Genomic DNA, 56,293 nt, shown 5'->3' with positions numbered 1-56,293 from the left:
AAAGATGCCCGCGATGCCGGACGCCCGCTATCCGCGGCGGCCGTCGTCTTCCGAGTGAAGGCGCTCGCGGGGCTCGAGGCGGGCCTCGCGGCCGCGTTCGTCGGTCTGTGGGGCCAGGACGCGGAAGCGGTCAACGATCGCGTCGTCGCCCTCGTTCCCCCGGTCGGCTAACGCGGATCGAGGTCCGGTTCGGTCGCGCCGCCCCGACCCGGATCCGCCGCCGTCGCGGAGACGCCACCGCCCGTCGCGGAGACGCTGCCGCCCGTCCCGGAGATGCTGCCGCCCGTCCCGGAGACGCCACCGCCCGTCGCGGAGACGCCGCCGCCCGTCCTGTCCACTGGAGCCTCGGCGACGCGGGGATCGACGTCGGCGCCCACGGATGCCGCGCCCGAACGCACGGCGAACGGGTCGAGGGCATCGCCGTCTCGGTGGTCGTCGGCTCCCTCGCCGGCGGCGACATCGGCGTTCACGGTCGACGTCGCGTACTGCCGCGAGAGCAACCGATAGGACCGGGTGAGGAACGCCCCCGCACCGAAGACGACCATCACGAGTCCGGCGACGAGGAAGATCAGCGCGATCCCGCGCCCGATTCCGTCGCCGAGCAACCACTCCCACTGCGCGCGGCCGGCATCGCCGTCCATGTAGGGGATGATGACGAACTCGGCGATGGGCGCGATCAAGAACGCCGTGATCGGCGCCGACGCGGACTCGAATGCCGCGGCGAACCCGAACACCCGGCCTTGCGTTTCGAGCGGCACGACCTTCTGGATCACGGTCTGCTCCGCGGACTCCACCATCGGGATCAGCGCCATGTAGATCCAGATGCCCGCGACGTACAACCACCACCAGTCACGCAGGGTGAAGGCGGCCCCGAGGACGCCCATCGCGATCACCACGAGCAGCATCGTGCGGATCGGGTTGCGCCCGAGGCCGAACTTCGCCACGAGCCCCCCGCCGATGATGAACCCTGTGGCCGTGACGCCCAGCACGACTCCCCAGATCTCGACGGGGAAGAGTTGCAGACCGTAGGGGTCCATGAGGGCCAGATAGACCCCGCCGATGAGGTTGTTGAACGTCGAGAAGATGAGCAGGGCGAACAGACCGGGGGCGGCGCGCACGGCCCGAACGGCACCGCGCACGTCGACGGCCGGCATCCGCTCGGTGGCGGCCGCCGGACGTTCCTCGGGGATGCGGATCGTCAGCAGGTGCGCGAGCGCCGCGAGGGTCAACGCGATCGCGATCGCGAGCGTCCAGCCCATGCCGAGCACTCCGACCGACAGTCCACTGAACACGCTCGTCACGACGAAGGAGAGACCCTGCACCGTGCCGACGAGGCCGTTCGCGTTCGGCCGGCGTTCTTCGGATACGAGCAGCGTCACCGTGGTCGACAGCGCGATGTTGCGCATGTTCTCGACGACCGCGCCGGCGAGGATGACCCCGGCGAAGATCCAGAACCAGGGCCCACCGAGGTCGAGCAGCGCCCGCTCGGGGAAGAGGAGCCACAGCACACCCGCCACCCCGAACGCCGCGAGAGTCAGAGCGCCCGAGAACACCATGACGCGGTGCTTGCGGTGCCGGTCGACGATCGTGCCGAAGAGCATCGCGAAGATCGCCAGCAGGAGCATGTACGCGCCGCCGACGATGCCCGTGGCCAGGACCGACCGAGTCTCGAGGTAGACCCAGAACGTGAGCGCGAACCACAGGTAGCTCGTGGTGACGTTGGCGACCGCCGTGTTGACCAGGACACCCACGAACGCGCGGCGCCCCTCGGCGGCGGACGCCACGATGGGGGCGGCGGACGGGGGTGTCTCGGTCATGCCGCACACGTTAGCGACCCCCTCCGACATCGACCAGAGCGCGGGTCCCGATGACTACGCTGGAGGGGTGACCCCCCTGCATGACACCGCCGTCCGCGGCTTCGCGTCCGACAACTATTCCGGCATCCACCCCGACGTCCTCGCCGCGATCGCCGCCGCCAACGAGGGCCACCAGGTCGCGTACGGAGAAGACGTCTACACCGCCCGCCTGCAGGAGCTGTTCGTCGATCTGCTCGGCGAGGGCGTCGAGGCCTACCCGGTGTTCAACGGCACCGGCGCGAACGTCGTCGGTCTGCAGTCGATGCTCCCCCGCTGGGGTGCGGTGATCGCGGCATCCACCGCGCACATCAACGTCGACGAGGGCGGTGCCCCCGAGCGCGTCGGCGGCATCAAGCTGCTGACCGTCCCCACCGACGACGGCAAGCTCACGCCCGAGCTGGTCGACCGCGAAGCCTGGGGGTGGGGCGATGAGCACCGGGCCCAGCCGCTCGTGGTCTCGATCACGCAGTCGACCGAGCTCGGCACCCTGTACTCGGTCGACGAGATCCGCGCCCTGGCCGACCACGCGCACGGGCACGGCATGCGCCTGCACATGGACGGCGCCCGCATCTCGAATGCGGCGGCGGCGCTCGATGTGCCGCTGCGCGCCTTCACCCGCGACGCGGGCGTCGACGTGCTCAGCTTCGGGGGCACGAAGAACGGCGCGATGATCGGCGAGGCGGTCGTCGTGCTCGACCCGGCGGCATCCACGGGTCTGACTTACCTCCGCAAGCTCGACATGCAGCTCTCCAGCAAGATGCGTTTCGTCTCGGCCCAGCTGGTCGCACTCCTCGACGGCGATCTGTGGCTACGCAACGCCCGTCACTCCAACGCGATGGCGCAGCGTCTGCGCGCCGGCGTCGAGGCCGGCCTCGCCGACGGCTCGATCCACGGGGTCGAATTCACCCAGCCGACGCAGGCGAACGGCGTCTTCGCGACCCTGCCTGTGGGCGTGGCCGACCGGCTGCGCGAGAGCTTCCGCTTCTACGACTGGGACGAGATGCGCCGCGAGGTGCGCTGGATGTGCTCGTTCGACACGACCGAGTCCGACATCGACGCCTTCATCGCCGCGATCGCCCGCGAGACCACGCGCTGACACCCGCTCCCCCGCAGCGGCCCCGGATGCCACGGCCCCAGGCCGAACCCGGCGCGCCCGCCGCCACCGCCCGACCCGGATGCCACCACCCGACGCCGAACCCGGCTCAGCGGGCCGACGGGCGACCGAGGATGAGCGTCGACGGCGACGGCCGCCAGTGTCGGGCGACGTAGTCGACGGCTTCGTCGACCCCGAGCGCCCGACTGGAGTTGCCGATGCGCACCCACAGGTCGGTGGTCGGACCGCCGTCCTTGGGCTGGGTGAGGAAGACCGGACGCGGCGCCGGGCGGCACACCACGACGCAGACGTGAGGTCGCCCCTCGGCGGGCGCAGCGAAGACGATCCGCGGCTGGGCGGCGGCGTTGCGACCGAGGGCGGTCGAGAGCATGTCGCGCAGCCACAGCTCGAACCGATCGTGGTCGGGCGTGCGCAGTGTCGCGAGGTCCCGGTCGAGGCCGATCGCGGTCCCGGCGTCGTCGGCGCCGATCACGAGCGTCCCGCCGCGCGAGTTCAGGAACGCCGCGACCGACTTCGCGATCGCGATCTCCATGCGCGCGTCCTTGCGACTCTCGCGCACGTTCCAACGGGCGGTCTCTTTGAACTCGACCCGGTCGGACTCGCCCGCGCGCAGCAGCGCCGCCACGTCGACGTCGCCGCCGTCCCGTCGCGCGGCCGCCACGACCGCCGCGACGATCGCGGACAGCCCGATGCTCGCACCGGCCGAGAACAGGATCGTCGTGGGCACCCACAGCCGCGCCGCACCGCCCACGAACGCGGACAGGAGCAGCCCGATGCTCACCCCGAGCACGCCGATCACCGTCATCAGCGGCAGGCTCAGCGAGCGCGCCGGACCGAACGCGCGCCGCAGCACGACCGCGATCGCCGCGGCCAGCGCCAGGACGACGGGCAGCGCGATCGCGAGATCGACGAGCGGGGTGTCCATCGGCATCCGGGCTCGAGCGGGACTCAGCGCAGCGCGCCGAGCGAGGCCAGCCCCAGACGGACGAGCGTGCCGCGCCCACCCTCCATCTCGGCCGAGAGGGCATCGGATGCCGCTTCCTCGGGCGAGAGCCACGTGACCTCGAGGGCGTCCTGGCGGGGCTCGCACGTGCCGGTGACGGGCACGACGAAGGCGAGCGACACGGCGTGCTGCCGATCGTCGTGGAAGGCGGTCATGCCCGGAAGCGGGAAGTACTCCGCGACCGTGAAGGGTGCCGGCTGCGGGGGCAGCAGGGGGAAGGCCATGGGTCCGAGGTCGTTCTCGACGTGGCGGAAGAGCGCATCGCGCACGGTCTCGCCATAGCGCACGCGTCCGGAGACGAGCGTGCGCGTCATCTCGCCGAGCGGGGTCGCCCGCAGGAGGATGCCGACCTGGGTCACGGCACCCATCCCGTCGGTGCGGACCGGCAGCGCCTCGACGTAGAGCATCGGAAGACGCCGTCGCGCCTCGGCGAGTTCGACCTCGCTCAGCCAGCCCGGGTTCGAGTTGGGGGCGGCGGGCGCGCCCGAGAAGGGCGTCGACAGCGAGTCGCGGTCGTCGCCGTTGTCACCGGGTTCGGGGTCGGGGGTGCGCACGGGCATGTTCCCTGTATATCAACCGACCGCCCCGATGCCCACGTTTGCGGGCGGATGCCACGGCTCGGCACCGCACCGCTGGCCCGGCCGCGACCGGGGCGGGCACGCGCGACCGCCCGGGGGCGCTGGCTGTGTCGGAGGTCTTTGCCACAATGGGCGGCATGACCGAGCGCCCGATCCTCGATCCCTCCGTCGTCCGCTGGTCGGTGCCACCGGCCGAGATCGACGACCGTCCCGTGCTCCTCCTGCTGCACGGGTACGCGGCCGACGAGCACGATCTGTTCGGCCTCGCGCCGTACCTGCCCGACGCCTTCGCGATCGCGAGCGTGCGCGCCCCGCTCACTCCGCCCTGGCCCACGCCCGGCGCCTCGTGGTACCCGATCGAGGGCCTGAACGGCCGCGATCCCGCCGCCATCACCGTCGCGGCCGAGTCGCTGCTCGCGTGGATCGCCGACACCCTCGGCGACCGCCCGGTCGGGCTCCTGGGCTTCTCGCAGGGTGGGGCGGTTGCGGTCCAGACCCTGCGCATCGCTCCGGACGCGGTGTCGTTCGCCGTCGTCCTCGCCGGCTACGCCGCGGGCGGCGAACTCCCCGGCGACATCGTTCTGGCCGAGCGACGCCCCCCGGTGTTCTGGGGGCGGGGGTCGCGCGACGACGTCATCCCGCCGCACCTGATCGACATGACCGCGCAGTGGCTCCCCGCGCACAGCGACCTGACCGGCCGGGTCTACCCGGGTCTGACGCACTCCGTCTCCGAGGAAGAGCTCGCCGATGTCCGCGCGTTCCTCGACGCGCGCCTGGCCGGCGGCACCGCCGACGTCTGATCCACTCGGCGTTCCGCGGCCAGCGAACGTCAACCCCGGCCCGATGTCGGAGGTCCGGGAGAAGATGTCGGCATGGCCGACGTACTCGACAGATTCGGTCCTGCGACGCAGGACTGGTTCCGTGGTGCGTTCGCGACGCCCACGACCGCGCAGAAGGGTGCGTGGGAGTCGGTGGCGTCCGGTCGCAACGCCCTCGTCGTCGCTCCGACCGGCTCGGGCAAGACCCTCTCGGCCTTCCTCTTCGCGATCGACCGGGTGTTCCGCGAGAAGGCGCCCGAGGGGGCGGATGCCGCGCCCCCGCGCCGCGGCCGGGGCGCGGTCAAGAAGCCCGCGAACACCTCCCGCACCCGCATCCTCTACATCTCCCCGCTCAAGGCCCTCGGCGTCGACGTGGAGCGCAACCTCCGCTCGCCGCTGGTCGGCATCGGTCAGTCGGCCCGACGCTTGGGCATCGAGGTCCCCACCGTGACCGTGGGCGTGCGGTCCGGAGACACGAGCTCGAGCGACCGCCGCAAGCTGGTCACCGACCCACCCGACATCCTCATCACGACTCCCGAGTCGCTGTACCTCATGCTCACGAGCCAGGCGGCCGAAACGTTGCGCGGTGTCCACACCGTGATCATCGACGAGGTCCACGCGGTCGCCGCGACCAAGCGCGGCGCGCACCTGGCGGTGAGCCTCGAGCGGCTGGACGCGCTGCTCGACGCTCCCGCGCAGCGCATCGGGCTCTCCGCCACGGTGCGGCCGATCGACGAGGTCGCGCGCTTCCTCGGCGGCGCGCAGCCGGTCGACATCGTGGCGCCGAAGGCGACGAAGGCGTTCGATCTGTCGGTGGTGGTCCCCGTCGACGACATGCTCAACCCGCCGCCCCCGCCCGGAGCTCCGGCCCCCGACGACGTTGTCGACGGCGAGTGGTTCTCGGAGCGCCCCGAGAGCACCGAGATGTCGGGGTCGGTCTGGCCGCACGTCGAAGAGGCGATCGTCGACCGCATCCTCCAGCGCCGTTCGACGATCGTGTTCGCCAACTCCCGGCGCCTGGCCGAACGGCTCACCGGCCGCCTCAACGAGATCTACGCCGAGAGACAGGGCATCGACGTGCCCGAGCCGACCGTGCCGGCCGCCATGATGGCCCAGGCGGGCTCGTCGGCGGGGGTGGCCGCGATCCTGGCCAAGGCCCACCACGGTTCGGTCTCGAAAGAGCAGCGGGCGCAAGTCGAAGACGAGCTGAAGTCCGGCGCCCTGCGCTGCGTCGTGGCCACGAGCAGCCTCGAGCTCGGCATCGACATGGGCTCGGTCGATCTCGTCATCCAGGTCGAGGCGCCGCCGAGCGCGGCATCCGGTCTCCAGCGCGTCGGACGTGCGGGGCACCAGGTCGGCGAGGTGAGTCGCGCCGCCCTGTTCCCGAAGCACCGCAGCGATGTCCTGCACACCGCCGTCGTCACCGAGCGGATGCTGTCGGGGCGCATCGAGGCCATCTCGGTGCCGCAGAACCCGCTCGACATCCTCGCGCAGCAGACCGTCGCAGCCTCGGCGCTGGGAGCCATCGACGTCGAGGAGTGGTTCGAGACGGTCAAGCGCAGTGCGCCGTTCCGCTCGCTCCCCCGCTCGGCGTACGAAGCGACGCTGGATCTGCTCGCCGGGCGCTACCCGTCCGACGAGTTCGCCGAGCTGCGCCCGCGCCTGGTGTGGGATCGCGACGCGGGCACGCTCACCGGCCGTCCGGGCGCGCAGCGGGTCGCCGTGACCAGCGGCGGCACGATCCCCGACCGCGGACTGTTCGGGGTGTTCGTCGCGGGCGAGTCGCAGAACGCCCGCGTCGGCGAGCTCGACGAAGAGATGGTCTACGAGTCGCGCGTCAACGACGTCTTCACCCTCGGCACGACGAGCTGGCGCATCGTCGAGATCACGCACGACCGCGTCAACGTCGTACCGGCCTTCGGGCAGCCCGGAAAGCTGCCGTTCTGGCACGGCGACGGCATCGGCCGACCCGCCGAACTCGGCGAGGCGCTGGGCAAGTTCTCTCGCGATCTGGCCGGCGCCGAACGCGGCAAGGCCGAGGAGCGACTGCGTGAGTCGGGTCTCGACGACAACGCGATCACCAACTTGCTCGCCTACCTGGCCGAGCAGCGCGAAGCCACCGGCACCCTCCCCACTGACCGCACGCTGACGGTCGAGCGCAGCCGCGACGAAGTGGGCGACTGGCGCATCATCCTGCATTCCCCGTACGGCATGCAGGTGCACTCCCCGTGGGCGCTGGCCGTGAACGCGCGTATCCGCGAACGTCTCGGCGTCGAGGGGGCCGCGGTCGCCAGTGACGACGGCATCATCGCCCGGGTCCCGGATGCCGCGGCCGAACCGCCGGGCGCCGACCTCTTCGTCTTCGAACCCGACGAGCTCGAACAGATCGTCACCGACGAGGTCGGCGGATCGGCGTTGTTCGCCTCGCGCTTCCGCGAGTGCGCCGCCCGCGCCCTGCTCCTGCCGCGCCTGAACCCCAACCGCCGCTCGCCGTTGTGGCAGCAGCGCCAGCGTTCGGCGCAGCTGCTCGAGGTGGCGCGGCGGCATCCGTCGTTCCCGATCATCCTCGAGACGCTGCGCGAGGTGCTGCAGGACGTCTACGACCTCCCCGCGCTGCTGCGGGTGGCCCGGCAGATCGGCGAACGGCGCATCCGACTCGTCGAGACGACGACGAGCCAGCCCTCCCCCTACGCCCGCGACCTGCTCTTCGGCTACGTCGGCGCCTTCATGTACGAAGGCGACTCCCCCCTCGCCGAGCGTCGAGCCGCGGCTCTGTCGGTCGACCCGGCCCTGCTGAGCGAACTGCTCGGCAAGGTCGAGATGCGCGAGCTCCTCGACCCCGACGTGATCGCGCAGTTCGAGCGCGAGGCGCAGCGCCTCGATCCCGAACGCCGCGCCCGCGGCGTCGAGGGGGTCGCCGACCTGCTGCGACTGCTCGGTCCCCTCGACGCGGCCGAGGTCGCCGTGCGCCTGGATGCCGAGACGGACGCCGCCGTCGAGGCGTCCGCGCACCTGAAGACCCTCGTCGACGAGAGGCGGGCCATCCCCGTCACGATCGCGGGCGTGTCCCGCGTGGCGGGCATCGAAGACGCCGGGCGTCTGCGCGATGCGCTCGGTGCGGCGCTGCCGGTCGGCATCCCGAACGCCTTCCTCGAGCCGCTCGCCGATCCGCTCGGCGATCTCGTCGCCCGATTCGCCCGCACCCACGGTCCGTTCACGACCGATGCGGTGGCCGAACGCCTGGGCGTGGGCGTCGCCGTCGCGCGCCTCACGCTGCAGCGGCTCGAGTCGCAGGGACGACTGTCGAGCGGCTTCTTCCTGCCCGAGGCCACCGGCGGGCGCGGCGACGACACCGAATGGTGCGACACCGAAGTGCTGCGGCGACTGCGGATGCGCTCGCTCGCCGCGATCCGCGGCAGCGTCGAACCGGTGCCGCCCGCCGCATACGCCCGATTCCTCCCGGTCTGGCAGCACCTCACCCGGCCGCTGGAGGGAGTCGACGGGGTCCTCGCCGTCGTCGAGCAGCTCGCGGGAGTGCCCATTCCGGCGAGCGCGTGGGAATCGCTCGTCCTGCCCTCTCGCGTGGCCGACTACACCCCGGCCCTCCTCGACGAACTGACGGCCACGGGAGAAGTGGTGTGGTCTGGTCATGGCACTCTGCCCGGGCGCGACGGGTGGATCGCCCTGCACCCCGCCGAAGCCGCGCCGTTCACTCTTCAAGATCCCGACGATCCGGCCGATCCCGCGCCCGATTCGCTGGAGGCCCGCCTCCTGGCCGCGCTCGAGAGCGGGGGCGCGTACTTCGCGCCGCAGCTGAAGCAGCTCGTGAGCGCCGAGAACGAGCAGTCTGTCAACGACGCCCTGTGGGCGCTCACGTGGGCGGGTCGCGTCACGAACGACACGTTCGCCCCGGTGCGGTCGTTGCTCGGCGGCGGAGGCCAGGCGCACCGTGTCGCTCGGCGTGCGCCCCGCGCCCGCATGTATCGCGGGGCGACGCTCCCCCGGCCGACGGCAGCTCCGCGACCGCCTTCGCTCGGCGGGCGCTGGTCGTTGCTTCCGGAGCGCGAACCGGATGCCGCCGCTCGGGCGACCGCCACGGCGAGCCTGCTGCTCGACCGGTACGGCGTGGTCACGCGCGGGGCGGTGCAGTCGGAGGGCGTCCCCGGCGGCTTCGCGCAGGTGTACCGCATCCTCGCCGGTTTCGAAGAGGCCGGGCACTGCCGACGCGGCTACGTGATCGAGAAGCTCGGGGCAGCCCAGTTCGCGGCCTCGGCGACGGTCGACCGTCTGCGCGAGTTCGCCGCGGTCGCCGATCCGCCCCCGTTGCGCGCGGTGACACTCGCGGCCACCGACCCCGCAAACGCCTACGGCGCCGCCCTCGGCTGGCCGGCCCTGGAGGGCGTGACCCATCGTCCCGGCCGGAAAGCGGGCGGCCTGGTCGTCCTGGTCGACGGCGAGTTGACGCTGTACCTCGAGCGCGGGGGACGCAGCGCCCTGGCGTTCACCGACGACGAGGCGCGGCTGCAGGCCGCGGCCCGTGACCTGGCAGACGCCTCGCGGCGGCGCCGCCTCGACACCCTCACCGTCGAACAGGTCAACGGGGAGTTCGTCTACGGCACCGCGGTGGGCAGGGCCCTGCGCGAGGCCGGTTTCGTCGAGTCGCCCCGTGGACTCACCCTGCGCCGCCTCACCGCGGGCGACACCCTGCGCGAGGCCGCCCGTGCCTGAGGGCGACACCGTCCATCGCGCAGCGGCGAAGCTGTCGGCCGTCCTCGCCGGCCGCACCGTCACGCGATTCGACATCCGCGTCCCGGGCAGCGCGACCGCCGATCTGCGCGGCGAAACCGTTCACGAGGTCGTCGCGCGAGGCAAGCATCTGCTCGAACGCATCGGCGCCTACACGCTGCACTCGCACCTCAAGATGGAGGGGCGGTGGGACGTCTACCGCCCCGGCGAGCGCTGGCGGCGCCCCGCGTTCAAGGCCCGGGCGATCGTCGGGGTGACCGGAGCCGACACCGTCGGCTTCGATCTGGCGATGGTCGAGGTGCTCCCCACGGCCGACGAGGACCGGGTGGTCGGCCACCTCGGTCCCGATCTGCTCGGCCCCGACTGGAACGAGGCCGAAGCGGTACGACGCGTCGCCGCCGACACGCGGCCCGCGCACGTGGCGCTGCTCGACCAGCGTCACGTCGCCGGTTTCGGCAACGTGTACGCCAACGAACTCCTCTTCGTCCGCGGTATCGCCCCGACCACGCCCGCCACCGAGATCGATGCGCAAGCCACGATCGCGCTCGGTCGACGCATGATCCAGGCCAACCTCTCCCGCCCCGAACGCACGTTCACCGGAGACAGCCGCCCCGGTCGCCGCATGTGGGTCTATGGCCGCGAAGGGGCACCGTGTCGACGGTGCGGCACCCCGATCCGGGCGACGATGCTCGGAGCCTCGGCCACGAGCGAGCGCAACGTGTTCTGGTGCCCCACCTGCCAGCCGGAATGAGAGTGGATTCGAAGCCGATGTCAACCCGCCGTTCCCGGATGACCAAGCGTGCGACAACGGTGGAAGGCAAACCGGCGCAGCGGAAAATACCGTGGTCCGGCGGGAATCCGTCGGGGCCTCCGCGCCGAACAACCATGCACGGGAATGAGAGTGAACCCGCATCGGTTGTCACACAAGTCGGCCGACCCGAAGGCCGATCGGAGGGGATCGTGGGAAAGAACTACATCGACATCGAGAACGACCACGGCGAGACGCTGCGTTACCGCAAGCACGTCAACGGTCGTGGACTCGTCGCGCACGGCGCGAAGGTCCACCCGTCGGCACTGGTGGAGAACGGCGCGTACGTCGAACCCGGAGTGCAGATCGCGGCCGGTGTCCGTGTCGGTCGAGGCGCCTGGATCGAGTCGGACGCTGTGATCGGCCCCGAAGCGCACATCGAGCCGCACGCGCATATCTGCGCGGGTGCCGTCATCGGCGCCGGGGCTCACATCGGCGTCCGCACTCAGGTGGGATCCAACGCTCGTATCGCCGTGGGTTCGCTCATCGGCGACGACGAGGTCATCAACGACGGCGAAGCCGTCGCGACCGATCGCCGAGGTCTTCGTCTGGCCGCCTGAGGCTCACGCGCCGAGGCATCCATACCCGCACGTCTCTTCGGAGCGTGCGGGTCTTTTCTTTGCGTCGACCTGTGCGAGTCCCATCGAATTGCTCGACGTCGAGAAGAATCACCGTGGATTCCGCTCGACATCGAACAATCCGGATGTCTCGGATTCGCTCGATATCGAAGTTCTTCCGTGGGGGAATCTCGACGTCGAAGTACTCGGCCGGGTCACGCCACGATCGCGAGAACGAATCCGATGAGCGGCAGAGTGCCCTGAGCAGCCGCCGGGCGCAGGTACTTCCGGCCCGAGGTCGTGAGCACGAGTGCGGCACCCAGCATCGAGCCGAGCGAGAACAGCAGGAGTGTGCGCCCGGCCACGTCGCCGACGCCGTTCACGGCCCACAGCACGACGCCGATGCCCGCTCCGATCGCGAGGAACAGGTTGTAGAAGCCCTGGTTGTACGCCATCGGCTTGGCGATGTCGGCCGCTTCCTGCGAGGCGACCCCGAACCGCCGCCATACGTTCGGGTGCGACCAGCGCACGCTCTCGAGCACGAAGATGTAGACGTGCAGCAGGGCGGCGAGCCCCGCGAAGACGAGCGCCAGGATGCCGATCATGCCTTCACGTTAGCCTGGAGCCATGGCAGGCAGTAGCGGGAACCGCGGGGGCGCGCCGCGCAAGTCCCGGCGGGGGGCCGCTGCGACACCGCAACGCCGCCCCACGCCGAAGAAGGCGACGAAGCCCGCCCCGCGCGCCCGTGCCGAAGAGCCGCGCACGTTCACGCTCGGCGTGGTCCCCGGTGCGACACCGGGCAAATGGATCGGTGTGTGGCGCGAACGGATGCCGCACGTCGCACTGGAGTTGCAGGCGATCACCGTCGCCGGCCAGCGTGCGGCTCTCGATGACGTCCACGCCGGGCTCGTGCGTCTCCCCGTCGACGACGCCGAAGATCTGCACGTCATCCCCCTCTACGACGAGCTCCCCGTCGTCGTGATGTCGACGGAGTCCGCCCTGACCGCCGCCGACGACGAGATCTCGGCCGCGGACCTCGCGGGCGAGGTCGTCATCGTCCCCGCCGACGACGTGCTGGCGGCGCAGATCCCGGATGCCGTCTCCCCGACGTTCGCGCCGCCCGTCGACACCGCCGAGGCGATCGCGACGGTCGCCGCCGGGGTCGGTGTGGTGATCGTCCCGATGTCGCTCGCCCGGGCGAATCAGCGCCGCGACGTGGAGTACCGGGTGCTCGCCGACGGCCCCGTCTCCACCGTTGCGCTCGCCTGGCGACGGGAGGCGACGACGGAGGACGTCGAAACCTTCATCGGTATCGTGCGCGGTCGCACGGCACGTTCTTCCCGCTGACGCCGGACCGGACGACCCCGCGGCACCTCGCTCAGCGCCCGCTCGTGCGCCGCACCTCGTCGACCGTCGCGCCACGGACGAGACCGCGAGCCCGTGCGCCGCGCAGCACCGCCTCGGCGTCGACCGCGGCACCCTCGGTCGTCGCGTGCAGGTCGACGCGCACCGGCGTGGGGAGACGCTTGCGCTCCCGGTCGCGCCGAGCCGCGGCGGCCGTCTCGGCCTCGTCGACCTCGTCACCGGCGAGCGTGCGGACACTCAGCCCGCAGTCGAGGTCGGCGGCGGCGGCACGGAGGAGGGCGACGACGTCGGCGAGATTCTCGACGTCGGTGACGAGCAGTGTCGAGGTGGTCATGCCCCATTGTCTCGAAAGGTCACACGGGGAGGGGCCGCCGGGGCGACCCGCATAGAATCCCTGGGTGACCGGTCGCCTCCTCTACGTCTGCGCGCGCCCGCAGCGCGAAGCGGCGACCGCGGAGTGGGCGTCGTTCCGCGACGGACTCGGGGTCGACGACGCCGACTTGGTCCATCACGACCTCGTGCGCCATCCGCTGCCGGCCGATCTCGATCGCTACGCCGGTGTCGTGGTGGGCGGAAGCCCGTTCAACGTCACCGATTCGGACAAGACGGACGCGCAGCTCCGCCTCGAGCACGACCTCGAGGTCCTGGCATCCACCGCGCTCGAGGGCCGGACGCGCGCGATGTTCACGTGCTTCGGCATCGGTGTCGTCACGCGTCTGCTCGGCGGCGTCGTGACCCTGGAGCACCCCGAGGGCACGGGCCCCGCCGAGATCGCGCTCACCGATGAGGGCTCCCGCGACGAGCTCTTCGGCATCCTGGAGCCGACGTTCGAAGCCCTTACCGCCCACAAAGAGGGGACGGCCCAGGTTCCGCCGGGGGCGACCCTGCTGGCGCGCAACGCGGCGTGCCCGGTGCAGGCCTACCGCGCGGGGACCGCGCTGTGGGCGACGCAGTTCCACCCCGAGCCCACCGCCGACGCGTTCGTGGCCCGCATGGCCGTCTACCGCGCGGCGGGGTACTTCGACGCCGACGCCTTCGACGAGGTCGCCGCCCACGTGCGCACGGTGTCGGTGGAGCAGCCCACGCTGCTGTTGCGCACGTTCGCCGCCCACGCCCTGGCCGCCTGAGAGCCCCGCTTTCGCCGCACGTCACGCCGACCCGGGATGCCACCGGCGAGGCTCCCCGACATGTCGGGCCGTGTCAAGCCTGCCGAGGTGAATTGGCTAGCTTATCTAGTGTTCTTCTCATGCACGCACGAGACCACGCAACCACGGCAGCGCGGGGGTCGGACCTCGCCCGGCAGATCGTCCTCTTGTCGGCGGTGTCCTTCATGCTCATCGCCGCCGTCATCGGCGCGGGCGCCTTCGGCAACACCGCCGTCGAGGACCAGCAGGGCGGAGCGCTCGACACGGACGGGTCGTACCTCGCGCCGGCGGGGCCCGCGTTCTCGATCTGGTCGGTCATCTACCTCGGCCTCATCGCCTACGCCGTCTGGCAGGCCCTCCCCCGCCAGCGCGCCTCCGAACGTCAGCGCCGGATGGGGTGGCCCATCGCCGTGACGATGATCCTCAACGGGCTGTGGCTCGTCGCCGCGCGCTTCGGCACCCTGTTCCTCACGGTCGTCGTGATCGTGCTCCTGCTCATTGCGCTCGGCTGGGCGTTCCGCACGGCGGTGCTCACCCGCGATCCGCGGGGCGGCGCGGTGGACTCGGTGCTCATCGACGGCGTCACCGGCCTCCACCTCGGCTGGGTGACGCTGGCGACCGTGGCCAACACGGCGGCGTGGCTGACGACCATCGTCCCGCCGGCGTGGGAGAACGCGGCGAGCGCGATCGGCGTGGCCGTCCTCGTCGTGGTCGCCCTGATCGGCCTCGCGATCGCCTGGCGCAGCGACTGGCGCGTCGCTCCAGCCCTCGCCCTGGCCTGGGGGCTCTCGTGGCTCGCGGTGGAGCGACTGACAGGCTCGCCCACCAGCACGCCCATCGCGATCGTGGCGATCGTCGTCGCTCTTCTCGTTCTGCTGCCGCCCGCGGCCATCTCGGGACTGCGTCTCATCCGCCCCAGCGTCGACTGAACGGGCGGCGGAATACCGCCGCGAGCACCGCACCGGAACGCACGAACGCCCCGCCGACGACCCGAGGTCGCGACGGGGCGTTCGTGCATCGGTCAGAGCGGAGGTGCCGCGATCACGCTGCCGCCGGCGGGAACGCGCAGCCGATCGCCGTCGAGCACCGCGCCCTCGACAGTGGCCAGCAGGATCCCCCCACCGGATGCCACGGGCACCGCGGCCTCGGCATCCGACAGGTTGACGATCACGACGAGCGCACCGCGACGGAGCTCGTACACGCGGCCACCCTCGGCCTCGACAGCCCGCGCCGACAGACCGTGACGTGACGGGTCGGTGAACTCGGGGCGCGCGCGCCGGAGCTTCGCGAGCTCCCGGTACAGCGCCAGCAGTTCGGCGTGACCCTCACGGCCCGGCTCGGCCCAGTCGAGCTTCGACCGCCGGAAGGTCTCGGGATCCTGCGGGTCGGGGACGACCGACTCGTCCCAGCCCATCTTCTCGAACTCGGCCACACGGCCCTTCGCCGTCGCTTCGCCGAGCTCGGGCTCGGGGTGCGAGGTGAAGAACTGCCACGGGGTCGTGGCGCCCCACTCCTCGCCCATGAACAGCATCGGAGTCCCCGGTGCCGTGAGCGTGAGCACGGCGGCCGCGGCGAGCCGGTCGAACGACAGCGTCTGCGAGAGCCGGTCGCCCGCGGCACGGTTGCCGATCTGGTCGTGGTCCTGCGCAAAGGTCACCAGGCGCCAGTTCGGCACGGCGTCGGGAATCGGATGCCCGTGCTTCTCGCCGCGGAACGACGAGTAGGTGCCGTCGTGGAAGAACCCGCTCTCCGACACCTTGCGGAACGCGTCGAGGTCGGCGAAGTCCTCGTAGTAGCCGATCGTCTCGCCGCTCAGCGCCACGTGCGCCGTGTGGTGCCAATCGTCCGACCACTGCGCCGTGAGCCCATACCCGCCCGCCTCGCGCGGCAGGATCAGCTTCGGATCGTTCATGTCGGACTCGGCGATCGTGGTGAGCGGGATGCCGCGGTGCGCCGACAGCGAGTCTGCACCCTCGGCGATCTCTTGCAGCACGTGCACCGGGCGATGGTCGAGCAGGGCGTGCACGGCATCCAATCGGAGTCCGTCGACGCGGTAGTCGCGCATCCACATCAGCGCGTTCTCGACGATGTAGGAGCGCACGGCATCCTCGTCGAGGTTGACCGAGTCGCCCCACGTGTTGCGGCTGCCCTCGCGCAGGTACGGACCGAACTCGGGCAGGTAGTTGCCCGACGGCCCGAGGTGGTTGTAGACCACGTCCTGGATGACGGCGAGACCGGCCGCGTGGGCGGCGTCGACGAACCGCTGGTACGCGGCGGGCCCACCGTAGGCCTCGTGCACGGTGTACCAGAGCACCCCGTCGTACCCCCAGTTCCACGTGCCGTTGAAGCCGTTGACCGGCAGCAGTTCGACGTGGGTGACCCCGAGGTCGACGAGATGGTCGAGGCGTCCGATCGCGGCATCCAGAGTGCCTTCCGGCGTGAAGGTGCCGAGGTGCAGTTCGTAGATGAGGCCGCCGGCGAGCTGTCGTCCGGTCCAGGCGGCATCCGTCCAGGAGAAGGTCGACGGGTCGAACCACGCGGATGCCTCGTGCACACCGGCGGGCTGCCGGCGCGAGCGCGGGTCGGGGCGCACGTCGTCGCCGTCGCCGAGCACGAAGCCGTAGCGCTCCCCATCGGCGAGGCGCACGTCGGCGCCCCACCAGCCGCCCGCTCCTGCGGCGAGTTCGACGTCCTCGACGACGTTCGAGCCGCTCTCGTCCAACCGCCGCAGCCGCACGCGGCCCGCCTTGGGTGCCCACACCTCGATGCTCATGGCATCCTCCTCCTCTGCCTCACGCGTGAGGGGTCAATTTCTGTCGCTTACGGGGCTGCGAGGCGACAGAAAATGACCCCTCGCGCGCCCGGGAATCAGGAGCAGGCCGGTTCGTCGACCAGCAGCGCCACGGGCAGATCCTGCAGCAGCTCCGACAGCAGCACCGGTCCGCCGGGGTGCCGACGACCGGTCAGTACGTCGACGGCGGGCACGTCGGGGCGCAGCAGCACCGTGTCGCGCCAGCCGCCCGCGGCGCGCAGTCCGTGCGGCAGCCGCGTCGCCACCGCCGAGACACCGCCGCGGTCGAAGGCGACGACATGACCGGATGCCGCGCCCGCGGCCTCGAGCGGACGGTACAGCGAGAAGTGCTCGGGGCAGTCGCGGCGCACGCGCAGCGCGCGGGAGGTGACGAGCAGCTTCGCCGCGCCCGTGGCATCCACCGCCGGCACCGACGCCCCCTCGGCGTCGATCTCGGCGAGCAGACGGGCCCGCTCGGCGAAGTCGACGGGGCGACGGTTGTCGGGGTCGACGAGCGACTGCTCCCACAGCTCCGAGCCCTGGTAGACGTCGGGAACGCCGGGTCCGGCGATCTGCAGCAGCTTCGCCGCGAGGCCGTTCGACCACCCGTCGGCCGCGATCTCGTCGACGAAGGCGCGCACGCGCTCCGCGGCGGGACCGGTCGCGGCATCCACGAGGGCGTGCATGCGCTGCTCGAATGCCTCGTCCTGCTCCCACCAGCCGGTGACCTCGGACGCCTCGCGCGCGGCCTTCTCGGCGTAGGCGTGCAGACGCTCGCGGTAGTCCGCGAGGCCCGCGGGAGTGGAGGCCGACGCCGGCCACGCGCCCACGATCGCCTGCCACAGCAGCGCGTCGAAGGGGCCGTGTCCGGTGGAGGCGATGCCGCGGAACTCTGTCAGCACCTCGTCCCAGCGCTCGGGGATCTCGGCCAGCACGGCGATTCGGGCGCGGGTGTCTTCGCCGCGCTTGGTGTCGTGGGTCGACAGCGTCGTCATGGCCGTGGGCCACGAGGCCTGACGGCCCGCCTGCGCGGAGTGGAAACCGGCGACGTCGAGCGCGAACTGCGCCGGGTCCCCGCCCACCTCGGTGAGCGAGCCCAGGCGTGTGAAGCGGTAGAACGCGGTGTCTTCGACGCCCTTGGCCATGACCGGGCCCGTGGTCTGCTGGAAGCGCCACGCGATCTCGAGCGAGGTGTCGGTGAGCGCCGGAACGAGCGCCTCGATCACGTCACCGAGCTCGGGGCGAAGGATCTCGGCCTCGCCGACCGCGGCGTCGAACCGGTCACGTCCGGCGGGGAGGTAGGAGCGGTACACCGGGAAGCACGCGAGGATCTCGGCGAGCGCGTCCTGCAGCACGGCCGGTTCGAATTCGCTCCTGATGCCCTCCGGGAGCCCGCGGACGATCCGGCGGATCTCCGACACCTGGATCGTGTCGGCGATGCGGCGCTTGGTGTCGTGGATGAGGTCGTGCCAGCCGGTCAGCGGCTCGAGCCCGGTGTCGGCCCGCAGCCGCGCGTCGAGCGCGTCGAGCGCCGCCTCGCCGGCCGCGTCGGTGAGCACGCGGTCGACCTCGGCGAGAGCGTCGTACCCCGTGGTCCCGGCGGTCTTCCACCACGATGGCAGAGCCTCACCGTGCTCGAGGATCTTCTCCACGAGCACGTACCCGGCCTCGGGGCCGCCGGCCTCGGCGAGCGCCGCGCCGAGGCGGTCGAGGTAGCCACCGGGGTCGACGAGACCGTCCGGGTGGTCCACACGGAGCCCGTCGGCGAGCCCCTCGCGCACCCAGCGCAGGATCTCGGCGTGCGTGGCCGCGAAGACCTCGGGACGCTCGACCCGCACGCCCGCGAGGGTCGTGACGGCGAAGAAGCGGCGGTAGTTCAGGTCGGCGGCTTCGTCCTGCCAGAAACGCAGTTCGAAGTTCTGCGCCGCCAGCAGAGCGGTGATCGCATCGCGCGAACCCGCGACCGCGGCATCCGTGCCCGTTCCCGGAGCCGCGGGGAACGCGTGGTCGTAGTACCGGATCAGCCCGTCGGGGGCGTCGGCGGCGGGCGTCGGGTCGTACGAGATCTCGTCGATCACTTCGGCGATGTCGGCGCCGAGCACCGGCACGCGCACTCGACCGTTTCCGAACTCCCAGTCGATGTCGAACGCGGTAGCGTGCGCGGACGCACGCCCCTGACGCAGCACGTCCCACCACCACGCGTTGGCGCGCGGGTCCGAGACGCCCATGTGGTTGGGCACGATGTCGATCAGGATGCCGAGACCCTCGGCGCGGGCCTTCGCCGCGAAGCGCTCGAGGCCCTCGGCGCCGCCGCGCGCGGGATCCACGCGCGTGACGTCGACCACGTCGTACCCGTGGTCGGAGCCCGGCGTCGCCTCGAGCAGCGGGGAGAGATAGGCCCAGGACACCCCGAGATCACGGAGGTAGCCCGTGATCTCGGCGGCGTCATCGAGGGGGAAGGATTCGCGGATCTGCAGGCGGTAGGTCGAAAGCGGATGCCGCATTCTGAATCAGAGCTCCGTTTTGGGGGCCTGCCCCGGCAGGTCGTCGGTGGCGGTGATGGCGATCTGCGCGGTGAGCGAGGCGGCCACGGAGTGGTCCACCTCCGGCTCGGGGACGTGGTGTTCACGCAGCACCATGAGCGACTTCGGCTCCAGCGTGAGGGCTTCACCGGGCGCGATGGGCTCGGTGTTCGCACGCTCCCCCGCGGTGTCGACGTACGCGTCCCACTTCGGGGCGTAGGCGATGTCGGGCATGCGGAAGTCGACCGTCTCGTCGCCGGCGTTGAACAGCACGAGGAAGTGGTCGTCACTGATCGACTCGCCGCGACGGTCGCGCTCGCGGATGCCCTGACCGTTGAGGAACACACCCACGGCGCGGCCGAAGCCGGAGTCCCAGTCCTCGGGGTGCATGAGCGTGCCGTCCGGGCGCAACCACACCACGTCGGGCAGCGGAGCGCCCTCCTCCATCTTCACGGGCCGGCCGTCGAAGAAGCGGCTGCGACGGAAGGTCGGGTGCTCCTTCCGCAGCCGCGCGAGGGCGGCGGTGAACTCCACGAGAGGGTGGTCGATGTTCGACCAGTCCACCCACGTGATCTCGTTGTCCTGGGCGTAACCGTTGTTGTTGCCGCCCTGCGTGCGCCCGAGCTCGTCGCCGTGCAGCAGCATGGGGACACCCTGGCTCAACAGGAGCGTCGCGATGAAGTTGCGCTGCTGCTGGGCGCGGAGCGTGCGGATCTCGGGGTCGTCCGTCGGCCCCTCCACACCCAGGTTGTTCGAGCGGTTGTGGGATTCGCCGTCGTTGTTGTCTTCGCCGTTGGCGTCGTTGTGCTTCTCGTTGTACGACACGAGGTCGCGCAGCGTGAAGCCGTCGTGGGCGGTGACGAAGTTGATGGATGCCACGGGCCGGCGCCCCGAGTGCTCGTAGAGGTCGGCCGAGCCGGTGAGCCGCGAGGCGAACTCGCCCAGGGCCTGCGGCTCGCCGCGCCAGAAGTCGCGCACGGTGTCGCGGTACTTGCCGTTCCACTCCGTCCACTGCGGCGGGAAGTTGCCCACCTGATAGCCCCCGGGACCGACGTCCCACGGCTCGGCGATGAGCTTGACCTGCGAGACTACCGGGTCCTGCTGGACGAGCTCGAAGAAGGCGGCGAGGCGATCGACCTCGTAGAACTCGCGCGCGAGGGTCGAGGCGAGGTCGAACCGGAATCCGTCGACGTGCATCTCGAGCACCCAGTAGCGCAGCGAGTCCATGATCAGCTGCAGCGTGTGGGGGTTGCCGACGTTGAGGCTGTTTCCGGTGCCCGTGTAGTCGGTGTAGTACCGCTTGTCGTCGTCTTCGAGGCGGTAGTACGCCTCGTTGTCGATGCCGCGCATGGACAGCGTCGGGCCCATGTGGTTGCCCTCGGCGGTGTGGTTGTAGACCACGTCGAGGATGACCTCGATGCCCGCGGCGTGGAGGGCCTTGACCATGGCCTTGAACTCCTGCACCTGCTGACCGTGGTCACCGGTCGAGGAGTAGGTGTTCTGCGGGGCCAGGAACGCGATGGTGTTGTATCCCCAGTAGTTCGACAGCCCCTTCTCTTCGAGGGTGGAGTCGTTGACGAACTGGTGCACCGGCATGAGCTCGATCGCGGTGACGCCGAGCTTGCGCAGGTGATCGATGACCGCCGGGTGGGCGATACCCGCGTAGGTGCCGCGCAGCTCTTCGGGAACGTCGGGGTGCAGCTGGGTGAGGCCCTTGACGTGCGCTTCGTAGATGAAGCTCTCGGCGTACGGCGTCTTGGGGTGGCGGTCGCCGGTCCAGTCGAAGAACGGGTTGATGACCACGCCCTTCATCATGTGCGCGGCGGAATCCTCGTCGTTGAACGAGTCGGGGTCGCCGAACTCGTAGCTGAAGACCGGCTGACCCCACTCGATCTGCCCCTCGACCGCTTTGGCGTAGGGATCGAGCAGCAACTTGCTCGGATTGAAGCGCTGCCCGCTCGCGGGGTCGTACGGACCGTGCACCCGGTAGCCGTACCTCTGCCCGGGTTGGATGTTCGGAAGATAGGCGTGCCACACGAACGCATCGACGTCCACGAGCTCGAAGCACGTCTCCGTTCCGTCTTCTTCGAAGAGGCAGAGCTCGACGCGCTCGGCTCCCTCGCTGAACAGGGCGAAGTTCGTCCCGTTGCCGTCGTAGGTCGCCCCGAGGGGATAACTGGATCCTGGCCATACCTGCTGCACGTCGCTCACGATAGACCAGCCCTGTGACACGCGACTGCCGGGGCCGCATCCGTTGACACCCCCACCCCCGCGGACTATGCGAATTCGCTCAGGCTCGTTCGGGCGGATGCTGCAGCAGATCGATGCGCTCGTCGAGATAGCCGGCCAGCGGCACGTACCCTCCCCGCGCGCTCCACCGCACCGCCGGTTCCCCGTCGCGGAGGGCGAGCGGCGCGCTCCTGTCGTCGAGCGCACCGAGATCCACGGGCTGCCAACCGATGTGGACCGTCTCGCCCTCCGGGACGCCGCCCCGCTCGGCCGCGGCCGCCAGTTCGGCACGGCGCCGCTGCGATTCCGCGGGGAAGCCGCGCCGCACCTCGGCCCGCGAACGGACGATGTCGCCGGTGGACAGCACCGCCTCGTCAGTGAGCAGCAGCACGCCCAGGTGCCAGGCCCGCCCGCGATCGACGATGCGGGGGGCGCGCGGGATGCCGAGGAAACGGCGCCCCTCCTGCAGGTCGCCCAACCGCTCGCGCGGCGCGTCGACGAGCCGGCTCCGTGCCGCGGCGAGCAGTTCCTCCACGCGGGCGATGGCGTCGGGGCCGGTCATGCGGTCGTCTCCTCGGCGGCCGCGGAGCGGGCGCGATCGAGGGAGCGTTCCGCCGCATCAGCGGTCTCACGCGCCGTCGACGTCTCGCGCTCGGCCTCCCGCAGCGCCGCCTCGGCGGCGGTGGCATCCTGCTCCACGCGCGCGATCTCGGCGCGCAGGCCCGCCACCCGCTCCCGGACCCGGTCCGCGTGCTCGCGCGCGGTCGCCTCCCGCGCCCGCGCCCCCGTGAGCGTGCGGTCGGCGTCGGCGCGAGCGCGCTCCGCGTCGCGCACGGCGCGTTCCGCGGCTTTCCGGGCCCGCCGCTGAGCGAGATCGTCCGGGGCGGGGCCCTCCATCGCGGATGCCGAGGCGTCGGGCACCGACCCGGCCACCGCGCGGGCCGGGTCGGTGTCGTCCGCGAGGTCGAGGGAGGCCACCAATCGGCCGGTGAGCACGAGAGCGGCGGCGTGCGGGTCGATGACGGCGGCGTTGACGGTCTTCTCCACGGCGTCGCGCATCGCCGAGCTGAGGGTGACCCCCGCGTCCGCGGCGAGGTCGACCGCCCGTCGGGCGAGGGCAGCGACCAGCTGCCGCCGTTGACGTCCGAGACGAGCGAGCTCGGCGGCATCCGCGTCGTCCTGCGCCTCGCGCAGCGCCCGCGAGAGCTCGACGGCCTCGGCGAGCTGTCCGTCGCGCGCGAGCAGGTTGACCGCCCACGCCGCGAGGGTCGGCTTGCGCAGGCGCGCGATGCGCGTCCCCACGGCTCCTCCCACCTCGGCGGCACGCGCGTCGCGCGCCGCGGTGAAACCCGCGGGAGGAAGGGCGAGCAGGTCGGCCGCGACCTCGTCGAGGAGGGTGGCCGCGTCGCTCATCCCTCCATTGTGACGCGTGCGGTCAGAGCGGGACCACCCCGGGGCGTGGACCCCGGATCTGCCGATGCAGGCGCTCCATGCGCGCGTCGAGCTCCGCCGCGGTCTCTGCGGCATCCTTCAACTCGGCAAGGAGGTCGTCCGGGACGAGCCGGTCGTACTTGTAGTAGATCTTGTGCTCGAGACTCGCCCAGAAGTCCATCGCGATCGTTCGGAACTGCACCTCGACCGGGACGTCGACCCGTCCGGTCGACAGGAACACCGGCACGTCGACGATCACGTGCAGACTCTTGTAGCCGTTCGCCTTCGGCCGGGCGATGTAGTCCTTGACGTCGCGCACGGTGATGTCGTCCTGCTGCGTCAACAGGTTCGAAAGACGGTAGGCGTCGTCGATGAAACTGCAGGTGATCCGGATGCCGGCGATGTCGGTGATGGCGCTCCGGATGGAGTCGAAGTCGGGCTCGATGCCCTTGCGCCGCACCTTGTCGACGAGGCTGTCGGGGGACTTCACGCGACTGGAGACGTGCTCGATCGGGTTGTAATCGTGCATCTCCTGGAACTCCTCGCGAAGGATCGAGATCTTCGTCTCGACTTCGGCGAGACCGAAGCGGTACTCCATGAGGAAGCGTTGGAACTCGTCGCGCAAGGCACGCAGAGACGCTCCGGACACCGTGATCTGCTGATCGTCCAGCGGGTCGGACATGATCCAGACGCTAGCGGCGCCGGCTACGAGGGTGCTGGGAGTCACTCCCCCGGGTGCTCGGAGCTGCGTGGCATCAGCTCGCCGTCGATGACGTCGATCCCCGTCAGCTGATCGAAGACTCCGGGGAGGTCTGCGGGCTCTTCGGACTCCGGGACCGAGGGGAAACGGGGGGCGCTCACGCGGCATCCTTCCGTGGACTACTCCCCACCGTTGCAGAACCCCCGGGCGAGAGGGGGTGGCCTTGACACCCCATGAGTGGGCGTTTAGAGCCTGACGCGACCGCCGCTATCGTGGAGGGCATGGGCACGATCTTCTACGGCGGAGGCGGAACGGCCGTCCACATCGAGGACCGCGCGCTGGCGCACCTCAAGGTCGTCATCTCCACGAAGCTGCGCCGCGGCGAGAGCTTCACCCTGTCGTGGCAGCACCCCGAGGATCAGCCGCGGGGCCGCAGCACCCTGTGGCTGCACCCTGCCATCCCGCTCCGCTTCGTCTTCGATGACGCCGAGCCCACCACGCTCAGTCGCGAGTGGGTCGAGCGTTTGGTCGAATCCGCGAACTCGTCCGGAGGCATCATGCTGGTCTCCGAAGACATCGCTCCTGCCGACGACGCGCACAAGCGCTGAGGTCACGCCTCTTCGACGAGGGTGTCCTCCGACGGCTCCGGCGTGATCGAGAGCCCGTTGGGCCCGGATGCCGCGAGCATGAGGTCTTCGACCCACACCCGGTTGATCCGCGGCTGACGGCTACCGTAGAAGTGGAACTGGATCGGCACCGAGGGGTGCATCCAGAAGCTCCGTCGGCCACTGCCGTCACCGACTTCGACGTCGAACATGAACGACTCGGAGCGACGCAGCTTGTTCATCACGACGATGCGCAAGTGCGCCAACGTGCGGTCATCGATGTCGACGGCGTTGGCCACGGTGTCGTAGATGAATCGGCCCATGACGACGAGCCTATCCGAGACGAACCGCCGGACGCCGCGCGGATGCCACGGCAGAGCCCGCGGAATCAACCCCCGGTTCCGGCGGGTGGGGCACGGATACCGTGAAGGGGTGGGAACCCTTTACTACGGCGACGTCGCGACTCCGATCGACATCGAGGATCGCGCTCTCGCTCACGTCAAGGTCGTCATTGCGACCAAGCTCCGCCGCGGCGAGAGCTTCACGCTCTCCTGGACGCACGGACCCGGGCAGGAGGTGGGACGCAGCACCGTCTGGCTGCACCCCTCGATTCCGCTGCGATTCGTCTTCGACGATCCCGAACCCGCCCTGCTCAGCCGGGCATGGGTGGAGGCCCTGGCGAACTCGGCGAACTCCTCGGGCGGGCTGCTGCTCGTTCCCGACCCGGCCGACGACGCCTCGGACGACTGACTCAGGGGAACCGCAGGTCGAGGACCTCTCGAGCGCCCTCTTCGACCGCGGTCGGGATCACCAGCGGGCGCCCGGCCGAGAACGCCTCCCACTCGCGCAGGACCACCGTCTCGATGCGTACGGGGTCCTCACCCGGGTAGTCCAGGCACAGTCGCGAGACGACCGACCGCAGGGATGCCACAGGGATTCCGTCCACGGCTTGGACGGCGTCCACGGCGGTGGCGCGGGGGCGCGCCTCGATCGTGTTCTCGTCCATGTCTTCATGGTTTCACGGAGCTCGAACGATGCCTAATACTCCGAACTCGACTAGTCTTCCTAGCTTCTTACGTGCCGTGAGGATCGAGGATCAGAGCGTCACGTCGGCGTCGACGGGGACCTCGGAATGCGGGTCGACCTGGTCGACGGCATCCTGCAATCTGCTCAAGCAAGCGATCACGGTGACGCATTCCTCGGGCGTCATGTCGACGACGGCGGACATCATCCGTGAGTGCATGGAACCGAGGGTCGCGCGCACCTCGGCGTCGCTCGCGGCGGTCGCCACGACGTGGATGCTGCGGCGGTCGGTGGGGTGCGGCACGCGCGTGACGTGACCCGATTTCTCGAGCCGGTCGATGATCGCGGTCGTCGAGGCGGTGGAAACTCCCAGGTAGCGCGTCAATTCGCTCGGCGAGACCTGACGGCCCTGACCCGAGGCCCGCAACAGGAAGCGCAACACCAAGAGGTCGTTCTCGCCCATCGACATGGACTCGCGCGTCCGTCGACGCATCGCGACCTCGGCCGCGCGATAGACCCGGAAGGCCTGCAGGACTTCGACGGCACGTCGGCGACGGTCCTCTTCGGTCGTGTCATACCAATAGCGCGACGATTGCGAGCCGTTCTCCACTTCGGCATCCTACGTCAGCCCGGCACGACGAGACCCTGCCTGCGAGCAGGGGCGGAAGATACGATGGTTGATCTATCGGTCGTCTAGTTGATGGCCTTCTGAGATACAAGTAACACGAACTATCCCGGCAGGGGGGTGACGAAGCGAATGGCCACCGAAGCGGACGTGGTGAAGGCCGTCGACGACCTGTCCGAGTCCGGCGCGGCATCCGAGCGCGTCGCCCTGCAGTCGCTGGGCATCGGCCCCAACGACGCCAAGGTTCTTCGGTTCCTCCTGGCCCGGGGAGACGCAGACGAGCCGGTCACGCCCCGACTCCTGTCAGAGATGCTCGGCATCTCCTCGGCGGCGACGACGGCGCTCATCGACCGCCTCGCCGACGCGGGATGGGTGGAGCGGGTTCCCTTCCCGGGCGACCGTCGCTCGATCGTCGTGCGAGCCACCGTCGACGAAGGATCCCCCGCGCGACACCTGCTCGCCGTGCGACGCTCGTCGGTCGCGGCCGCCGCGGCACGCCTCGGCGCCGCAGAGCGCCGCGTCGTCGCCGACTTCCTCGGCGAGGTCGCACGGGGCGAGCAGCACCAGATGGAGCGTCTGCGTTCGCGCGAAGAAGGAACCCGCCCCGCCTGAGCGGCGGGACGGGACACGGATCAGCCGTTCGAGCGGCCGGTCTCCTCCTGCAGGCGCTCGATCTGCTCCGACGCCTCCGCCTTCGTCAGTGCGGCGGTGATCTCCTCACCCGCTTCGCGGGCGAGGGTGTCGAGGTAGCTGCGCTGCGGCGCGGTCATCGGTTCGTCGCCGGTGACCCAGTCGGAGGGATCTTTCTCGGCGGAGTTCTCTCCCTCGCGCGCGGCGCCGAGGGTCTCTTCTTCATGGTCACGAGGGGCATCGGTCATGGTGTCACGGTAGGCGTCCCTCCTGACGGGGACGCCGGGATTGACAGGTGGCACCGGGGAGTGGGGCATCCTGGGACGATGCCCGAGGCCACCCGCTCCGCCGACCTGGACGTCGAGACCATCCGACGGGGGAATGCCCGGACACGAGTGACGATCGTGTCCTCCGGCGCCGTATCCGGCCGCGCTTTCGTGCTGATCGCCGGGATCGGGGTGGCCGCGAGCTACTTCGAGTTCCTCGCGCCTCTGTTGGCAGAGGACGGCGACGTATACGCCCTCGATCTCCCCGGGTTCGCCGGGATGCCGGCATCCGGGGAGGAGCCGACCGCCGCGTTCTTCGCCGACCAGGTCGAAGGGGTCATCGCGCACTACGGCCTGAAGGATCCGGTCCTCATCGGTCATTCGATGGGGACGCAAGTGGTCACCGAGGTGCTCGCCCGCCGCGACGACCTCTCGCACGCGGTCCTGGTGAGCCCCGTCGTCGATGAGACCGAGTCCTCGGTCCTCGCCCAGGCGATCCGGTTCGCGCAGTCCACGGCGCGCGAGTCCGTGCACGTCGCCGTGATGGCCGTCTCGGCCTACGTGTTGTGCGGGTTCCTCTACTTCCTCGAGGTCCTCCCCCACATGCTCCGGTACCGCATCTCGGACCGCATCGGCGCGGCCCACGCGCGGCTGCTGCTGATCCGCGGGGAGTTCGACCGCCCATCACCCCGGCGCCTGCACTCGCGACTGGTCGCTCGCGCGCGCACCGCGCGTCGGTGGGAGATCGAGGGCGCGGCACATTCGATCATCAACGGTCACGCCGTCGGCGTCGCCCGGCTCGTCCGGCGCCACCTCGACGACGATCTGGCTCCGCGCGGGAGGATGCCCGCCGCCGAGGCGAAGGTCCCGCCGGCGCGGCATGCCGACCTGCGGATGATCCTGGATGCCACCGCGACCCGCCTCGCGGAATGGTGGAGCGCGGTGCGCGGCGATCAGCGTGGAGTCGAACGGGCCAAGTCGCGGCACGCCCGTCTGCTGTGGCGCGCCTACGTGTCGCGGCGCTGAGGAGCCGCCTGCGTCACTCCGCTGCCGTCACCGCGTCCAGCGCACGGTTGAGCGCCGCCGCCGTCGTGAGCCGGGCCGCCGCCGGCACCGCCGCCAGGAACCCGCCCACGAACGTGTCGCCGAGCCCGATGGTCGTCGGGCGCGCGACGTCCACGACGTACGCGGGGACGCCGACGGCCGGCATCCGCTGCACGACGGCGGCGACGACCGCTGCACCCCCCGCGTGGCGGGGCAGCCGAGCGGTCTCGTCGAGGTCGTCGGCGCGGCAGTCGTCGCCGAGGCGGTAGCGCGTCGCGGCGGTCCGCGTCGCACTCTCCAGCGCCGCGCGGTGCCGGCCTGCCTCCGGGCCTACCGCGACGGCCCAGAACTTCGTGTGCACGACGAGCGCCGGGGCGGGGATGAGCGCGTGCACGTCGGCGAGCGCCGCGGCGACGTCGTCGGGCGAGAGCAGGTCGACGGGCCGCCCGAGGTACTCCTGGAGCTCGTCCTCGTTCATGCCGTAGACGTCGATGCGGTCCATCAGTCGCGTCCGCACGAGACCGGCGAACGACCGCTCGTAGAAGCCGGCGTCTTCGTAGTAGACCAACGCCGAATCCGGCAGACGTCGCATCGCCGCACGCACGTCGTGCAGCCGCCGGTCGAGCAGGGCGGCATCCTGCATCGTGTTGAACCCCGACACCAGGAACGCCGCCGCCTCGGCGAGGGCGTCACCGAGACCGGGGGCGATCGCCATCTCCCGGTTGGGTGCGTCGTTGGCGAAGATGAGGCGATTGGATGCCGGGGCGACGACCTCCCCGTCGACCAGGCGCACCGACGCGCCCTCGGGATACTGCACGATCAGGTGCGGATCGAGGGTGTCGCGCGTGGCCGAGGACAGCACCCGCATCGAGGAGGGAAGCAGCCGGCGCACGTTGTCGTCGATGCTCACCAGGTGCTGCACGGTGGGCACGCCGATCCGGTCCAGCGCGATGCCGGCACGCACGCCCGTGCCTCCGAGGGTGATCTCGACGTCGAAGTGCGCCGCGAAGCGCTCCACGATCTCGGACGAGAGGACGAAGCGCTCGCCTCCCCCGCCGGTGGCGAGGAAGGCGAGCACCGTCACGACGAGGGCGCGCTCGTCGATGATCGGCGTCGTGGTGACCAGGTCGTCCCGACGGATGCCGTAGTCCTCCGCGAGGGCGGAGAGCACGTCGGCATCCCACCGGATCTCGTAGTCGACGGTGCCGCCGAGCCCGAGGACGAGGTCGTGTGCCATGACGCCGATCATCTCCGTTCAGTACAGGTCGGCCTTGCCGGCGGCGCCGAAGAGGTCGATCTTCTCGGCCGCGGTGATCTTCATCGCGGCGATGGGCTCGGGCTGGATGGCGTTGGGCTCGCGCAGGCGACGGTCGGTGCCGAGCACCTCGCGCATGCGGTCGTGGTACGCCACCTTGATGTCGCTGGAGATGTTGATCTTGTTCACACCCAGCTCGACCGCCCGGCGCAGTTCGGCGTCGGGGTTGCTCGAGCCGCCGTGCAGGACGAGCGGGATGCCGACGGCGGCCTTGATCTGCTCGAGCAGATCGTGGCGCAGCTCGGGGTTCTTGTCGGACGGGTACAGGCCGTGCGAGGTGCCGATGGCGATCGCGAGGCTGTCCACTCCGGTCTGCTCGACGAAGCGCACGGCGTCGTCGACGTTCGTGTAGATGATCTCCGCGGCACCCGACTCGCCGTAGCTGTCGTTCGCGCCGATGGTGCCGAGCTCGCCCTCGACCTGGATGCCGGCCGCGTGCGCGGCTTCGACGACCTTGCGGGTGATCGCGACGTTCTGCTCGAACGGCTCGAGCGACGCGTCGATCATCACCGAGGTGAAGCCGGAGTGGATCGCCGTGATCATCTGCTCGTACGACCCGCCGTGATCCCAGTGGATCGCCACGGGGACGCTCGAGCGGTGCGCGCGGGCGTGCATCGCCGCGATGAGGTCGGTGGTGATGTGCGAGACCTCGTCGGGGTGGATGGCGATGATGACCGGAGCGGACTTCTCTTCGCTGATGTCCATGATCCCGGTGAACATCGCCCAGTCGCTGATGTTGAAGGCGGGGATGGCGAAGCTGTGGGTGTTGGCCACGTCGAGGATGGACTTGCCGGTGTAGAGCACGGATTTCTCCTTGTTGGGGTGGGTCGGCGGTGGTCAGCTCTTCACCGAACCGGCCGTGAGGCCGCTGATGAAGAAGCGCTGGAAGAACAGGAAGAGGATCAGCACGGGGATCGAGCCGAGGATGCTCATCGCCATGATCTGGTTCCACTCGTAGGAGTGCTGGCCCATCAGCAGCTGGATGCCGATCGGCACGGTGCGCATGTCGATGGTCCGGGTGAGGGTCAGCGCGAAGAGGAACTCGTTCCACGCGATCATGAACGTGTAGATGCCCACCGACACGATCCCGGGGATCGAGATCGGCACGAGGACGCGCCACAGGGCGGTGAAGGAGCCGGCCCCGTCGACGCGGACGGCCTCGTCGAGCTCCTTCGGGAGGGTGTTGAAGTACCCCGTCATCATGATGATCGCGTAGGGCAGCGTGAACACCATGTAGGTGAGGATCAGGCCCGGGTAGGTGTTGTAGAGCTTGAGCGCCACCATGAGCCCGAAGTACGGGATGAGCAGCGTGATGGGCGGCACGGCCTGGACGCTGACGATGATCACGTTCACGATCCGCTTGCCGCGGAACTCGAACCGGCTGAACGCGTAGGCGGCCTGGATCGCGACGAGGAGCGTCAGGATCGTCACGGCGCCGGCGACGACGTAGCTGTTGATGAAGAAGCGCACGGTCTCGGGCGTGGTGAAGATCTTCACGTAGGCGTCGAACGAGAAGGTGTCCGTGATCAGGCGCGGCGGCAGCTCGAAGATCTGCGTGTTCGACTTGAACGAGCTCGAGAGCATCCACAGCACGGGACCGGCGGCGAAGACGGCCCCCAGCAGGAGCCCGACGATCACCCCGGTACGGGCGACGCGGGTGCGGGTCGCGGAGGTCATGGCCATGTCAGTCCCTCGCCTTCTGGTGGCGGACGTAGAGCACCGCGATGATCATCGACATCGCCAGGACCAGCACCGCGGAGGTGGAGGCCATCGAGAAGTCGTAGGTCGCGAACGCGAGCTTGTAGGTGAACGTGCTGAGCATCTCGGTGACGTCGATGGGACCGCCGCCGGTGGTCAGCCAGATGAGGGCGAACTGCTGCGAGGTCCAGATGAGGTCGAGCAGCAGGAGGCTGACGATGATGGGCCGCAGCTGCGGGATGGTGACGTTCCAGAAGCGCTGGACGGGGCTCGCACCGTCGACGGTCGCGGCTTCGTAGAGGTCGCTCGGGATCCCCTGGAGGCCGGCGAGCAGACTCACCATGAAGAAGGGGTAGCCGGCCCAGATGTTGATGAAGGTGACCGTGCCCAGCGCGAGCTGCGGCGAAGCGAGCCACTCGATGTTCGTGTTGAGCAGGAAGTTCACGATGCCGTTAGGGGCCAGGAGCATGCGCCACAGCACCGCGATGACGGCGACGGTGAACAGCCACGGCAGCACGTACAGGCCCCGGAAGATCGCACGGGGCACGGCGCCGATGAGGCGGCTGTTCAGCAGCATCGCGAAGGACAGTCCGAGCACGAGGTGCGCGGCGACGCTCGTGAGGGTGAAGAAGAGCGTGTTCCCGGTGGCCTTCCAGAACCCGGGATCGGTCAGCACGGAGATGTAGTTGTCGACACCGACGAGCTGGGGGTTCTTGTTCGTGATGACGTTGTCCTGGAACGAGTAGCCGACGACCATGACGATCGGGACGATCATCAGGACGAACAGCAGGATCAGCGTCGGGGCCAGGAAGGTGTACGCCTCCGAGGCGTTCCGCAGCTGGCGGGTGCGGCGGGACGCGGGGCGTCCGGTGACGATGAGTTCGGTGTCGGGGGGTGTGAGGGTGCGCATGGTCATGGTGTGCGGCTTTCGGTGAGCGGGATGCCGCATCGCGAACGGCGGCGATGCGGCATCCCGTGTCAGCGTCGGATCAGAACTCCGACGTCCATTCGTCCTGGGCCTTCTTCAGCGCGTCGCTCATCGACTGCTGACCGTCCAGCGCGGACTGGAACTGCTGGCCGAACTGGCGCATGAGTTCCTCGGCCACGGGCAGGCCCGTGAACTCGTTGGCCGGGTAGCCGGCCTTGTAGATCTCGAAGGCGGTCTTGAACAGGGCGTCGTCCTCGACGAAGGTCGGCACGGCCTCGGTGTTGCCCGGGAAAGCCTTCGCCATCGTGGACAGCTCGGCGTTGACGTCCTTGCCCATCAGGAACTGCACGAGCTTGAAGGCGGCATCCTTGTGCTCGGAGTTCTCGGCGACACCGATTCCCCACGAGGCGTAAGGGATGCCGCGTTCACCCGTGAAGCCGTCCTCGGCGGGGATCGCCGAGATCGAGAAGGTCAGGTCGGGGTTGGACTCGCGGATCAGGTTGATGTGCGCGAGCGAGTCGATCATCATGCCGACGCGGCCGTTGGTGAACTCCTCGACCTTGTCCTGCTCCTTCATCGTGAAGGACCCGGGTGCGATGACCCCGTCGTTCCACAGCTGCTGGATGTAGGCGGTCGCCGACGTGACGTCGGCGTTGGTCAGGTCGGGCTTGCCGTCCTTGAGCATCGACCCGCCGGAGGCCCACACCCAGGACATGACGTCGTTCTGCACGCCGTTGGGCGCTTCGAGGGACAACGGCAGCACCCAGCCGGACACATCGCCGCCGAGGGCCTTGATCTTCTTGGCGGCGTCGGCGAACTCCGTGCGCGTGGACGGGGGTGCACTGACGCCCGCCTGCGACAGCAGCGCGTCGTTGGTGAACATCGGGTACACGAAGTTGATGACAGGGATCATGTAGGTGCTGCCGTCGACCTGGATCTGGCTGGCGAGCTGACTGTCGTCGTAGCCCGCGTCGCTCATCAGCTTCGACATGTCGGCGATGACGCCCTGCTTGGCGAAGTCGCTGACCCAGGCACCGTCCAGGCCCACGACGTCGGGCATGGTGCCCGACGCGGCGCCGGCGAAGAGCTGCTCCTTGGTCGAGGCGTAGGGGCCGCTGACCAGGTCGACCTTGATGCCCGGGTTCTCCTGCTCGAACTGGTCCATGAGCGCACGGAACTGGCCGTCGGGCAGTTCCGGCTCCCACCACTGAGCGAACTCGAGAGTGACGTCTCCGCCGCCGGAGGGAGCGTCCGAGTTCGACGAGCACCCCGCCATCGCCAGGAGGGTCGTGGCCGCCGCGGCGGCACTGACGAGCTTGATGGCGTTCCGACGCCCGCGCCCGCTGTTGTCCATCGTTTCTCCTCATTGAGATCTGCTGTATTTCGCGCTGTTCTGCGCGTTCTTGCATCTTTCAGCATGAGTATGCGCGGGTCTGCGGCACGCGTCAAGACTCCGATGCACATTCGTGATGATTACGGCACGCAGTGGCATCTAAACCTGCATAAAGCGGCCTATCTGTGCCGTTTCGTGCCGAAATCGCCGAAAATACCTCGTGCCGCGTGCGGCTCTGTGCTAGAGATGACGGCATGGAGGGCACCACGAACAACACCAGGAGACGGCTTCCGGCGGGCAGGAAGGCCGAACTGGCCGCCTATGTCGCTCAATCCGGACAGGTGACCGTCGTCGACCTGGCCTCGCATTTCGGCGTCTCGATCGACACCGTACGCCGGGATCTGGATCAGCTCGATCGCGAGGGAATCGTCGTGCGCACCCACGGCGGCGCGGTCAGTGCGATGTCGGTCCCCGGCCGCGACCGCGGCCTGGACGTCCGTCTGCAGATGCAGATCGCCGAGAAGGAGAAGATCGCCACGATCGCCGCCGACCTCATCGAGGACGGCTCCGTAGTGGTGCTGAACGCCGGCACCACGACGCTGGCCGTCGCGCGAGCCCTCCGCAATCACCGGAACCTCACGATCGCGACCAACAACCTCCGCATACCGGCGGAGATCTCGCCGCAGGTCTTCCGCGACCTGTTCATCTTCGGCGGCGCCGTGCGCACGATCACTCAAGCCACGACCGGCCCGGTGACGTTGGCGACCAGCTCGCACAGCCCCGACGTCGAGATCCGGTGCGACTACGCCCTCATCGCCGTCGGAGCTGTGGATGCCTCGGGCTTCTCGACCAGCAACCTCGGCGACGCCACGATGATGAGCGAGATGATCCAGCGCGCCGATCGCACCGCGATCCTCGCGGACTCCACCAAACTCGACCGGCGCCTGTTCGCCCAGGTCGCAACGCTCGAGATGGCGGATTACCTCATCACCGACGCGCCGCCCTCCCCCGACCTCGCGGAGGCCTTGGCGGAGGCGGGCGTGACGGTGCTCACGCCCTGAGACCGCGGCCTGCGCGCGGGCGCAGACGGCCGCGGGGCCTCGCACGCCGCGGCATCCGGTCCCCGAAACAGGGCATGCGGTCAGACCGTCAGCAGGACCTTGGTGGCGCGGCGCTCGTCCATGGCACGGTAGCCCTCGGCGGCGTCCTCGAGCGGCAGCGTCAGGTCGAACACCGCGCCCGGGTCGATCTTCCGGTCCCAGATGAGCTGGATCAGCTCGGGGAGGAAACGCCGCACCGGCGCCGGACCGCCGTGGAGGTGCACGGCCGAACGGAACAGCTCCTGTCCCTCGAGCGTCACGTCGTGCGAGACGCCGACGAAGCCGATGTGCCCGCCGGCGCGAGTGGACCGGATCGCCTGCTCCATCGACTGCTGCGTCCCGACGGCTTCGATCACCGAGTGCGCGCCGAGCCCGTCGGTGAGCTCCTTGACCTTCGCGATACCCTCGTCGCCGCGCTCCTCGACGATGTCGGTCGCCCCGAAGCGGCGGGCCAGCTCCTGCCGGTCGGCGTGGCGCGACATCGCGATGATGCGCTCGGCGCCGAGCTGCTTCGCGGCCAGGATGCCGAGGAGCCCCACCGCACCGTCGCCGACCACCGCGACGGTCTTCCCGGGGCCGACCTCGGCCGCCACGGCGGCGAACCAGCCGGTGCCGAGCACATCGGAGGCGGCCAGCAGCGAAGGGATGAGGTCGGCGTCGGGCTGACCCGGAGTCGCGACGAGAGTGCCGTCGGCGAGCGGGATGCGGGCGAACTCGGCCTGCGTTCCCACGCTTCCCATGGGAACGACGTGCACGCACCGCGACTGGTAGCCGGCCCGACAGATCTCACACGTGTTGTCGGATGCCATGAACGAGCCGACGACGAAATCGCCCACCTTCACGTTCTTCACCGCGTCACCGATCTCGGTGACCACGCCGAGGTGCTCGTGGCCCATCGGGGTGGCATCCACCTCGTCCGACCCGCGGTACGGCCACAGGTCGGACCCGCAGATGCACGACGCGGCGAGACGGATGATGGCATCCGTCGGTTCCTGGATGGTCGGGTCGTCCCGGTCTTCGACGCGTACGTCTCCGGCGGCGTGCATGATGACTCCACGCATGGGGGCTCCTCTCGGGTGGGAAGTGGCTCCTCTCGGTGTACTCCCCCGAGCTTCGCGTCGTGCGGGGCTTGCGCGATCAGAACCCGGTCGACAGCACCCGGTCGAGCATGTCGGCGAAGTAGTCGACGGACTCGCGCGAGACGCACAGCGGCGGCTTGATCTTCAGCACGTTCTGGTGGTCGCCCGTCGGCTGCATGATGACGCCGAGCTCGAGCAGCCGGTCGCAGATCGCGGCGGTCTCCTCGGTCGCGGGTTCGAGGGTCTCCCGGTCGCGCACGAACTCGAGGCCGAGGTACAGCCCCGAGCCGTGCACGGTGCCGACGAGCGGATGCCGCTCCCCCAGCGCCTCAAGACGGGCCTTGAGGTGTCCGCCGACGACACGGGCGTTCTCCTGGAGCCCCTCGTCCTCAATGATGTCGAGCACCGTCATGCCGACGACGGACGACAGCGGGGAGCCTCCCGTCGAGGAGAAGAAGTAGCCCTGCGTGCGGTAGCGGTCCGCGATCTCGCGGCGGGTGACGACGGCCCCGAGCGGGAAGCCGGCACCGATCGACTTGGCGACCGCGACGATGTCGGGCACGACGCCCTGCTGCCGGAAGCCCCAGAACCACGACCCGAGGCGACCGAAGCCGACCTGCACCTCGTCGGCGATCGCGAGTCCGCCGAGCTCGCGGACGGCGGCGTAGACCTCGCGCAGGTAGCCGTCGGGCAGGGCGACGCCGCCGGCGTTGCCGTAGAAGGTCTCGCTGAGGAAGGCCGCGGGCGCCTGCCCCGCGGCGGCGAGCGTGCGGAGCCGCGCGACGGCTTCGGGGGCGTAGCGAGCGGCATCCGCTCCGCGGTGGCGACCGCGGTACGAATTCGCGGCGTCGACCGTGTGGACCCAGTCGGGGCGGGTCTCGAGGGCGTGCGGATTGTCGGCGATCGAGGTCGAGACCGCATCGCTGGCGTAGGTCCAGCCGTGGTACGCCTCGGCCATGGCGACGACGTCCTGGCGGGAGGTCGCGGCCATCGCGAGGCGGATCGCGAGGTCGACGGCCTCGGAGCCGGAGTTGACGAAGAACACCGTGTCGAGCTCGTCGGGGAGGGTCGCCGCGAGCCGCTCGCCGTACTCGGTGATCGCGGCGTAGTGGAATCGCGAGTTGGTGTTCAGCAACCGTGTCTGCCGCGACACCGCGGCGGCGATCCGGGGGTGCGCGTGCCCGACCGAGGCGACGTTGTTGACCATGTCGAGGTAGACGCGACCGTCCACGCCGATGAGGTACTCGCGCCAGCCCCGCTCGATGCGCGGCGGCCGCGAGTAGTAGTGCTCCTGCACCTCGGCGACGACCGCCTCGCGGCGCTCGAGGAGGTCGTCCGGGGCGGCCTCCGGCGCGGCGACGCCGAGCGCGGGGGTCGCGTCGCCGATCACGGCGCGCCAGCCAGGGAGGTCGCTCGGGCGCACGGCGTCCGGGACGTCGGCGGGATCGAGGGACGTGAGGAGAACGCGCACGCGCGTCCGGGCGGCGACCTCGAGCGTTCGCGCGGAGGGGTTCGGGATGCCATCGTCTCCCCACACCGCGAGGGCGCCGCCGGGGAGGTCGAGGCGCGTCGGTTCGGCGAACCACACCGACGCGGCCGTGGGGACGGTTGCGGGCTCCTCCGGCGTGCGGGAGGGGGCCCCGAGCAGCGTCGGGACGAGCGCGGGGAGGACCACCGCATCGGCACCGCCGTCGATCAGGCGCTGCGCTGCGACTTCGAGCGCGTCGGCGGCGAGCCACGCGCCCTCGTCGGCGAGCGGGGACAGGGTCGTGGCATCCAGGACGACCGGCCGCACCCCGGCGGGCAGGAGCGATGCGCCTCCCCACGCCGGCGCGTCGGACACGTCGCGTCCGAGAGCGTGACGGATCCGCGCCGTCGCGACCTCGATGGGCACGGCGATGGACCGACGCAGGATCTCGAACTCGCGATCGAGGGCGCCGCTGGCGTAGTCGTTCGCGTCGTCGAGCCGCACCTGCTGGCGACCGCTCAGGACCAGGACGACCCCGCGGAGCACGACCAGCGGCCAGAGCGCCGTGATCTCGTCGTCGGAGAGCGGACGGCGGCGGTCGAACGCCGCGATCGCGGGCAGAGTCGAGGCGGACGTCGCGCCGTCGTGATGGAGCACCGACGACACCGTCACCGCGATCTCGCCCACGGCCCACGATTCGATGACGTCGCCGAAGTCGATCACGGCGTCCGGAAGCGTGTCGACACCGTGCGGGCGCAGGACGTTGTCGTCGGTGACGTCGAAATGGCCGAGCTGCCGCGGGAGGGCGTCGGCGACCGGGTGGAGCGCGGCGAGCGCAGCGGCGGTGGCGGCGGCGCAGTACTCGCGCACCTCGGCATCCGGCTCCGAGGCCGCGATGTCGGCGATCACGCGCTCGGCATGGCGCAGATCCCACTGCAGCACGCGCCCCGAGGCGGGATGCGTCTCGCCCGCCAGCGCGACGCTGACGGCGGCCGCCAGCTCACCCAGACGCGCGACCGTGCGCGGCGCGAGGTAGCCCGAGCCGGTGAGGGTCGAGCCCGGGACGAACGAGATCACCCGGGCGTGGAGCCGGCCCTGGCTGGTCTCCCACCAGCCGGCGAGGGGTCCGCGGGGCCCTGCGACGATCTCGGGGATGCGCAGTCCGGGTTCGGCCCGCGCGACCGCGGCGGCCGCGGCATCCTGCATCTCGATCTCCGACTCGCTGAAGACCGGGTTGCTGATCTTCAGGACACCGATCGGGTCGCCGCCGTCGGCGGGGCGCACGAGGAAGTTCTGGTCCTGCTGACTCCCGAGGCTCTGCACCTGGATGTCGAAGCCGTGGGCGTGACGGAACAGAGCGACGGCCTCGCCGGCGGGGAGGGTCGGCGTCGGCAATTCGCCGGCCGTGAAGTAGTCGAACAGGGCGTCGGTCATGACGGGCTCCATGGGGCGCGGAACGGGTGGGGGCAACGGTGCCCCGGTCTTCGGGTGACCCTCAGAACACTAGCGAGGTGCCCCCGCGCGTCACATCCGGGCGTAGCGCGCCCGGGCGAAGCAGAACAGCCCGTAGACGACGAGCCCCGCGCCGACGAGCCACAGCACGACCTGCCCGAACGGCAGTCCGGCCAGTGAGCGCAAGGCCCCGTCGAGCCCGGTCGCGGCGTTCGGGTCGTGCGTGAGCGCCGCGACGACGAACAGGATGCCGGCGACACCGACGGCGATGCCCTTCGCGACGTAACCGACCGTTCCGAAGACCCGGATGCCACGCCCCGCGGGCCCGCTCGGAACGGACAGGTTCTTCAGGAAGGCGCGGGTGATCCCGCGGACGACGAACGCGACTCCGACCGCGGCGACGGCCAGCCCGACGACGACGAGCAGGAAGACGCCGCCCGGTGCCGCCAGCAGACTCGCGCTCAGGTTCTGGGTGGACTCCGAGGATTCCGAGCGACCACCCATCGCCGCCGTGAACGCGGTGCCGGCGATCGCGGCGTACGCGACCGCCGTACCGACGTACTTCGCGCGGGAACCCCAGCGCTTCTTGGCATCCGGGTTCCGCTCGACGATGGCCTCGCTGATCTGCCAGATCGCCAGGGCGACGAGACCGACCATGACGACCCAGAGCAGCAGCAGACCGGCGGGAGCGGATGCCACCTGCTGCAGAGCCCCGGACTGGTCGGCGCTGTCGCCCGCTCCGCCCGTGGCGATCGCGATGGCGATCACGCCGATGAGCAGGTGGAGGAGTCCGAGCACGACGTACCCGACGCGTGCGGCGACGCGGAAAGCGGTGGAATCCTGTGCCTTGTCGGCCGCTGCGCTGGCGGAAGTCATCCGTGCACCGTATCGCTCAGGCCGTGGCGGCCGCAGCCCGTTGCGCTCGCCGCTCTCTCGCTACTTCGACGGCCGCCCAGACGAGTGTGGCGACGGCGACGCCTTCGAGCATGCCGGCCGTCACGTCCGACAACCAGTGCGCGTGCAGGTACGTCCGGCTCCACATCATCAGGACGACCCAGAACACTCCCCCCACCCACACCCACCGTCGTCGGAGGATGAGACCGAGCGTCACCACGATCGTCGTGGCCACGGCCGTATGGCCGGAGGGGAACGACGTAGCCACGGTCTCGGCGAGCGAATGGGTGGGGCGCGACCGCGCGATGACCGCGGCCATCGGTGCCCCGATCGCGACGACGAGGGCGATGGATGCCGCCACGTTGAGCGCATCCCAGGGCCGACGGCGCACCAGGAAGACGATCGTGGTGGCGACACCGATGAGGATCATGCCGATCGTGCCGCCCACGATCGCCGGCACCCACGCGATGATCACGCCGACGGGCGAGGCCAGCGAGGACATCGTGCCGTCCCACGCCGCGTCGATCGGTAGCGGCGCGGAGTTGGACAGGGCGACGACGAGCCGCAGCGTGACGAAGAGCACGGTGGCCACGACGCCGACGACCAGCGCGTGGGCATGGCGCGCGTCCGGGTCGACGCGCGAGGCCGGCGCAACGGTGTCGGCAGTGGCGTCGTCGGCGGTGGCGTCCATCCTGAGAGCGTGCCACTTCGCACGTCTGCGAGGCGGGGATTGCGCAGACCGTTTCGTGGTGTCGCCGTGGGGGTGCATGGCGTGAGGGTGCATGGCGTGGGCGCGGACGCCGCGCCCGTTGGCCCGCTCAGAACGGTGTCTGTTCGTGTTCATCGGCGGCGGTTGGTGGTGGTGGGGCTGGGTCGTCGGGGAGGAATCTGACCGCGGGTGGGTAGGGGAGGGGTTCGTCGGTGTAGACGCGTCCCGTCGGAGAGGTCCACTCGAGGACCCCGCCGGGGAGTTGTCGGACTGTCCAGCGGGTGAATTGTTTCTGGGTGTGGTGTCTCTGGCACAGGTGCGCGAGGTTTCGCACGTCGGTGGGTCCGCCGAGCGCCCAGTCATGGGTGTGGTCGACTTCGCAGCGGGTGGCGGGGGCTGTGCAGCCGGGCCAGCGGCAGTGGCGGTCGCGGGCGCGGAGGTGCCGGTCGATCGCGGTGGTGCGCTGGTAGGTGTCGGTGCGGAGGACGGCTCCGGTGACGGGGTGGGTGATGACCCGGTCCCAGGGCAGGGTGGTGGCTTCGGCCAGGGCGCGGGCGGTGCCGACGTCGATGGGGCCGTGACCGACGAGGTCGGCGGGGTCGAGGTTCTCGGTGCCGGGACGCAGCATCGTCAACGCCGGGACGACGACCTGCACCCGCGCGCGGATCGCGCCGAGGGTGCCGGGGCCGTCGTCGCTGCGGGTGGGGTCGGCGTCGGGTGCGGCAGTGAGGAGCAGGTCGGCGAGGATATCCGCCCGCACCTGGTCAGCCGTCCGAGTGTCGGGCGCGGGAGTCGTCACGGTCTCCGCGCGGTCACCGCGTTCGTCGCCGCCCGCGCGGCCGTCCGCGCGTGCACCCGCAGGCGCATCACCGCGTGCGGCGTCTCGGCGCATGTCGATGATCGCGGCGCTCTGCTGCACGAGCCGGTCGTAGATGCCGACTGCGAGCACGGTGGGTAGCGTCGCGATCAGGTCGGACATCCCGTCCTCTCCGGCGACCACGCGCACGCACCGGGTGTCGCGGCCGCGGTGGTGGCGTTCAGTGAGGGTCGTGGGCTGCAGCGACTCGGCCAGGGCGGCCAACCGGGTCTTCAACCGTCCGGGGCTCAACCCGTCGGCGGTGGCGGGTCAGCGCCCCCGCCTCCCATGCGTCGAGCGTGGTCGGGAGATCATCGGCGAGGGTCAGCGCCTGACCGATCTGCGCCTGCACGCTCCGGTCCGACAGGTTCGAGGCCGCCGCGATCTCGGACGCCACCTCCCGCAGCGCCATCTCCGCCGCCTTCGCCGACGCCCGCACCCCCGCAGACGCGTCGAGCGCGAGGTGCCCCGCCCGGGCCAGCGCGCGCACGCGTCGGGCTTCGGCGGAGGCGAGTTCGGCATCCATTCCGCGCACCTCGACCAGCACCGAGGAGAGGGCCGAAGCCCCGTCATCGGGTGGTGTCGGAGGGCGATCGAAAGACATGCATGCATGCTAACGAGGGCCTCCGACATCCAACCCGGCCCCAGAGGCAATATGGGGACAGTTCCCCCGCAGCGCATGGTGTGGAGGAGGGGTGCCCCACCCTTCGCCAGCCCGCACACCTCGGAGCCGCCGTTCAGTCCTCGCGGAAGAGGATGGGCGCTTCGGCGAGGGGAAGGCCCGACGCGCGGATCGCGGTCTCGACGGCCGCGGCATCCTCCGGGTCGCACCGAACCTGGGTCTTCGCGACGCCGTCGATCGGTGTGCCCCCGCCGGCGCCGTCCCAGAAGGTCGTCACGCCGTAGTCGTCGACGAGGGTGCGCAGCAGGGCGGCGTAGGCCGGAGCGTCGCCGGGCGCCACCACCGCGGTCAACATCGGTCCGCTGATCTCGACCTCCGCGTCGGGGTCGACGCCCGCGGTCCACCGCAGCTCGTCGGCCGCCTCGACGAGCGGCACCATGCCCGCGACATCGCTGCCGACGTCGAACAGGTCGGAGAACGACAGTCGCCCGTTCTCCCAGATCGCGGCTTGGATGCTCCGACCCGGGGCGAGCGCGTCGAGGGCGTCGACCGTGGCGACGAGATCGAGCCCGAAGTCGGGGCAGCCCGGAGACGGGGCGGACGCCACGGGATCGGCGAACACCGACACCTCCGCGTCCGACGGTGTGCGCACCGCGAGCCCCCACATCACGGGGTCGGGGTAGCCGCTCGAGCAGGCGGTGTCGAGGAGCGACGGCAACGCGGCCCGGTCGAGCGTGACCCGCATCGACGACGTCGGATTCGCGAACGTCGGAGCCTCCACCCATCGCTCCTTCTCGACCGTCTCGACGCCGGGCAGGGCGAGGACCTCGGTCTCGAGGGCATCGAACTCGGCAGTGGGACGATCGAAATGGGTCTCGTCGACCATCCAGCCGAACAGGACCAGCCCGCCGACCCCGATCCCGATGAGCGCGACGGCGCCGACGGCGATTCCCACGATTCCCGCTCGCGAGAGCCTCCGCGGTGCGGCCGTCGTCGTCATGCGGACCTCCCTGGGGGATGGGGCGTCGCGCACACGATACGGGGTGTCGGCATCCGTGAGGTGGACGACGGGGGAACGGACGGACCGCCGCGTCCCCTATGACGCGTGCGCCCTCGTCCACCGGCACGAAGTCGGCGGTGTGGTGCGCGAAGGAGTTTGACAGGGCGACGAGCAGCCGGATCGTGACGACAGCACGGTGGCGAGGACCCCGACGAGGAGCGCGGGCGCGGCGGCCGTCGGGGACCCTCGCCGCCAGGCGGGCCTTCGGGCGGGTCGGGGCGTCGTCCGAAGTGGCAGCCATGCCTTGATCGCGGCAGGTGCCGACCCGCGAAGGGGACCGCTTGCGGGCGGTCAGGGAGCGATGCCGATGTACTTCTCCTCCAGGTACTCCAGGATTCCTTCGCTCGACCCCTCGCGCCCCAACCCGGATTGCTTCATCCCGCCGAAGGGCGCCGCCGGATCCGACAGCACGCCCTTGTTGACCCCCACCATGCCCGCCTCCAGACGGAGAGCGGTGCGCAACGCGATCGCCTCCTCACCGAAGACGTAGGCGATCAGTCCGTAGATGGTGTCGTTCGCCATGCGCACCATCTCGTCGACGTCGTCGACCCGGACGACGGCTGCCACGGGTCCGAAGATCTCGGTGCTGTTGATCGTCGACCCGTGCTCGACGCCCACCAGGAGCGTCGGCGGGTAGAAGGCACCGGAGTCGGAGACCTCGCCCCCGAGCGCGATGCGCGCGCCCTCGCTCCGGGCGGTGACGACGAGCTCGGCGACCTTGTCGCGCTCGGCGACCGAGACGAGAGCGCCGAGGGTGTTCTCGCGGTCGAGGCCCCTGCCCCAGGACACCGCGGCCAGTTCGGCCTCCAGCTTCGCCACGAACTCGTCGTGCACCGAGGAGTGCACGTAGAACCGGTTGGCCGCGGTGCACGCGGAGCCCCCGTTGCGCATCTTGGCGAGCATGGCGCCGGTGACCGCTTCGTCGACGTCCGCCCCCGGTAGCACGAGGAACGGCGCGTTCCCGCCCAGCTCCATCGAGGTCGACACGACGGTGTCGGCGGCCTCGTGCAGCAGCAACCGGCCGACTTCGGTGGATCCGGTGAACGAGAGCTTGCGGACGGCGGGGTGATGCACCATGTGCGCCACCGCCGGACCCGTGGGCACCGGCGTGACGAGGTTCACCACGCCGTCGGGAACGCCCGCCCGCGTCAGCACATCGACGATGTACGCCGCCGTCAGCGGCGTCTCGCGCGCCGGCTTCAGCACCGTCGTGCACCCCGCCGCCAGCGCCGGCGCGAGCTTGCGCGTCGCCATCGCCGCGGGGAAGTTCCACGGCGTGATCAGCAGCGACACGCCGATCGGTTCGCGGGTGACGAGGATCCGCTTGTCCCCGTTCGGCGACAGGCGGAAGTCCCCCGGGACACGCACGGCCTCCTCGGCGAACCACCGGAAGAACTCCGTCGCGTATGCGGCCTCGGCCGCCGCGTCCGCCCACGACTTCCCGTTCTCACGCACCATGACCTCGGTCAAGGCATCCTTCTCCGCCGTGAGGATGTCGAACGCGCGGCGAAGGATCTCCGACCGGGCCCGCGGGGTGGTCGCCGACCACTCCGGCAAGGCGACCGCGGCGGCATCGACGGCCGCGGTGCAGTCGTCGAGCGTGGCGATCGCGAAATCCGCGATCGCCGAGCCGTCGGCCGGGTCGAGCACGGGGAAGGTGTCGCCACCGCCGCCGGGGCGCCACGCCCCGCCGATGAACAGATCGGAACGGTAGTCCATGGTTGTCACTTTCTGGGTCAGACGAGACGAGAGCGGTCGCCGTCGTAAGCGGCGTCGAGGATGCGCTGGAGGAGGTCGGGGGTCGCCTCCCGGCTGGCGAGCGCGGCCAGTCGGGTCACGCCGGCGGCGAGCTGCGCGATCCGGGGCAGCTGCGCCCGCGTGACACCCAGGTCGGCGAGCGAGGCGGGCAGCCCGATGGCGTGGCAGATCGCAGCCAGACGGTCGATGGCGGCCTGAGCGTCGTCCGCTTCGGACCCGCTCGCGACGTCGAGGGCGACGGCCATCTCCGCGAGCTGGGGCGACGTCTCGGCGCGGCACGCCTGCAGCACGTACGGCAGCATCAGACCGGTCCCCAGGCCGTGCGGCGTATGGGTCATCGCTCCGATCGGGTATTGCAGCGCGTGGGAGAGATGCGTTCCCCCCGACCCGAACGCGAGGCCCCCGAGCAGACTCCCCCACGCCATCTGCTCGCGCGCCTCGCGGTCGGCGCCGTCCGCCACCGCGCGCGGAAGGGCACCCCCCATCGCCCGCAGGCCGTCCAGCGCGAACAGCGCGCTCATCCGGTTGCGTCCGACGAAGATCGGGAGCCGCTCCGCCCACTCCGGCTCACGGCAGACCGCGGTGAAGGACTCCGCGCAGTGCACGATCGCGTCGATACCCGAATACGCCGTCACCCGCGCGGGGACGCCCGTCGTGAGGTCCGGGTCGACGATGGCCACACGGGGGACGAGAGCGGCATCCGACACCCCCACCTTCAGCTCGCGTTCCGGATCGGACACCACGGCGACGGGCGTCGCCTCCGAACCCGTGCCCGCCGTCGTCGGAACGGCCACGATCGGCAGCACCGGTCCGCGCACCCGGTTCTCGCCGTAGTAGTCGGAGAGAGGGCCGGGCTGGGACAGCAGAAGCGCCACGAGCTTCCCCAGGTCCAGGGCGGACCCGCCCCCGTATGCCACGACGACGTCCGGTCGCCAGCCGCGCGCGGCCTCCGCGGCGGCGACGACATCGTCGACGGGCAGTTCCGGAACGACATCGGCGTGCACCCGGACCGTGACCCCCGCCCCCTCGAGCGCGGCGAGCGACTCGGCGAAGGAATCCGTCGTGGCCAGGAACGGGTCCACCACGACGAGCACGCGCCCACCGAGCCCGGCGACGGCCGCGGCGAGCGAGGCTCGCGCTCCCCTGCCGAAGTGGATGGCATCCGGTGCCCGCACGACTCCGTGGGCGGAAGCGACGTGATCATGGGCGCTCACGCGGTCATCCCCCCTTCGACGGGAAGCACGACACCGGTGGTGTGACTCGACCGGTCGCTGAGAAGCCACGCCGCGGCGTTGGCGACCTCGACCCCGGTTCCGATTTTGTGCAACGGCATCGTGGCGAGGCGCCTGTCCATCGCGTGCGGGTCGTCGGCCAGCATCGCGTCGATCATGGCCGAGCGGGTCGGGCCGGGCGCGACGGAGTTGACACGGATGCCGAGGCCGCCGTTGTCGTGCGCGGCGCTCCGGGTGAGCCCGATGACGGCGTGCTTGGTCGCCTGATAGGCGCCGAGACCGGTGTTCCCCTTGTAGCCGCCGACGCTGGATGTCGTCACGATCGACCCGAACCCCTGGGCCCGCATGACGCGGAGTTCTTCGCGCAGACAGAGCCACATGCCCTTGACGTTGACCTCCATGACGCGGTCGAAGTCCTCCTCCGAGACCTCGTGGAGGAGCCCGAGCTGGCCGATGCCGGCGTTGTTGAAGGCACCGTCCAATCGTCCGTAGCGGGACACGGTCTCGTCGACCATCAGGGCGACGTCCGCCGGCGACGTCACGTCACCGACCACGAGGTGGACCTCGTGTCCCTCGGAACGCAGGTCGTCGGCGATCTCCTCGAGGGCGTCGGCGGACCGCGCCGCCAGCACGAGCCGCGCACCCTCCTCCGCGAAGACGCGCGCGGCCTCGCGTCCGATACCCGTGCTCGCACCGATCAGGAGCACCGCTTTGTCGTTCAGCAATGGTGTGTTCATCAGGTTCTCCTCCGTCAGTCTCGGAAAGCGAGCGGCTCGGCCCGATAGGGGGCGAGGTCCTCTCGCTCGGTGCGGGTCAGCTCGCGCGGTCGATGCCCCGCGATGTCCATGATCACCAGGGTCGTTCGAGCACGCGCGTACTCGAGGGCGGTGTCGTCGGAGAGCAGGCGGCAGTCGATCGTGAGCGATCGGGTGCCGATCCGGGACAGCCACGCCTCGGCGCGGACGCCACCCCCGGTATAGGGCATCTCCGAGGTGTACTCCACGCGCTGCGCAGCCGTCACGGTGAAGGTCCCCCTCCCCAGCACCGCGAGTGCCGGCGCCCGTCCCGGGGGTGCCTGCGCAGGCTTGTCGGGCAGGCCGAACAGGCGGATGCGGGCCTCTTCGACGAGTCGCGCCACGGCGACGTTGTTGACGTGCCCGTACTGATCGGTGTCGGCCCAGCGCACCTGCAGCATCGTGCTCGGGATCACCGGCGCACCGTCCTGCCGGCGTCGACGGCCGCCTTCGCCGCCGCCCCCAGCAGACTCGCGTCGTTGCTCATCATGGTGAAGTCGAACCCGGTCCGCACCGCCGATTCGACCGAAGTCGCTGTCGCCCCTCCGGCGTTGCCGATCGGCACCCCCGCCGCGTGTGCGGCGCGGACGACACCGGACACGAGATCGACCACCGTCGCATCCGTCTCGGAGCGCCCCAGACTCGTCGAGAGATCGGCTGCGCCCACGAGCAGAGCGTCGACGCCGTCGACCGCCGCGATCGCGCCCGCCGCGGAGGCCGCGTCCGCGCTCTCGATCTGAGGGATCAGCACCACTTCTTCGTTGCCGTACCGGAGATACTCCTCGCGGGACAGTGCGCCCCAGGCGCCGGCCCGGCTCGTCGACCCCACTCCCCTGCTCCCGCGCGGCGCGAAGCGCACCGCGGACGCCGCCGTGCGGGCATGCTCCACGGTGTCGACGTGGGGAAGCATGATGCCTTCGGCGCCGGCGTCGAGCACGCGTTGCACGATGCCTCCGTCGAGCGAAGGCACGCGGACGATCGGGGCGACCCCGGTCAACAGCGCGATTCCGATGTGCCGGTGCATCGTCTCGAGGTCCATGGCGGAATGCTCGAGGTCGATCACGGCGAAGTCGAAGCCCGCGAGGGCGACGAGCTCCATGCTCTCGACGGCGGGCAGCTTGACCCACGTCCCCAACGGCAGGGCGTCCTCGCGTGCGAGGGCGGCACGGAACAAGCTCCGTCTCCGCATCGCGCTCATCAGTACCCCTCCGGGATGCCGAGCCCCGGCCGCGCCGGGTAGTCGGCGGCGTTGAGGACCCAGCCCGACGCGGAGAAGTCCGCGCGCGGCGGCGAGAAGATGTCGATGAGCTGCTGGTGCGGCCCGACGCCCTGCGTCGTGTGCACGGTGGGCGGGGGGATGACGCAGATCGACGGCGTGGCGATCTCGCGGCGCTCGTCCGGACGCCACCGGGTCGAGTCGGGGCCCCAGGGGTAGCGGATGTGGTGGACGAAGCGCCCCTGGACCGCGAGCGAGATCTGCTCGAAGTCGTCGTGGAAGTGCGGGGACAGCTTGCGCGGATCACGCGGCTCGGGCTCCTCGGCCAGGAAGTTGACCATGAGGTTGGAGGTCCGGAAGATGCGCCCGAAGCGGCCGGGCGCGATCGGGGTGTCCGCGAGGCGGTACACCCGCAGGCGATAGCCGTCGACCGGATCCGGCCACTGCCCGAGCGGCGCCGCGCGCAGGTCGGGTTCGGCGTACGCGTCCGCGTTCAGCGCTGCGGTGCGCAGATCATCGGCGACGACCGAGAAGAGTCGGATGAGGATTCCGTCCTCGAGGATCTCGATCGCGGAGTCGCCGGGCGGCACCACCACGAAGGCCTCCTCATCGATCTCGGCGGCATCCGATCCGGCACGCACGCGCAGCGGCGCGCTCCCGGAGTACTGCAGAACGGCGTACTCGTCGGGCTGGTGGACACGGGGAAAGACGTCGCCGGCTTTGGCGGTGGTGTACGCCACCACGAGCGTCGCGCTGCGCGCGAGCCACGTCCTGCTCCCCCGGGGCGTCGTCTCGGACGGTTCCCGGGTGAGGAACTCGATCCACTGGGACGCTTTGATCGGTGTCGACGGGTCGACCTCGACGGTGGGGGCGGTCTTCTCGAGCGTCGAACGGATGTCATCCGCCGCGTATTGCTTGTGCATGGTGGTCCTGGATGTCTCAGCGGTCAGAGGGTGACGCCGGCCGCGCCCTTGAGGGCGAGCATGCGGCGGGCATCGTCGGGGGTGGCGATCTCGCTGCCGAGGTCCTCGACGACGGCGCGGATCTTCTGGACCTGTTCGGCGTTGCTCCGGGCCAGTCGTCCTCGGCCGATCCAGAGACTGTCCTCGAGCCCGACCCGCACGTGTCCGCCGAGCCAGGCCGAGTGCGTCGCGAATTGCATCTGCGCGCGCCCCGCCGCGAACGCGGAGAAGAAGTACTCGTCCCCGAACAGCTTGTCGGCGATGCGCACCATGTGCTCGAGGTTGGCGTGATCGGCTCCGATGCCGCCCAGGATGCCGAAGACCCCCTGGATCATGAACGGCGGTCGGGCCAGACCCTTGTCGACGAAGTAGGCGAGCGTATAAAGGTGTCCGATGTCGTAGCACTCGAATTCGAAGCGCGTGCCGCGCCCCTCACCGAGTTCGCGCAGCGTCTGCTCGATGCGGTCGAAGCTGTTGATGAACGGGTGGCTGTACGTGCCCAGCACGTACGGCTTCTCCCAGTCGTGCTTCCACGTCGTGACCTTGTCCGCGATGCCCGAGTACACGAAGTTCATCGAGCCCATGTTCAGACTCGCCAACTCCGGGGCGAACCGGTTCGCCCCGGCCAGCCGCTGTTCCATCGTCATCTGCGACGATCCGCCGGTCGTGATGTTGATGACGACATCGACCTGCTCGAGGATCCTGGGCACGATCTGCTCGTAGATCTCGGCCTCCCAGGCCGGGCGCCCGTCGGGGTGACGGGCGTGCAGGTGGATGATCGCCGAACCCGCGGCAGCGGCCTCGAGGGCGGCCTGCACCACCTGATCGGTCGTCAGCGGTAAGTGGTCGCTCTGCGAGGGGACGTTGACGCTGCCGGTGACGGCCGTGGTGATGATCACCTTCTCCGCGATGCGCACGGGGTGTCCTACGCCTTGCCCTGCGGGGCACCCGACCACGGGAGGACGCGGCTGCCGGTCTGCTTCTCCGGCTCGGGCGAGTCCTCGAGGCCGAGGAGGTAGGCGGGGTTGTGCACGATCATGCGGCGGATGTCCTTCTCCGAGACGCCGTGATCGAGGAGCGCCTGCACCACGTAGAGGTAGCCCTCTGTGGGGGGCGGATTGTCACGCTGGCCGAGATCGGAGTCGATAACGGTGCGCTCGGGGCCGATCCGATCGATCCAGTCCAGGAGTCGGGAGATCGGCCATCCGGGCGCTGGGACGCCCGGATGGTACATGGACATCTCGTGCTCGACGTAGGCGCCGTAAGAGAGGATCTCCTCCACGTCGTGCCCGTCGGCGCCGATGATGAAGTCGGGGTGATGCAGGAGGAGTCTCTTGACACCGTTCTCCTGCGCGGTCGCGAACCAGGCCTTCTGCGACTCGACGTCGAGGTGACCGCCGGTGAGGAGGATGTCGGCCTCGGCGACCAGCTGCGTGACGCGGATGCTGTCCGCCGAGACGTCGCCGTTCGCGTCGAAGATCGATTCCTCGCGCTCCTCCAGGTCGGACCCCGTCGTGGGGAACCCGTCGTCGTGGCTGTGCGCATCGATGTGCTGCTTGGCCGACACCGTCGGCGCCCACACGGCACGTCCGCCCATCTGGATCGCGACGGCGACGGCCGAGGGGTTGATCCCGCCCACTTCGGAGTTGAGCGCGACACCTCCGTAAGCCGGCGTCGGGGCGTCGCGCAGGAGATCGCGCATCGCCAGCAGATCCATCACGGTGTTGTGGTGGTGCGACTTGATCAGGATCGCGCGCATTCCCAGTCGCGCCGCATCGTGCGACGCCTCGACGTGGTTCAGTCGTCGGGGGAACGGGCTGGGGCCCGAGTGGGTGTGCAGATCGACGGCGCCGTCGATGACCTTCAACAGCGCCGCCGTCGGCGCAGTAGCCGTGTAGGACGGAGTGGCATGTGCGTCTGACGTGGACATCGGACGACCTCCCGTTCGTATTGTGAGTAGTGGCGTTCACGATATGACACACATTCCGGTTTGTCCACTGTGGATGTCGGCGGTCCGAAAAGCGGGATTTCCCCTCTTGACACCTCTGGCGCCCAGGCCTAGCGTTCATAATCTGAATGGTTCGCCTGTAATGCGAACGCAGTGATCACTCGATGAGGAGGTGGGCATGGATCTCGACGTCATCGGCGACGCGGTGGCATCCCCGACGCGGAGCGAGAGGATCGTGCCCCCGTCCGGGAACCCGATCCCGACCGCGCACCCCGCTCCCGACGAGGAGACCCGATCGCCGCTTCCGGATGCCGAGAGGGGGGCGATCCAGTCCATCGACCGGGCCTCGGCCGTTCTCGCGCTCCTGGATCAAAACACCCGCGCCCTGACCCCCGCGATGGTCGCGGAGCGCCTCGGCCTCAACCGGTCGACCGCGCACCGATACCTTCAGTCCCTGCAGGGAGCCGGATTCCTCGACGCCGGTTACGGCCTGGGCCCCCTGTTCGATCAGCTTGCCGCACTCATCTCGGGGCGCCAGCAGATCCTCGGTATGGCCCCCGCGATCATGCGCGAGCTCTCCGACGCGACCGAGTCCACGTGCGTGCTGAGCCTTCTGGGAAGGACGGGGGCGGTCGTGACCCTCGTCGAGGAGGCGCACCGGGGCACGATCATCCTCACGGTGAGGGTCGGCACGAACCTCGAAGTGCGCGCGGCGCAGTCCCGCGTCCTCCTCGCCTTCCAGAGCGACCCCGAGATCGTCAGCCGCGCGCACTCCGGCCTGGGGCTCAAGGAATCGGCGCACGAAGCCGCCGAGCTGTCCCGCGTGCGCAAGGACCGCCTCGCCTGGGGCGATCTGGGGCGCGTCGGGCTGTCGTCCGTGGCGGCGCCGGTTTTCGGCGCGCACGACACCCAGGCAGCCCTCGCCCTCATCGGCACGAGTGCGATGCTGCCGCCCCGGGAATCCGGATCGCCGAAGGTCCGGCTGCTTCGCGACTCCGCCGACCGCCTCAGCACACTTCTCGCCCCATGAGCCGTCCCGGGAGAGGACAATGACGACATCACACCCCCGACGACCACGAGCAGCCTGGCTGCTCCTGGTGCCGGCGCTGGCCCTTCTCGCGGGAGTGCTCCTCCTCCCCCTCGGGCAGAGCTTCGTCCGCAGCATCCAGACCCCACCCAGCGCAGGGGGGACGTGGACGCTGGACAGCTACGCGCACCTCTTCACCGACGGCGTGACCCTGACCGTACTCGGCCGAACCGCCGCCACGGCCTTCGTCGTGACCGTGGTCGCCTTCGCTCTGGGCTACCCCTATGCGTACCTGATGACCCGGGTGGGCGGAACGACGCGGGCCGTGATGCTCGTGATCGTCCTCATCCCCTTCTGGACCTCGGTCATGGCCCGCAACTTCGCGTGGCTGACGATCCTTCAGCGCGGTGGACCGGTCAGCACCGCCCTTTCATGGATCGGGCTGGGCGACGTCCAGCTCGTGGGATCCCCCATCGGTGTGACCATCGCGATGAGCCAGGTCCTCCTCCCGTTCATGGTGCTGCCCCTGTTCTCTTCACTGGGGGGCATCGACCGTCGACTCCTCCTGGCTGCGCGCGGACTCGGGTCCACCCCGTTGGCCGCCTTCTGGAAGATCTACTGGCCGCTGTCGCGTGGCGGAGTGGTGGCAGGTCTCATCCTGGTGTTCACGTTGAGTCTCGGCTTCTACGTCACTCCCGCACTCCTGGGCTCGCCTCAGCAGTCGCTCATCGCGCAGCTTCTCGCACAGCGCACCACACAGTTGCTCGACTTCGCCGGCGCGAGTGCGCTGGGCATGCTCGTCCTCGTCGTCACGCTCGTACTGGTCTGGTGGGCCAACCGCGTGGGCGGAGCGGTGTCCGCGATCGGTGTCGTCGCTACCTCAGGGGGGACCCGGTCATGACCGCGGCAACCGCACAGAACGAACCCGCCGTCGAGACGGCGACGCTGACCGCGGGCCGGCCCGGGCGGCGTCGCCGCGATCGCTCCGTCGATCCGATCCCGTGGTGGCTCATCGTGATCGGCGTCGCCGTGGCGCTCTACTTCGTCCTGCCCACGATCTTCGTGATCCCGATGAGCTTCGGCGGTTCGGGCAGCTTCCAATTCCCCCCGCGGGAATGGTCGCTCGACCTCTATCGGAACTTCTTCACCAACCCGAAGTGGATCGGGTCGCTGGGCAACTCGCTTCTCGTGGCGGTGCTGGCTTCGCTCCTGGCGACCGTGGTGGGAACCGCGGCCGCGGTCGGGCTGTACGCCCTGTCCGGACGCCTGGCCCAGTTCCTCCGCACCCTGCTGATGGTGTCGATGGTCACACCGGCGATCGTCGTGGCAGTCGCCGTGTACATCAGCTTCCTGCAGTGGCACCTGGTCGGGTCGGTCTGGGGGTACGTCCTCGCCCACGCCGCTCTCGGCGTTCCGTTCGTGCTGGTCTCGGTGACGAGCTCGCTCGGAGGGTTCGATGCAAGGCTGCTGCGCGCTTCGGCTTCCCTGGGCGCATCGCCCGCGCGGACCTTCCTCCGCATCACGCTGCCCCTGATCGGGCGCGGAGTGCTCACGGGGGCGATCTTCGCCTTCGTCACGAGCCTGGACGAGGTCGTGATCGCCCTGTTCCTGCGCTCCCCCACGTTCCAGACCCTGCCCGTGCAGATGTACACCGCCGTCACCGTCGAAGTCGATCCGACCATCGCGGCCTCGTCGAGCCTCGTCGTGGTCACGGTGACCCTGCTGCTGCTCGTGCCCCTCTTCGTCCGTCGAACGCGGCGTCGCTAAGCCGCCCAGAAGGAGTCACCGATGACCATTCAGAGCCGCACCGCCCCCGCGCCGACGCGGACCCGGCGGGGCACCGAGATCCGCCTACAGGACGTCACGAAGCAGTACGGGGCCCACCAACCCGCCGTCGACGCCATCTCGCTCACGATCGCTCCGGGCGAATTCATGACACTGCTCGGACCATCCGGCTCGGGCAAGACGACGACGCTCAACCTCATCGCCGGTTTCGAAACACTCACCAGCGGGGCGATCTCGCTGAACGGAGCCGACGTCGGGGCCCTGCCGCCGCACCGACGGGATCTGGGGATGCTGTTCCAGAGCTACGCGCTCTTCCCCCACATGACCGTCGCGCAGAACGTGGCGTACCCGCTGCGCGAACGACGGATGCCGCGGGACGTGATCGCCGAGAAGGTCGCCGCGGTCCTCGAGCTCGTGCAACTCACCGGGCGGGACGACGACTATCCGCAGCAGCTGTCGGGGGGACAGCAGCAGCGCGTCGCACTCGCGCGCGCGATCGTCTTCGACCCCAAAGCGCTGCTGCTGGACGAACCGCTCGGAGCCCTCGACCGCAATCTGCGCGGCGCGTTGCAGACCGAGATCCGTCGCATCCACCGGGAGGTGGGGTCGACCTTCGTCTTCGTCACCCACGACCAAGAGGAAGCGATGAACCTCTCGGACCGCATCGCGCTGTTCAACGCCGGTCACATCGAACAGGTCGGTACGCCCGAGCAGCTCTATCGCGAGCCGGAGACGCTCTTCACCGCGCGCTTCCTGGGCGATTCGAACGTCTTCCCCCTCGAGGGCGGTGTCGGCGACGGTACGACCGGATGGGAAGGACACACGTGGCACGTCGACCCCGCGTCCGTGTCCCGCCATCGCGGGGTCCGCTCGCGGGCCGCGGTGATCGTCCGCCCCGAGGACGTCCGCCTGGCGCGTACGCCGGACCAGATCCCCGAAGGCGCCAACCGCGCGCCCGCTCGAGTGACCGACGTCGAGTACATGGGCTCGTATCGCACCGCGATGCTGGCGTTCGGCTCGGGCGAGGCGAGGGGTCGTGCACGCCTCGACGCCGTCGAGGCCACCGTCTCTCCCGGCGACGACGTCATCGCCTGCTGGCGCCCCGAGCGGCAGCGCGTCGTCGCCGTCTAGACCTCGCGGCCGCACAGCGTCCGCGACCCATCGACGGCTGGGACTCCGTCGACAACTCCCGAAACCGTTTCGGGCACGCAGCAGTACATACGAATCGGAGGTGGACAGCGATGTCCCAGACCACAACCATCCGCCGGCGCAGCACCGTCACCGCGGTCGGCGTCCTGACGGCGATCGGCCTGCTCGCCGGCTGCGCCGGCTCGTCGGCACCGACGGAGCCCGGCGCGGACGCGCCCGTCACCATCACCTACGTCGGCTACGGCGGCGCGGGACAGGATGCGCAGATCGAGGCGTGGCAGAAGCCCTACACGGAGGCGCACCCGAACGTCACCTTCGTCAATACGTCGCCGCCGGACGTCGCGCAGGTCAAGGCCCAGGTCGACGTCGGAGCCGTGCAGTGGGACGTCGTCGCGACTGCCCCGTACGCCGCCGAGCAGAACTGCGACACGCTCTTCGAGCCCCTGGACATCACTCTCTCCGTTCCCGAGGCAGATCTGGCACCCGGTTCGATCGGCAAGTGCTACACGGCGAACTGGATCAACGCGACGCCGCTGGCGTATCGGACCGATGCCTTCCCCAACGGCGGGCCCAAGACCGTCGAGGACTTCTTCGACGTGGACAAGTTCCCGGGTACCCGAGGAATGGTCACCAATCTGCAGAACGGGATCCTCGAGTACGCCGCCATCGCCGGGGGCGCCGACCCCGAGAAGCTCTACCCGCTCGACGTCGACAAGGCTCTGGACGAGCTGGACACCATCCGGTCCTCGACGACCTTCGCCCCCAATGTCGGCGCGTTGCAGCAGGCCGTGTCGGCGGGACAGGTCGACATGTTCTTCCTTCCCGACTCCCGTATCGTGCCGCTCCTGCAGGAGGGGACCGATGTGACCGTCGTGTGGGACGTCACGGTCGCCTCGATCAATGCCTTCGCCGTCCCCAAGGGATCACCTCACAAGGCGGCGGCCGAACAGTTCCTCGCAAGCGTCATGGAGCCGGGCCCGGTGGCGAAGATCTCCGAGCTCCTCGGGGTCGCCCCGATCAACAAGGCCGCGCAACCGAAACTCGACGAGTTCACCTCCCAGGTCGAGGTGTACAACCCCGCCACCAACGCGGGGACCACCGTCCTCCAGGACATCCCCTGGTACACGAAGAACTTCAACGACGCGTCCACGAAGCTCACCAACTGGCTCGCGGGCTGACCGATGAGCGAAACGCCCCCCGCCGGACGGGGATCCCGGCTCGGCGGGGGGCCCCGCCCCGCGTACGACGACCTCCCGGACGGCACGAGCTGGGCCCACTTCGGTCCCGAGGACGAACTCGGCACCACCAACTTCCTCTCCCCCGATCGCGCCGCCGCCGCTGCGCAGCTCGTGCGCACGGGCCGCTGGTTCGGGCTCGACTACCCGATCGACGCGTTCGAGCCCTACCCGACGGGGACGCGCCGGCCGATCGAGCATCATGTGTTCTCCAACAACGAGTTCCATCGGGACGACTGGGTGGATTCCTTCTACCTGCAGTCGTCGTCGCAGCTCGACGCTCTCCGCCACATCGGCCAGCCGGGCCGGGGCTTCTACGGGGGACTCGCCCCGGAGCACAACACCGGCGATTCGACGGCACTCGGCATCCACACGTATGCCGACGCGGGGATCGTCGGCCGCGGTGTCCTGCTGGACGTGCCGAGGTATTTCGCCGCCGAGGGCCGCTCCTACAGCAGCGACAGCACGATCGCGCTCGATGCGCCGCTGCTCGACGAGATCGCGCGCTCCCAGGGGGTGACCTTCGCGGGGGGTGATCTGCTGCTCCTGCGGACCGGATGGGCAGAGACCTACCTCGCGAAGAGCCCCGCGCAACGAGCGACCGCGCCGTGGCGACTCAGCCCGGGTCTCGCGCAGAAGAGGAGCGTGCTCCGCTGGCTGTGGGACAACGAGATCGCCCTGGTCGCAGCCGACAACCTCGCCGTCGAGGCCGACCCGGTGATCGAGAGCGACTTCCGCTCCGCAGACGATCGGCCGCCCGAGCGCGGCGTCGACCACGCGGGCATGCTGCACCGGCCGCTCATCGCCCTACTCGGAA

Annotated in this window: 55 protein-coding genes and 1 pseudogene (2 of these 56 cut by a window edge); 20 read left to right on the top strand and 36 right to left on the bottom strand. The window is 70.1% G+C overall.

Annotated elements, in window-relative coordinates; translation table 11 throughout:
• Positions 1-171, top strand: partial view of an SDR family NAD(P)-dependent oxidoreductase gene (locus AC3E6M_RS14725; RefSeq protein ID WP_490530368.1) — the final stretch only. Its footprint begins 519 nt before the window's first position; only the last 171 of its 690 coding nucleotides appear in the window; the start codon falls outside the window, past its left edge; it ends in the stop codon at positions 169-171.
• 287 nt (positions 172-458) lie between these two features.
• On the opposite strand, the pseudogene AC3E6M_RS14720 reads toward AC3E6M_RS14725, so the two are convergent.
• A pseudogene (locus tag AC3E6M_RS14720) lies at positions 459-1,817 on the bottom strand (MFS transporter); the annotation flags it as partial.
• A gap of 67 nt (positions 1,818-1,884) precedes the next feature.
• On the opposite strand from AC3E6M_RS14720, the gene AC3E6M_RS14715 reads away from it, so the two are divergent.
• Positions 1,885-2,952 (top strand): threonine aldolase family protein, encoded by a 1,068-nt coding sequence (locus tag AC3E6M_RS14715; protein ID WP_490530367.1) that lies wholly within the window; start codon positions 1,885-1,887, stop codon positions 2,950-2,952.
• Positions 2,953-3,058: 106 nt separating this feature from the next.
• Here the strand turns inward: AC3E6M_RS14715 and AC3E6M_RS14710 are convergent, their stop codons facing one another.
• Both AC3E6M_RS14710 and AC3E6M_RS14705 read right to left on the bottom strand, forming a co-directional pair.
• Complete coding sequence (locus tag AC3E6M_RS14710; protein WP_490530366.1) at positions 3,059-3,901, bottom strand: AlbA family DNA-binding domain-containing protein; 843 nt, start codon at positions 3,899-3,901, stop codon at positions 3,059-3,061.
• Between the two features lie 17 nt (positions 3,902-3,918).
• Positions 3,919-4,533, bottom strand: coding sequence for an NUDIX hydrolase family protein (locus tag AC3E6M_RS14705; RefSeq protein WP_138177872.1), 615 nt, complete (start codon positions 4,531-4,533; stop codon positions 3,919-3,921).
• A gap of 155 nt (positions 4,534-4,688) precedes the next feature.
• Between AC3E6M_RS14705 and AC3E6M_RS14700 the strand changes: the two genes are divergently transcribed.
• The 4 genes from AC3E6M_RS14700 (at position 4,689) to AC3E6M_RS14685 (ending at position 11,483) form a co-directional block, all read left to right on the top strand.
• On the top strand, positions 4,689-5,351 hold the full coding sequence (locus tag AC3E6M_RS14700) for an alpha/beta hydrolase (protein WP_138177870.1): 663 nt from the start codon (positions 4,689-4,691) through the stop codon (positions 5,349-5,351).
• Positions 5,352-5,423: 72 nt separating this feature from the next.
• Positions 5,424-10,097, top strand: coding sequence for an ATP-dependent helicase (locus tag AC3E6M_RS14695; protein ID WP_490530365.1), 4,674 nt, complete (start codon positions 5,424-5,426; stop codon positions 10,095-10,097).
• Complete coding sequence (locus AC3E6M_RS14690; RefSeq protein WP_490530364.1) at positions 10,090-10,866, top strand: DNA-formamidopyrimidine glycosylase family protein; 777 nt, start codon at positions 10,090-10,092, stop codon at positions 10,864-10,866. Before AC3E6M_RS14695 ends, AC3E6M_RS14690 begins: the two co-directional genes overlap by 8 nt.
• A 209-nt stretch (positions 10,867-11,075) precedes the next feature.
• Entirely contained in the window at positions 11,076-11,483 is a 408-nt protein-coding gene (locus AC3E6M_RS14685; RefSeq protein WP_138173047.1) for a transferase, read from the top strand.
• A gap of 212 nt (positions 11,484-11,695) precedes the next feature.
• Here AC3E6M_RS14685 and AC3E6M_RS14680 read toward each other — a convergent pair whose 3' ends face one another.
• Entirely contained in the window at positions 11,696-12,085 is a 390-nt protein-coding gene (locus AC3E6M_RS14680) for a DUF1304 domain-containing protein (RefSeq protein WP_490530363.1), read from the bottom strand.
• A gap of 22 nt (positions 12,086-12,107) precedes the next feature.
• On the opposite strand from AC3E6M_RS14680, the gene AC3E6M_RS14675 reads away from it, so the two are divergent.
• Positions 12,108-12,827 carry a LysR substrate-binding domain-containing protein gene (locus AC3E6M_RS14675; protein ID WP_490530362.1) on the top strand — a complete coding sequence of 240 codons (720 nt, stop codon included), beginning with the start codon at positions 12,108-12,110 and terminating at the stop codon, positions 12,825-12,827.
• 31 nt (positions 12,828-12,858) lie between these two features.
• Here AC3E6M_RS14675 and AC3E6M_RS14670 read toward each other — a convergent pair whose 3' ends face one another.
• Entirely contained in the window at positions 12,859-13,179 is a 321-nt protein-coding gene (locus AC3E6M_RS14670) for a hypothetical protein (protein ID WP_490530361.1), read from the bottom strand.
• A 64-nt stretch (positions 13,180-13,243) separates the two neighbouring features.
• Between AC3E6M_RS14670 and AC3E6M_RS14665 the strand changes: the two genes are divergently transcribed.
• Together AC3E6M_RS14665 and AC3E6M_RS14660 are read left to right on the top strand one after the other, a co-directional pair.
• A complete protein-coding gene (locus AC3E6M_RS14665; protein WP_490530360.1) occupies positions 13,244-13,972 on the top strand; it encodes a glutamine amidotransferase-related protein in 729 nt (242 codons plus the stop codon).
• A gap of 119 nt (positions 13,973-14,091) precedes the next feature.
• Positions 14,092-14,919, top strand: a complete 828-nt coding sequence (locus AC3E6M_RS14660; RefSeq protein WP_490530359.1) for a TspO-related membrane protein — start codon at positions 14,092-14,094, stop codon at positions 14,917-14,919.
• A gap of 92 nt (positions 14,920-15,011) precedes the next feature.
• On the opposite strand, the gene treZ is transcribed toward AC3E6M_RS14660, so the two are convergent.
• From treZ to AC3E6M_RS14625, 7 genes are all read right to left on the bottom strand, one after another.
• Positions 15,012-16,763 carry a malto-oligosyltrehalose trehalohydrolase gene (treZ, locus tag AC3E6M_RS14655; protein ID WP_490530358.1) on the bottom strand — a complete coding sequence of 584 codons (1,752 nt, stop codon included), beginning with the start codon at positions 16,761-16,763 and terminating at the stop codon, positions 15,012-15,014.
• Between the two features lie 95 nt (positions 16,764-16,858).
• Positions 16,859-19,285 carry a malto-oligosyltrehalose synthase gene (treY, locus tag AC3E6M_RS14650; protein WP_490530357.1) on the bottom strand — a complete coding sequence of 809 codons (2,427 nt, stop codon included), beginning with the start codon at positions 19,283-19,285 and terminating at the stop codon, positions 16,859-16,861.
• Positions 19,286-19,291: 6 nt separating this feature from the next.
• Positions 19,292-21,514, bottom strand: coding sequence for a glycogen debranching protein GlgX (gene glgX / locus AC3E6M_RS14645; RefSeq protein WP_252370897.1), 2,223 nt, complete (start codon positions 21,512-21,514; stop codon positions 19,292-19,294).
• A gap of 79 nt (positions 21,515-21,593) precedes the next feature.
• A complete protein-coding gene (locus AC3E6M_RS14640) occupies positions 21,594-22,094 on the bottom strand; it encodes a glutaminase (RefSeq protein ID WP_138173063.1) in 501 nt (166 codons plus the stop codon).
• The gene (locus AC3E6M_RS14635) at positions 22,091-22,945 is read right to left on the bottom strand and encodes a transposase (protein ID WP_490530355.1); all 855 of its coding nucleotides are present in this window, start codon (positions 22,943-22,945) and stop codon (positions 22,091-22,093) included. Before AC3E6M_RS14635 ends, AC3E6M_RS14640 begins: the two co-directional genes overlap by 4 nt.
• Before the next feature lie 22 nt (positions 22,946-22,967).
• The gene (locus AC3E6M_RS14630; protein ID WP_138173067.1) at positions 22,968-23,645 is read right to left on the bottom strand and encodes a GTP pyrophosphokinase; all 678 of its coding nucleotides are present in this window, start codon (positions 23,643-23,645) and stop codon (positions 22,968-22,970) included.
• A gap of 41 nt (positions 23,646-23,686) precedes the next feature.
• Positions 23,687-23,824 carry a hypothetical protein gene (locus tag AC3E6M_RS14625; RefSeq protein ID WP_490530354.1) on the bottom strand — a complete coding sequence of 46 codons (138 nt, stop codon included), beginning with the start codon at positions 23,822-23,824 and terminating at the stop codon, positions 23,687-23,689.
• Between the two features lie 120 nt (positions 23,825-23,944).
• Between AC3E6M_RS14625 and AC3E6M_RS14620 the strand changes: the two genes are divergently transcribed.
• Complete coding sequence (locus tag AC3E6M_RS14620; protein WP_138173069.1) at positions 23,945-24,271, top strand: DUF7882 family protein; 327 nt, start codon at positions 23,945-23,947, stop codon at positions 24,269-24,271.
• Between the two features lie 2 nt (positions 24,272-24,273).
• Here AC3E6M_RS14620 and AC3E6M_RS14615 read toward each other — a convergent pair whose 3' ends face one another.
• On the bottom strand, positions 24,274-24,591 hold the full coding sequence (locus AC3E6M_RS14615; RefSeq protein WP_138173071.1) for a DUF7882 family protein: 318 nt from the start codon (positions 24,589-24,591) through the stop codon (positions 24,274-24,276).
• A gap of 109 nt (positions 24,592-24,700) precedes the next feature.
• Between AC3E6M_RS14615 and AC3E6M_RS14610 the strand changes: the two genes are divergently transcribed.
• Complete coding sequence (locus AC3E6M_RS14610) at positions 24,701-25,018, top strand: DUF7882 family protein (RefSeq protein ID WP_138173073.1); 318 nt, start codon at positions 24,701-24,703, stop codon at positions 25,016-25,018.
• Between the two features lies 1 nt (position 25,019).
• Here AC3E6M_RS14610 and AC3E6M_RS14605 read toward each other — a convergent pair whose 3' ends face one another.
• Positions 25,020-25,274: a hypothetical protein gene (locus AC3E6M_RS14605; protein WP_138173075.1), complete on the bottom strand. Its 255-nt coding sequence runs from the start codon at positions 25,272-25,274 to the stop codon at positions 25,020-25,022.
• Between the two features lie 90 nt (positions 25,275-25,364).
• Positions 25,365-25,901, bottom strand: coding sequence for a MarR family winged helix-turn-helix transcriptional regulator (locus AC3E6M_RS14600; RefSeq protein ID WP_138173077.1), 537 nt, complete (start codon positions 25,899-25,901; stop codon positions 25,365-25,367).
• A 147-nt stretch (positions 25,902-26,048) separates the two neighbouring features.
• On the opposite strand from AC3E6M_RS14600, the gene AC3E6M_RS14595 reads away from it, so the two are divergent.
• Positions 26,049-26,528 (top strand): MarR family transcriptional regulator, encoded by a 480-nt coding sequence (locus tag AC3E6M_RS14595; RefSeq protein ID WP_171024193.1) that lies wholly within the window; start codon positions 26,049-26,051, stop codon positions 26,526-26,528.
• Positions 26,529-26,548: 20 nt separating this feature from the next.
• Here the strand turns inward: AC3E6M_RS14595 and AC3E6M_RS14590 are convergent, their stop codons facing one another.
• Positions 26,549-26,794: a DUF3072 domain-containing protein gene (locus AC3E6M_RS14590; protein WP_490530353.1), complete on the bottom strand. Its 246-nt coding sequence runs from the start codon at positions 26,792-26,794 to the stop codon at positions 26,549-26,551.
• Positions 26,795-26,872: 78 nt separating this feature from the next.
• On the opposite strand from AC3E6M_RS14590, the gene AC3E6M_RS14585 reads away from it, so the two are divergent.
• Entirely contained in the window at positions 26,873-27,838 is a 966-nt protein-coding gene (locus AC3E6M_RS14585) for an alpha/beta fold hydrolase (protein WP_138173083.1), read from the top strand.
• A gap of 13 nt (positions 27,839-27,851) precedes the next feature.
• Here the strand turns inward: AC3E6M_RS14585 and AC3E6M_RS14580 are convergent, their stop codons facing one another.
• From AC3E6M_RS14580 to AC3E6M_RS14560, 5 genes are all read right to left on the bottom strand, one after another.
• Entirely contained in the window at positions 27,852-29,093 is a 1,242-nt protein-coding gene (locus AC3E6M_RS14580) for an ADP-dependent glucokinase/phosphofructokinase (protein WP_138173085.1), read from the bottom strand.
• An 18-nt stretch (positions 29,094-29,111) separates the two neighbouring features.
• On the bottom strand, positions 29,112-29,975 hold the full coding sequence (locus AC3E6M_RS14575) for a ketose-bisphosphate aldolase (protein WP_138173087.1): 864 nt from the start codon (positions 29,973-29,975) through the stop codon (positions 29,112-29,114).
• A gap of 33 nt (positions 29,976-30,008) precedes the next feature.
• Positions 30,009-30,854, bottom strand: a complete 846-nt coding sequence (locus AC3E6M_RS14570) for a carbohydrate ABC transporter permease (protein ID WP_138173089.1) — start codon at positions 30,852-30,854, stop codon at positions 30,009-30,011.
• 1 nt (position 30,855) lies between these two features.
• Positions 30,856-31,785: a carbohydrate ABC transporter permease gene (locus AC3E6M_RS14565; protein WP_230006008.1), complete on the bottom strand. Its 930-nt coding sequence runs from the start codon at positions 31,783-31,785 to the stop codon at positions 30,856-30,858.
• Between the two features lie 73 nt (positions 31,786-31,858).
• Positions 31,859-33,151 (bottom strand): ABC transporter substrate-binding protein, encoded by a 1,293-nt coding sequence (locus AC3E6M_RS14560; RefSeq protein ID WP_138173092.1) that lies wholly within the window; start codon positions 33,149-33,151, stop codon positions 31,859-31,861.
• Between the two features lie 233 nt (positions 33,152-33,384).
• On the opposite strand from AC3E6M_RS14560, the gene AC3E6M_RS14555 reads away from it, so the two are divergent.
• Complete coding sequence (locus AC3E6M_RS14555; protein ID WP_490530351.1) at positions 33,385-34,191, top strand: DeoR/GlpR family DNA-binding transcription regulator; 807 nt, start codon at positions 33,385-33,387, stop codon at positions 34,189-34,191.
• Positions 34,192-34,271: 80 nt separating this feature from the next.
• On the opposite strand, the gene AC3E6M_RS14550 is transcribed toward AC3E6M_RS14555, so the two are convergent.
• The 15 genes from AC3E6M_RS14550 to AC3E6M_RS14480 all read right to left on the bottom strand — a co-directional run bounded on the left by AC3E6M_RS14550 (position 34,272) and on the right by AC3E6M_RS14480 (position 50,262).
• The gene (locus tag AC3E6M_RS14550) at positions 34,272-35,291 is read right to left on the bottom strand and encodes a zinc-dependent alcohol dehydrogenase family protein (protein ID WP_490530350.1); all 1,020 of its coding nucleotides are present in this window, start codon (positions 35,289-35,291) and stop codon (positions 34,272-34,274) included.
• A gap of 76 nt (positions 35,292-35,367) precedes the next feature.
• The gene (locus AC3E6M_RS14545) at positions 35,368-38,211 is read right to left on the bottom strand and encodes an aminotransferase class III-fold pyridoxal phosphate-dependent enzyme (RefSeq protein ID WP_490530349.1); all 2,844 of its coding nucleotides are present in this window, start codon (positions 38,209-38,211) and stop codon (positions 35,368-35,370) included.
• A gap of 90 nt (positions 38,212-38,301) precedes the next feature.
• Positions 38,302-39,105, bottom strand: a complete 804-nt coding sequence (locus AC3E6M_RS14540) for a DUF1206 domain-containing protein (protein ID WP_138173100.1) — start codon at positions 39,103-39,105, stop codon at positions 38,302-38,304.
• A 16-nt stretch (positions 39,106-39,121) separates the two neighbouring features.
• Positions 39,122-39,814, bottom strand: a complete 693-nt coding sequence (locus tag AC3E6M_RS14535; protein WP_138173102.1) for a phosphatase PAP2 family protein — start codon at positions 39,812-39,814, stop codon at positions 39,122-39,124.
• A 127-nt stretch (positions 39,815-39,941) separates the two neighbouring features.
• Positions 39,942-40,811, bottom strand: a complete 870-nt coding sequence (locus tag AC3E6M_RS14530; RefSeq protein ID WP_490530348.1) for an HNH endonuclease signature motif containing protein — start codon at positions 40,809-40,811, stop codon at positions 39,942-39,944.
• Between the two features lie 58 nt (positions 40,812-40,869).
• On the bottom strand, positions 40,870-41,292 hold the full coding sequence (locus AC3E6M_RS14525) for a hypothetical protein (protein ID WP_490530346.1): 423 nt from the start codon (positions 41,290-41,292) through the stop codon (positions 40,870-40,872).
• 133 nt (positions 41,293-41,425) lie between these two features.
• Positions 41,426-42,310 carry a hypothetical protein gene (locus tag AC3E6M_RS14520; RefSeq protein WP_490530345.1) on the bottom strand — a complete coding sequence of 295 codons (885 nt, stop codon included), beginning with the start codon at positions 42,308-42,310 and terminating at the stop codon, positions 41,426-41,428.
• A 351-nt stretch (positions 42,311-42,661) separates the two neighbouring features.
• Entirely contained in the window at positions 42,662-44,089 is a 1,428-nt protein-coding gene (locus AC3E6M_RS14515; RefSeq protein WP_490530343.1) for an NAD-dependent succinate-semialdehyde dehydrogenase, read from the bottom strand.
• Between the two features lie 17 nt (positions 44,090-44,106).
• Positions 44,107-45,342 (bottom strand): iron-containing alcohol dehydrogenase, encoded by a 1,236-nt coding sequence (locus tag AC3E6M_RS14510; protein ID WP_490530342.1) that lies wholly within the window; start codon positions 45,340-45,342, stop codon positions 44,107-44,109.
• Complete coding sequence (locus AC3E6M_RS14505; RefSeq protein WP_490530341.1) at positions 45,339-46,097, bottom strand: SDR family NAD(P)-dependent oxidoreductase; 759 nt, start codon at positions 46,095-46,097, stop codon at positions 45,339-45,341. Before AC3E6M_RS14505 ends, AC3E6M_RS14510 begins: the two co-directional genes overlap by 4 nt.
• A gap of 14 nt (positions 46,098-46,111) precedes the next feature.
• Positions 46,112-46,570: an acyl-CoA thioesterase gene (locus AC3E6M_RS14500; RefSeq protein WP_490530340.1), complete on the bottom strand. Its 459-nt coding sequence runs from the start codon at positions 46,568-46,570 to the stop codon at positions 46,112-46,114.
• Positions 46,567-47,352, bottom strand: a complete 786-nt coding sequence (locus tag AC3E6M_RS14495) for an HpcH/HpaI aldolase family protein (RefSeq protein WP_490530339.1) — start codon at positions 47,350-47,352, stop codon at positions 46,567-46,569. The genes AC3E6M_RS14500 and AC3E6M_RS14495 overlap by 4 nt, the downstream gene beginning before the upstream one ends.
• Positions 47,352-48,293 carry a cupin domain-containing protein gene (locus AC3E6M_RS14490; RefSeq protein ID WP_490530338.1) on the bottom strand — a complete coding sequence of 314 codons (942 nt, stop codon included), beginning with the start codon at positions 48,291-48,293 and terminating at the stop codon, positions 47,352-47,354. The genes AC3E6M_RS14495 and AC3E6M_RS14490 overlap by 1 nt, the downstream gene beginning before the upstream one ends.
• Before the next feature lie 23 nt (positions 48,294-48,316).
• A complete protein-coding gene (kce, locus tag AC3E6M_RS14485; protein WP_138173118.1) occupies positions 48,317-49,249 on the bottom strand; it encodes a 3,5-dioxohexanoate:acetyl-CoA acetone transferase in 933 nt (310 codons plus the stop codon).
• A gap of 8 nt (positions 49,250-49,257) precedes the next feature.
• Positions 49,258-50,262 (bottom strand): DUF6282 family protein, encoded by a 1,005-nt coding sequence (locus AC3E6M_RS14480; RefSeq protein ID WP_212743473.1) that lies wholly within the window; start codon positions 50,260-50,262, stop codon positions 49,258-49,260.
• A gap of 196 nt (positions 50,263-50,458) precedes the next feature.
• On the opposite strand from AC3E6M_RS14480, the gene AC3E6M_RS14475 reads away from it, so the two are divergent.
• The 6 genes from AC3E6M_RS14475 to AC3E6M_RS14450 all read left to right on the top strand — a co-directional run.
• On the top strand, positions 50,459-51,310 hold the full coding sequence (locus AC3E6M_RS14475; RefSeq protein WP_138173120.1) for an IclR family transcriptional regulator: 852 nt from the start codon (positions 50,459-50,461) through the stop codon (positions 51,308-51,310).
• Between the two features lie 19 nt (positions 51,311-51,329).
• Entirely contained in the window at positions 51,330-52,208 is an 879-nt protein-coding gene (locus tag AC3E6M_RS14470; protein ID WP_490530337.1) for an ABC transporter permease, read from the top strand.
• A complete protein-coding gene (locus AC3E6M_RS14465; RefSeq protein WP_138173124.1) occupies positions 52,205-53,074 on the top strand; it encodes an ABC transporter permease in 870 nt (289 codons plus the stop codon). The genes AC3E6M_RS14470 and AC3E6M_RS14465 overlap by 4 nt, the downstream gene beginning before the upstream one ends.
• 21 nt (positions 53,075-53,095) lie before the next feature.
• A complete protein-coding gene (locus tag AC3E6M_RS14460) occupies positions 53,096-54,223 on the top strand; it encodes an ABC transporter ATP-binding protein (RefSeq protein WP_138173126.1) in 1,128 nt (375 codons plus the stop codon).
• A 110-nt stretch (positions 54,224-54,333) separates the two neighbouring features.
• Positions 54,334-55,419: an extracellular solute-binding protein gene (locus AC3E6M_RS14455; protein ID WP_490530336.1), complete on the top strand. Its 1,086-nt coding sequence runs from the start codon at positions 54,334-54,336 to the stop codon at positions 55,417-55,419.
• Between the two features lie 3 nt (positions 55,420-55,422).
• On the top strand, positions 55,423-56,293 hold the 5' portion of the coding sequence (locus AC3E6M_RS14450; RefSeq protein WP_490530335.1) for a cyclase family protein. The gene runs 143 nt beyond the window's last position; 871 of the gene's 1,014 nt are visible here — the first part of the coding sequence; it begins with the start codon at positions 55,423-55,425; its stop codon lies off the right edge, out of view.

The sequence above is a fragment of the Microbacterium sp. SCPM-O-B-15248 (M128) genome (assembly GCF_058214835.1).
The sequence above is the reverse complement of the archived record's forward strand: the minus strand, read 5'-3'. Positions and strand labels throughout refer to the sequence as shown.

Coding starts and splice junctions, on each gene's coding strand:
- AC3E6M_RS14635 (WP_490530355.1), bottom strand. CDS start 22,945: ATGAGCGACGCGGCCACCCTCCTCGACGAGGTCGCGGCCGACCTGCTC.
- AC3E6M_RS14490 (WP_490530338.1), bottom strand. CDS start 48,293: ATGCACAAGCAATACGCGGCGGATGACATCCGTTCGACGCTCGAGAAG.
- AC3E6M_RS14555 (WP_490530351.1), top strand. CDS start 33,385: ATGGAGGGCACCACGAACAACACCAGGAGACGGCTTCCGGCGGGCAGG.
- AC3E6M_RS14585 (WP_138173083.1), top strand. CDS start 26,873: ATGCCCGAGGCCACCCGCTCCGCCGACCTGGACGTCGAGACCATCCGA.
- AC3E6M_RS14465 (WP_138173124.1), top strand. CDS start 52,205: ATGACCGCGGCAACCGCACAGAACGAACCCGCCGTCGAGACGGCGACG.
- AC3E6M_RS14590 (WP_490530353.1), bottom strand. CDS start 26,794: ATGACCGATGCCCCTCGTGACCATGAAGAAGAGACCCTCGGCGCCGCG.
- AC3E6M_RS14565 (WP_230006008.1), bottom strand. CDS start 31,785: ATGACCATGCGCACCCTCACACCCCCCGACACCGAACTCATCGTCACC.
- AC3E6M_RS14705 (WP_138177872.1), bottom strand. CDS start 4,533: ATGCCCGTGCGCACCCCCGACCCCGAACCCGGTGACAACGGCGACGAC.
- AC3E6M_RS14495 (WP_490530339.1), bottom strand. CDS start 47,352: ATGAGCGCGATGCGGAGACGGAGCTTGTTCCGTGCCGCCCTCGCACGC.
- AC3E6M_RS14535 (WP_138173102.1), bottom strand. CDS start 39,814: ATGGACGCCACCGCCGACGACGCCACTGCCGACACCGTTGCGCCGGCC.
- AC3E6M_RS14545 (WP_490530349.1), bottom strand. CDS start 38,211: ATGACCGACGCCCTGTTCGACTACTTCACGGCCGGCGAATTGCCGACG.
- AC3E6M_RS14640 (WP_138173063.1), bottom strand. CDS start 22,094: ATGACCGGCCCCGACGCCATCGCCCGCGTGGAGGAACTGCTCGCCGCG.
- AC3E6M_RS14710 (WP_490530366.1), bottom strand. CDS start 3,901: ATGCCGATGGACACCCCGCTCGTCGATCTCGCGATCGCGCTGCCCGTC.
- AC3E6M_RS14580 (WP_138173085.1), bottom strand. CDS start 29,093: ATGGCACACGACCTCGTCCTCGGGCTCGGCGGCACCGTCGACTACGAG.
- AC3E6M_RS14560 (WP_138173092.1), bottom strand. CDS start 33,151: ATGGACAACAGCGGGCGCGGGCGTCGGAACGCCATCAAGCTCGTCAGT.
- AC3E6M_RS14540 (WP_138173100.1), bottom strand. CDS start 39,105: ATGACTTCCGCCAGCGCAGCGGCCGACAAGGCACAGGATTCCACCGCT.
- AC3E6M_RS14615 (WP_138173071.1), bottom strand. CDS start 24,591: ATGGGCCGATTCATCTACGACACCGTGGCCAACGCCGTCGACATCGAT.
- AC3E6M_RS14620 (WP_138173069.1), top strand. CDS start 23,945: ATGGGCACGATCTTCTACGGCGGAGGCGGAACGGCCGTCCACATCGAG.
- AC3E6M_RS14455 (WP_490530336.1), top strand. CDS start 54,334: ATGTCCCAGACCACAACCATCCGCCGGCGCAGCACCGTCACCGCGGTC.
- AC3E6M_RS14470 (WP_490530337.1), top strand. CDS start 51,330: ATGACGACATCACACCCCCGACGACCACGAGCAGCCTGGCTGCTCCTG.
- AC3E6M_RS14570 (WP_138173089.1), bottom strand. CDS start 30,854: ATGGCCATGACCTCCGCGACCCGCACCCGCGTCGCCCGTACCGGGGTG.
- AC3E6M_RS14605 (WP_138173075.1), bottom strand. CDS start 25,274: ATGGACGAGAACACGATCGAGGCGCGCCCCCGCGCCACCGCCGTGGAC.
- treY (WP_490530357.1), bottom strand. CDS start 19,285: ATGCGGCATCCGCTTTCGACCTACCGCCTGCAGATCCGCGAATCCTTC.
- AC3E6M_RS14475 (WP_138173120.1), top strand. CDS start 50,459: ATGGATCTCGACGTCATCGGCGACGCGGTGGCATCCCCGACGCGGAGC.
- AC3E6M_RS14700 (WP_138177870.1), top strand. CDS start 4,689: ATGACCGAGCGCCCGATCCTCGATCCCTCCGTCGTCCGCTGGTCGGTG.
- AC3E6M_RS14660 (WP_490530359.1), top strand. CDS start 14,092: ATGCACGCACGAGACCACGCAACCACGGCAGCGCGGGGGTCGGACCTC.
- AC3E6M_RS14530 (WP_490530348.1), bottom strand. CDS start 40,811: ATGTCCGACCTGATCGCGACGCTACCCACCGTGCTCGCAGTCGGCATC.
- AC3E6M_RS14525 (WP_490530346.1), bottom strand. CDS start 41,292: ATGTCTTTCGATCGCCCTCCGACACCACCCGATGACGGGGCTTCGGCC.
- AC3E6M_RS14695 (WP_490530365.1), top strand. CDS start 5,424: ATGGCCGACGTACTCGACAGATTCGGTCCTGCGACGCAGGACTGGTTC.
- AC3E6M_RS14595 (WP_171024193.1), top strand. CDS start 26,049: ATGGCCACCGAAGCGGACGTGGTGAAGGCCGTCGACGACCTGTCCGAG.
- AC3E6M_RS14550 (WP_490530350.1), bottom strand. CDS start 35,291: ATGCGTGGAGTCATCATGCACGCCGCCGGAGACGTACGCGTCGAAGAC.
- AC3E6M_RS14680 (WP_490530363.1), bottom strand. CDS start 12,085: ATGATCGGCATCCTGGCGCTCGTCTTCGCGGGGCTCGCCGCCCTGCTG.
- AC3E6M_RS14520 (WP_490530345.1), bottom strand. CDS start 42,310: ATGACGACGACGGCCGCACCGCGGAGGCTCTCGCGAGCGGGAATCGTG.
- AC3E6M_RS14505 (WP_490530341.1), bottom strand. CDS start 46,097: ATGAACACACCATTGCTGAACGACAAAGCGGTGCTCCTGATCGGTGCG.
- AC3E6M_RS14630 (WP_138173067.1), bottom strand. CDS start 23,645: ATGTCCGACCCGCTGGACGATCAGCAGATCACGGTGTCCGGAGCGTCT.
- treZ (WP_490530358.1), bottom strand. CDS start 16,763: ATGAGCATCGAGGTGTGGGCACCCAAGGCGGGCCGCGTGCGGCTGCGG.
- AC3E6M_RS14460 (WP_138173126.1), top strand. CDS start 53,096: ATGACCATTCAGAGCCGCACCGCCCCCGCGCCGACGCGGACCCGGCGG.
- AC3E6M_RS14480 (WP_212743473.1), bottom strand. CDS start 50,262: ATGTCCACGTCAGACGCACATGCCACTCCGTCCTACACGGCTACTGCG.
- AC3E6M_RS14670 (WP_490530361.1), bottom strand. CDS start 13,179: ATGACCACCTCGACACTGCTCGTCACCGACGTCGAGAATCTCGCCGAC.
- AC3E6M_RS14515 (WP_490530343.1), bottom strand. CDS start 44,089: ATGGACTACCGTTCCGATCTGTTCATCGGCGGGGCGTGGCGCCCCGGC.
- AC3E6M_RS14675 (WP_490530362.1), top strand. CDS start 12,108: ATGGCAGGCAGTAGCGGGAACCGCGGGGGCGCGCCGCGCAAGTCCCGG.